This window comes from Mycobacterium aquaticum (assembly GCF_002086485.1).
Taxonomy (GTDB): domain Bacteria; phylum Actinomycetota; class Actinomycetes; order Mycobacteriales; family Mycobacteriaceae; genus Mycobacterium; species Mycobacterium aquaticum.
This window is the reverse complement of sequence record NZ_MVHF01000030.1, coordinates 57,088-99,824: the sequence shown is the minus strand read 5'-3', so window position 1 is coordinate 99,824 and position 42,737 is coordinate 57,088. Positions and strand designations below refer to the sequence as shown.

42 protein-coding genes (1 of these 42 running past the window's edge) are annotated in these 42,737 nt (G+C 68.1%); 18 read left to right on the top strand and 24 right to left on the bottom strand.

Annotation, left to right across the window (positions count from 1 at the left end):
• Positions 1 to 113 precede the first annotated feature (113 nt).
• Together BST13_RS25220 and BST13_RS25215 are read right to left on the bottom strand one after the other, a co-directional pair.
• Entirely contained in the window at positions 114 to 971 is an 858-nt protein-coding gene (locus tag BST13_RS25220) for an SDR family oxidoreductase (RefSeq protein ID WP_083166754.1), read from the bottom strand.
• A gap of 34 nt (positions 972 to 1,005) precedes the next feature.
• Complete coding sequence (locus BST13_RS25215; protein WP_083166752.1) at positions 1,006 to 1,902, bottom strand: LysR substrate-binding domain-containing protein; 897 nt, start codon at positions 1,900 to 1,902, stop codon at positions 1,006 to 1,008.
• A 77-nt stretch (positions 1,903 to 1,979) separates the two neighbouring features.
• Between BST13_RS25215 and BST13_RS25210 the strand changes: the two genes are divergently transcribed.
• From BST13_RS25210 to BST13_RS25195, 4 genes are read left to right on the top strand one after another with little or no spacing between them, the layout of a single operon-like run.
• On the top strand, positions 1,980 to 3,203 hold the full coding sequence (locus tag BST13_RS25210) for an acetyl-CoA C-acetyltransferase (protein ID WP_083166751.1): 1,224 nt from the start codon (positions 1,980 to 1,982) through the stop codon (positions 3,201 to 3,203).
• A complete protein-coding gene (gene pcaD, locus BST13_RS25205) occupies positions 3,200 to 3,952 on the top strand; it encodes a 3-oxoadipate enol-lactonase (RefSeq protein WP_083166749.1) in 753 nt (250 codons plus the stop codon). The genes BST13_RS25210 and pcaD overlap by 4 nt, the downstream gene beginning before the upstream one ends.
• A complete protein-coding gene (locus tag BST13_RS25200; protein ID WP_083166748.1) occupies positions 3,949 to 4,725 on the top strand; it encodes a CoA transferase subunit A in 777 nt (258 codons plus the stop codon). The genes pcaD and BST13_RS25200 overlap by 4 nt, the downstream gene beginning before the upstream one ends.
• Positions 4,722 to 5,369 carry a CoA transferase subunit B gene (locus BST13_RS25195; RefSeq protein WP_083166746.1) on the top strand — a complete coding sequence of 216 codons (648 nt, stop codon included), beginning with the start codon at positions 4,722 to 4,724 and terminating at the stop codon, positions 5,367 to 5,369. Before BST13_RS25200 ends, BST13_RS25195 begins: the two co-directional genes overlap by 4 nt.
• A gap of 79 nt (positions 5,370 to 5,448) precedes the next feature.
• Here BST13_RS25195 and BST13_RS25190 read toward each other — a convergent pair whose 3' ends face one another.
• Positions 5,449 to 8,103 (bottom strand): helix-turn-helix transcriptional regulator, encoded by a 2,655-nt coding sequence (locus tag BST13_RS25190; RefSeq protein ID WP_083166762.1) that lies wholly within the window; start codon positions 8,101 to 8,103, stop codon positions 5,449 to 5,451.
• Between the two features lie 73 nt (positions 8,104 to 8,176).
• Here BST13_RS25190 and BST13_RS25185 point away from each other — a divergent pair, with 73 nt between their 5' ends.
• Both BST13_RS25185 and BST13_RS25180 read left to right on the top strand, forming a co-directional pair.
• The gene (locus BST13_RS25185; protein ID WP_083166745.1) at positions 8,177 to 9,529 is read left to right on the top strand and encodes a 3' terminal RNA ribose 2'-O-methyltransferase Hen1; all 1,353 of its coding nucleotides are present in this window, start codon (positions 8,177 to 8,179) and stop codon (positions 9,527 to 9,529) included.
• Positions 9,526 to 12,021, top strand: a complete 2,496-nt coding sequence (locus BST13_RS25180) for a polynucleotide kinase-phosphatase (protein ID WP_083166743.1) — start codon at positions 9,526 to 9,528, stop codon at positions 12,019 to 12,021. Before BST13_RS25185 ends, BST13_RS25180 begins: the two co-directional genes overlap by 4 nt.
• Here BST13_RS25180 and BST13_RS25175 read toward each other — a convergent pair whose 3' ends face one another.
• The 6 genes from BST13_RS25175 to BST13_RS25150 all read right to left on the bottom strand — a co-directional run bounded on the left by BST13_RS25175 (position 12,022) and on the right by BST13_RS25150 (position 19,108).
• Complete coding sequence (locus tag BST13_RS25175) at positions 12,022 to 13,038, bottom strand: zinc-dependent alcohol dehydrogenase family protein (protein WP_083166742.1); 1,017 nt, start codon at positions 13,036 to 13,038, stop codon at positions 12,022 to 12,024.
• A 32-nt stretch (positions 13,039 to 13,070) separates the two neighbouring features.
• On the bottom strand, positions 13,071 to 13,448 hold the full coding sequence (locus tag BST13_RS25170; RefSeq protein WP_083166740.1) for a YchJ family protein: 378 nt from the start codon (positions 13,446 to 13,448) through the stop codon (positions 13,071 to 13,073).
• Positions 13,449 to 13,455: 7 nt separating this feature from the next.
• Positions 13,456 to 14,388, bottom strand: coding sequence for a LysR family transcriptional regulator (locus BST13_RS25165; protein ID WP_083166739.1), 933 nt, complete (start codon positions 14,386 to 14,388; stop codon positions 13,456 to 13,458).
• A gap of 70 nt (positions 14,389 to 14,458) precedes the next feature.
• Complete coding sequence (locus tag BST13_RS25160; RefSeq protein ID WP_083166737.1) at positions 14,459 to 16,825, bottom strand: CaiB/BaiF CoA-transferase family protein; 2,367 nt, start codon at positions 16,823 to 16,825, stop codon at positions 14,459 to 14,461.
• 2 nt (positions 16,826 to 16,827) lie between these two features.
• Positions 16,828 to 18,015 carry an acyl-CoA dehydrogenase family protein gene (locus tag BST13_RS25155; protein ID WP_083166736.1) on the bottom strand — a complete coding sequence of 396 codons (1,188 nt, stop codon included), beginning with the start codon at positions 18,013 to 18,015 and terminating at the stop codon, positions 16,828 to 16,830.
• Position 18,016: 1 nt separating this feature from the next.
• Positions 18,017 to 19,108: an acyl-CoA dehydrogenase family protein gene (locus tag BST13_RS25150; protein ID WP_083166734.1), complete on the bottom strand. Its 1,092-nt coding sequence runs from the start codon at positions 19,106 to 19,108 to the stop codon at positions 18,017 to 18,019.
• A gap of 176 nt (positions 19,109 to 19,284) precedes the next feature.
• Between BST13_RS25150 and BST13_RS25145 the strand changes: the two genes are divergently transcribed.
• Together BST13_RS25145 and BST13_RS25140 are read left to right on the top strand one after the other, a co-directional pair.
• On the top strand, positions 19,285 to 20,451 hold the full coding sequence (locus tag BST13_RS25145) for a thiolase family protein (RefSeq protein ID WP_083166733.1): 1,167 nt from the start codon (positions 19,285 to 19,287) through the stop codon (positions 20,449 to 20,451).
• Between the two features lie 12 nt (positions 20,452 to 20,463).
• Positions 20,464 to 20,847 (top strand): Zn-ribbon domain-containing OB-fold protein, encoded by a 384-nt coding sequence (locus BST13_RS25140; RefSeq protein WP_083166731.1) that lies wholly within the window; start codon positions 20,464 to 20,466, stop codon positions 20,845 to 20,847.
• A 3-nt stretch (positions 20,848 to 20,850) separates the two neighbouring features.
• Here BST13_RS25140 and benC read toward each other — a convergent pair whose 3' ends face one another.
• Genes benC through benA form a run of 3 tightly spaced genes read right to left on the bottom strand, consistent with a single transcriptional unit; the run spans position 20,851 to position 25,295 of the window.
• Positions 20,851 to 23,403 carry a benzoate 1,2-dioxygenase electron transfer component BenC gene (benC, locus tag BST13_RS25135; protein ID WP_083166730.1) on the bottom strand — a complete coding sequence of 851 codons (2,553 nt, stop codon included), beginning with the start codon at positions 23,401 to 23,403 and terminating at the stop codon, positions 20,851 to 20,853.
• A gap of 7 nt (positions 23,404 to 23,410) precedes the next feature.
• A complete protein-coding gene (gene benB / locus BST13_RS25130) occupies positions 23,411 to 23,926 on the bottom strand; it encodes a benzoate 1,2-dioxygenase small subunit (RefSeq protein ID WP_083166728.1) in 516 nt (171 codons plus the stop codon).
• A 1-nt stretch (position 23,927) separates the two neighbouring features.
• A complete protein-coding gene (gene benA / locus BST13_RS25125) occupies positions 23,928 to 25,295 on the bottom strand; it encodes a benzoate 1,2-dioxygenase large subunit (RefSeq protein WP_083166727.1) in 1,368 nt (455 codons plus the stop codon).
• 209 nt (positions 25,296 to 25,504) lie between these two features.
• Here benA and BST13_RS25120 point away from each other — a divergent pair, with 209 nt between their 5' ends.
• The 4 genes from BST13_RS25120 to catC all read left to right on the top strand — a co-directional run bounded on the left by BST13_RS25120 (position 25,505) and on the right by catC (position 28,707).
• Positions 25,505 to 26,407, top strand: coding sequence for a LysR substrate-binding domain-containing protein (locus tag BST13_RS25120; RefSeq protein ID WP_083166725.1), 903 nt, complete (start codon positions 25,505 to 25,507; stop codon positions 26,405 to 26,407).
• The gene (locus BST13_RS25115; protein WP_083166724.1) at positions 26,404 to 27,507 is read left to right on the top strand and encodes a mandelate racemase/muconate lactonizing enzyme family protein; all 1,104 of its coding nucleotides are present in this window, start codon (positions 26,404 to 26,406) and stop codon (positions 27,505 to 27,507) included. The genes BST13_RS25120 and BST13_RS25115 overlap by 4 nt, the downstream gene beginning before the upstream one ends.
• A 67-nt stretch (positions 27,508 to 27,574) precedes the next feature.
• Positions 27,575 to 28,429, top strand: a complete 855-nt coding sequence (catA, locus tag BST13_RS25110; protein WP_083166722.1) for a catechol 1,2-dioxygenase — start codon at positions 27,575 to 27,577, stop codon at positions 28,427 to 28,429.
• Positions 28,429 to 28,707 (top strand): muconolactone Delta-isomerase, encoded by a 279-nt coding sequence (catC, locus tag BST13_RS25105; RefSeq protein ID WP_083166721.1) that lies wholly within the window; start codon positions 28,429 to 28,431, stop codon positions 28,705 to 28,707. Before catA ends, catC begins: the two co-directional genes overlap by 1 nt.
• Here catC and ybaK read toward each other — a convergent pair.
• Positions 28,704 to 29,189 carry a Cys-tRNA(Pro) deacylase gene (ybaK, locus tag BST13_RS25100; RefSeq protein WP_083166719.1) on the bottom strand — a complete coding sequence of 162 codons (486 nt, stop codon included), beginning with the start codon at positions 29,187 to 29,189 and terminating at the stop codon, positions 28,704 to 28,706. The two genes, catC and ybaK, sit on opposite strands and share 4 nt — an antisense overlap.
• Positions 29,190 to 29,415: 226 nt before the next feature.
• Here ybaK and BST13_RS25095 point away from each other — a divergent pair, with 226 nt between their 5' ends.
• Together BST13_RS25095 and rsrA are read left to right on the top strand one after the other, a co-directional pair.
• Positions 29,416 to 30,054, top strand: a complete 639-nt coding sequence (locus tag BST13_RS25095; RefSeq protein ID WP_095533704.1) for a sigma-70 family RNA polymerase sigma factor — start codon at positions 29,416 to 29,418, stop codon at positions 30,052 to 30,054.
• Complete coding sequence (rsrA, locus tag BST13_RS25090; RefSeq protein ID WP_083166716.1) at positions 30,051 to 30,353, top strand: mycothiol system anti-sigma-R factor; 303 nt, start codon at positions 30,051 to 30,053, stop codon at positions 30,351 to 30,353. The genes BST13_RS25095 and rsrA overlap by 4 nt, the downstream gene beginning before the upstream one ends.
• A gap of 81 nt (positions 30,354 to 30,434) precedes the next feature.
• Here rsrA and BST13_RS40445 read toward each other — a convergent pair whose 3' ends face one another.
• Positions 30,435 to 30,527: a 50S ribosomal protein bL37 gene (locus tag BST13_RS40445; protein WP_087078850.1), complete on the bottom strand. Its 93-nt coding sequence runs from the start codon at positions 30,525 to 30,527 to the stop codon at positions 30,435 to 30,437.
• A 128-nt stretch (positions 30,528 to 30,655) separates the two neighbouring features.
• On the opposite strand from BST13_RS40445, the gene BST13_RS25085 reads away from it, so the two are divergent.
• Both BST13_RS25085 and BST13_RS25080 read left to right on the top strand, forming a co-directional pair.
• Positions 30,656 to 30,871: a biotin/lipoyl-binding carrier protein gene (locus tag BST13_RS25085; protein WP_029373615.1), complete on the top strand. Its 216-nt coding sequence runs from the start codon at positions 30,656 to 30,658 to the stop codon at positions 30,869 to 30,871.
• A gap of 42 nt (positions 30,872 to 30,913) precedes the next feature.
• Positions 30,914 to 32,410 carry a sensor histidine kinase gene (locus BST13_RS25080; RefSeq protein ID WP_083166715.1) on the top strand — a complete coding sequence of 499 codons (1,497 nt, stop codon included), beginning with the start codon at positions 30,914 to 30,916 and terminating at the stop codon, positions 32,408 to 32,410.
• 147 nt (positions 32,411 to 32,557) lie between these two features.
• On the opposite strand, the gene whiB1 is transcribed toward BST13_RS25080, so the two are convergent.
• The 10 genes from whiB1 to BST13_RS25030 all read right to left on the bottom strand — a co-directional run bounded on the left by whiB1 (position 32,558) and on the right by BST13_RS25030 (position 40,502).
• On the bottom strand, positions 32,558 to 32,812 hold the full coding sequence (gene whiB1, locus BST13_RS25075; protein WP_029373613.1) for a transcriptional regulator WhiB1: 255 nt from the start codon (positions 32,810 to 32,812) through the stop codon (positions 32,558 to 32,560).
• Positions 32,813 to 33,069: 257 nt separating this feature from the next.
• Positions 33,070 to 34,032, bottom strand: coding sequence for a diacylglycerol/lipid kinase family protein (locus BST13_RS25070; protein ID WP_083166713.1), 963 nt, complete (start codon positions 34,030 to 34,032; stop codon positions 33,070 to 33,072).
• 23 nt (positions 34,033 to 34,055) lie between these two features.
• On the bottom strand, positions 34,056 to 34,562 hold the full coding sequence (locus tag BST13_RS25065) for a M15 family metallopeptidase (RefSeq protein WP_083166712.1): 507 nt from the start codon (positions 34,560 to 34,562) through the stop codon (positions 34,056 to 34,058).
• Positions 34,563 to 34,581: 19 nt separating this feature from the next.
• Positions 34,582 to 34,956 (bottom strand): 4-carboxymuconolactone decarboxylase, encoded by a 375-nt coding sequence (gene pcaC, locus BST13_RS25060; protein ID WP_083166710.1) that lies wholly within the window; start codon positions 34,954 to 34,956, stop codon positions 34,582 to 34,584.
• Entirely contained in the window at positions 34,953 to 36,149 is a 1,197-nt protein-coding gene (locus BST13_RS25055; RefSeq protein ID WP_083166709.1) for a lyase family protein, read from the bottom strand. Before BST13_RS25055 ends, pcaC begins: the two co-directional genes overlap by 4 nt.
• Positions 36,146 to 36,715, bottom strand: a complete 570-nt coding sequence (pcaG, locus tag BST13_RS25050) for a protocatechuate 3,4-dioxygenase subunit alpha (protein WP_083166707.1) — start codon at positions 36,713 to 36,715, stop codon at positions 36,146 to 36,148. The genes BST13_RS25055 and pcaG overlap by 4 nt, the downstream gene beginning before the upstream one ends.
• Positions 36,715 to 37,494, bottom strand: a complete 780-nt coding sequence (pcaH, locus tag BST13_RS25045; protein ID WP_083166706.1) for a protocatechuate 3,4-dioxygenase subunit beta — start codon at positions 37,492 to 37,494, stop codon at positions 36,715 to 36,717. Before pcaH ends, pcaG begins: the two co-directional genes overlap by 1 nt.
• A 17-nt stretch (positions 37,495 to 37,511) precedes the next feature.
• Positions 37,512 to 38,849 (bottom strand): MFS transporter, encoded by a 1,338-nt coding sequence (locus BST13_RS25040; protein ID WP_083166704.1) that lies wholly within the window; start codon positions 38,847 to 38,849, stop codon positions 37,512 to 37,514.
• Between the two features lie 41 nt (positions 38,850 to 38,890).
• A complete protein-coding gene (locus BST13_RS25035; protein ID WP_083166703.1) occupies positions 38,891 to 39,751 on the bottom strand; it encodes a shikimate dehydrogenase in 861 nt (286 codons plus the stop codon).
• Between the two features lie 106 nt (positions 39,752 to 39,857).
• Positions 39,858 to 40,502, bottom strand: coding sequence for a TetR/AcrR family transcriptional regulator (locus tag BST13_RS25030; RefSeq protein ID WP_083166702.1), 645 nt, complete (start codon positions 40,500 to 40,502; stop codon positions 39,858 to 39,860).
• Positions 40,503 to 40,583: 81 nt separating this feature from the next.
• On the opposite strand from BST13_RS25030, the gene BST13_RS25025 reads away from it, so the two are divergent.
• Both BST13_RS25025 and aroQ read left to right on the top strand, forming a co-directional pair.
• A complete protein-coding gene (locus tag BST13_RS25025) occupies positions 40,584 to 42,368 on the top strand; it encodes a sugar phosphate isomerase/epimerase and 4-hydroxyphenylpyruvate domain-containing protein (protein WP_083166701.1) in 1,785 nt (594 codons plus the stop codon).
• Positions 42,365 to 42,737 carry the 5' portion of a type II 3-dehydroquinate dehydratase gene (gene aroQ, locus BST13_RS25020; protein ID WP_083166700.1) on the top strand. It continues 68 nt past the right edge of the window, so the window shows 373 of its 441 coding nt (coding positions 1-373); it begins with the start codon at positions 42,365 to 42,367; its stop codon lies beyond the right edge, outside the window. Before BST13_RS25025 ends, aroQ begins: the two co-directional genes overlap by 4 nt.

Genomic DNA, 42,737 nt, shown 5'->3' with positions numbered 1-42,737 from the left:
CATCGCGGCCACCACCCCCGACCCCCGGTAAGACATACCGAAGCCCCCGATCAACCGCTCAATTTCGCAACAACCCGATGGGCGTGCTCGAACTGGCCAGTCGGCGGTGACGATCAGGGCTGGACGTAGCCCGGAGGGTTGGGCGTGTCGACCCACAGGTCCACGCCGAGGTCCGAGCCGGGAACACAGTCGTACACCGAGAGGTCGGTGACGCCGCTGGCGAGCAGCACGTCTTCGCACAGCAGGCTCTGGCCGGTGTATTCGCGGGCGTCCTGGGTGAAGACCGCGTAGGCCGCGTCGGCGTAGACGGCGGGTTTGCGGGCCCGGGCCATCGCCTCGTCACCGCCGAGCAGGTTCTGCACCGCGGCGGTGGCCACCAGGGTGCGCGGCCACAACGTGTTGGACGCGATGCCGGCTTCGCGCATCTCTTCGGCAATACCCAACGCGCACAATGTCATCCCGAACTTGGCCATCATGTAGGCGGTGGGCTTGAGCCACTCGGACTCCAGGCGGATGGGCGGCGAGAGGGTGAGGATGTGCGGATTCTCCCGGCCTTTCATGTGCGGGATGCAGGCTTGTGACACGGCGTAGGTGCCGCGGATCTGGATACCGTTCATCAGGTCGAAGCGCTTGAGCGGCACCTCTTCGATCGAGCCGAGGTTGATGGCCGAGGCGTTGTTGACGCAGAGATCGATGCCACCGAACTGCTCGACGGCGGCAGCGACCGCGGCGGCCACCGAGTCGCCGTCGCGAACGTCTCCGACGATCGGCAGAGCCTGGCCACCGGCCTCCTCGATCTCCTTGGCCGCGGTGTAGATCGTGCCTTCGAGCTTGGGATGAGGTTCGGCGGTCTTGGCGACCAGCGCGATATTGGCGCCGTCGGCGGCGGCCCGCTTGGCGATCGCCAGGCCGATGCCGCGGCTGGCGCCGGAGATGAACATGGTTTTTCCAGACAACGAGGTGTTTGCCATGGGGCCACGATATGCGGCGGGCGGCCTCCGACGGTCACACTTGCCGATCAGCGGTGAGCCCGTGCAGCGCCGCCAGAACGTTGGTGATCACCGCTGACTGATTGCTCGCCAGGCGCGCGGCCACCAGGTCGACCCCAAGAGTGTCCGGTCCCAGCGGCACGTAGGCGACCCCGGCGATGTCGAGGGCCGCGGTGGGGGCGGGCACGATCGCGACTCCGAGCCCGGCCGCGACCAGGGTGATCAGCGTCGAGGTCTCGGATACCTCCTGCCGGATGGTGGGGGTGTACCCGGCGTCGGCGCACACCGTCGCGACCAGGCTGCTCATCACGGACCGGCCGTGCCCCACATGTCCGACGAAGGTGTCGTTGCGAAGATCGCCGACGGTCAGTTCGTCGCGCGCGGCCAGCGGATGATCGGCGGGCAGCGCGACCAGCAGTCGGTCTCGGCGCACGGTCTCGGTGGCCAGGCCCTCGTCGTCCACGGGTGGGCGCAGCAGCGCCAGGTCGATGTCGCCGGCCCGCAGGGCGCTGAGCTGCGCGGGGGCCAACATCTCGCCGCGCACGCTTACCTCGACCCCGGGCAGGGACTCGCCCAGCGTGCGCACCAGGCGGGGGAGCAGTGAGTAGGTGGCCGAGCCGACGCAGCCGATCGCCACGCGGCCCTCGACTCCCGTGGCGATGCGCCGGGCCTGGGTGCCTGCCTCGTCAACAGCGTCGAGGATCTCGACGGTGCGCTGCAGATAGGCGCGCCCGGCCGGGGTGAGGTCGACGCTGCGCGTTGTGCGGGTCAGCAGCGGGACGCCGAGCTCGCGTTCGAGCTGACGGATCTGCTGCGACAGCGGCGGCTGGGCGATGTGCAGCCGTTCGGCGGCCCGCCCGAAATGCAACTCCTCGCCGACGGCGCGGAAGTACCGGAGATGACGCAGCTCCACGAATTAGGACGTTACAGATATCAATAACTCAAATCTAGGTATTTCAGAATATCTGTCCCGGTGCCTACCGTCGAAGTATGAATTCGGCGACCGACGTGGTGATCTGCAATCCTCTCCGCACGCCCGTGGGCCGCATGGGCGGTGCACTGGCGGCGCTCACCGCCGCCGATCTGGCCACCGTGACGCTGCGGGAGCTCGCGGGTCGCGCCGGGCTCGGCGAGAACGACGTCGACGACGTCATCCTTGGCAACGGCTACGCCAACGGCGAGGCCCCGGCCATCGGGCGGATCGCCGCGCTGGACGCCGGCCTGGGCACCGGGGTTCCAGGTCTGCAGATCGACCGGCGCTGCGGTTCGGGCCTGCAGGCCGTGCTCTACGCCGCGGGTCAGGTCGCCACCGGCGCAGGCCGTCTGGTGGTGGCCGGTGGTGCCGAATCCATGTCCAACGTCGAGCACTACGCCCTCGGGTTGCGCACAGGCGTGCGCCAAGGTGGCATAGAGCTGCGCGACCGGCTGGATCGAGCCCGCGAAACAGCCGGCGGAGCAAGTCATCCCGTTGCCGGTGGAATGATCGAGACCGCGGAGAACCTGCGCCGCGACTACCGCATCACCCGCGAGGAACAGGACGAGCTGGCCGCCCGCTCGCATCACCGGGCCGTCGCTGCCCACGACGCAGGCCGGTTCGCCGACGAACTCGTCGCCGTCACCGTCCCGGGTAAACGCGGTGGGCCCGGCACCGTCGTCGACCGCGACGAGCATCCGCGGGCCGACATCAGCGCGGAGAGCCTCGCATCGCTGCGCGCGATCCGCGGCAGGGTCGACGCTGATGCCACCGTGACCGCGGGCAACGCGTCCGGTCAGAACGACGGGGCGGCCATGTGCCTGGTCACCACCCGCGCCGAGGCCGAAAAGCGGGGACTGACACCGCTGTTGGCGTTGCGTAGCTGGGCAGTCAGCGGTTGTGCCCCTGAGACGATGGGTCTCGGTCCGGTCACCGCCACCGCCGCGGCGCTGGACCGCGCCGGGCTGGCCCTCGACGACATCGACCTCATCGAACTCAACGAGGCCTTCGCCGCGCAGGTGCTCGCCGTGCTGGCCGAATGGAAGGTCGACCCGCTCGACGACCGGCTCAACCCGAACGGATCCGGCATCTCGCTCGGGCATCCGATCGGTGCCACGGGTGCCCGCATCCTGGCCACCGCGGCGTATGAGGCTCATCGGCGTGACGCCCGGTACGTGCTGGAGACCATGTGCATCGGTGGGGGACAGGGCCTGGCGGCGGTGTTCGAGGTGACCAAATGAGTGCCATTGACGTCCACGCCGTGGTGACCGGATCCGGCCCGGCGGTTGTGCTGTCCAATTCGCTGGGCTCGACGCATCGCATGTGGGATGCCCAGATCGCCGAACTGGAACAACATTTCACCGTGGTGCGGTATGACACCCGCGGGCACGGCGCGTCCCCGGTGCCCGAAGGGCCGTACACCATCGACGATCTCGCCGACGACGTCGTAGTCCTGCTGGACCGGCTCGGGATCGAGCGCTCGCATATCGTCGGATTGTCACTGGGTGGCATGACCGCGATGCGGCTGGCTGCCCGCAACCCCGAACGGGTGGCCCGAATGGTGTTGCTGTGCACCGGTGCCGAGCTTCGTCCCGCCCAGGCCTGGGCCGACCGGGCCGCCCTGGTCCGGTCCGACGGCAGCCACGCGGTCGCCGCAGCTGTGGTCGACCGCTGGTTCAGCCCCGGCTACTCCGGCGACCGCGGCCCGTGGGAGGCCATGGTCGCCGCCACGCCCGCCGAGGGGTATGCGGGATGCTGCGAAGCCATCGCGCAACTCGATCTGAGCCAACAGCTTTCGACGATCACCGCACCGACGCTGGCCATCGCGGGCGCTGACGACCCGGCCACCCCGCCGGCCAAGCTCGAGCAGATCGCCAACGCCATTCCCGACGCGAAACTGCTCGTCGTCGAGCACGCGGCCCACCTGGCCAACGCCGAACAGCCCGGCACCGTCACCCCCGCCCTCATCGCACACCTGGAGCAGTCATGACCCTCGACAAAGTGGTCGGCTCGGCCGCAGACGCGGTCGCCGACATCCCCGACGGCGCCAGCCTGGCTGTCGGCGGGTTCGGCCTCGCCGGAATCCCGTGGTTTCTCATCGAAGCACTGCTGCAGCAGGGCGCGGCAGGTCTGACCATCGTGTCCAACAACTGCGGTGTCGACGGCGCCGGGCTGGGCCTGCTGCTGGAGGCCCGCCGGATCAGTCGTGTCATCGCCTCTTACGTCGGGGAGAACAAGGAGTTCGCCCGTCAGTACCTGGCCGGTGAACTGACCGTCGAACTCACCCCGCAGGGCACGCTCGCCGAGCGAATGCGCGCCGGTGGCAGCGGAATCGGCGCATTTTTCACGCCGACGGGGGTCGGCACGATGGTCGCCGACGGTGGCCTGCCGTGGCGGTACCACACCGACGGCAGCGTGGCGCTGGCGTCACCGCCCAAGGAGGTACGTACGTTCGGCGGTACCGAGATGGTGCTGGAGGAAGGCATCGTCACCGATTACGCCCTGATCCGCGCGGCGGTCGCGGACAAGGCGGGCAACTGCAAATTCCACGCCGCCGCCCGTAACTTCAACCCGCCCGCCGCGATGTCGGGGCGGGTCACCGTGGTCGAGGCCGAGCGTGTCGTCGAGGTCGGCGAACTGCACCCCGACGAGGTTCACCTGCCCGGGATCTTCGTCAAGCGGATCGTCGAGCTGACCCCGGAACAGGCCGCGCACAAGGACATCGAAAAGCGCACCACTCGCACCCGAGGAGCCGAGCGATGAGCTGGAACCACGATCAGATGGCGGCCCGCGCCGCCCTTGAGCTGCGCGACGGGGACTACGTGAACCTGGGCATCGGCCTGCCCACCCTGATCCCCGACCACCTGCCCGACGGTTCCGACGTCACGCTGCACGCCGAGAACGGCATCCTGGGAGTAGGACCGTTCCCCTACGACGACGAAGTCGACCCCGACCTGATCAATGCGGGCAAGCAGACTGTGTCGGTGGTCGCGGGGGCGTCGTACTTCGACTCTGCAACGAGTTTCGCGATGATCCGCGGCGGCCATGTCGACGTCGCGGTGCTGGGCGGTATGCAGGTGGCAGGCAACGGCGATCTGGCCAACTGGATGGTGCCCGGTGCCATGGTCAAGGGTATGGGCGGCGCGATGGATCTGGTCAACGGCGCCGGTCGCGTGATCGTGCTGATGGACCACGTCACCAAGAAGGGTGCAGCCAAGCTGGTTTCGGCTTGTGATCTGCCGCTGACCGGCAAGGCCGTGGTGAGTCGCGTGATCACCGACCTCGCAGTGCTCGACGTCATCGGCGACGGATTCGCGGTCGTGGAGCTGGCTCCGGGCGTCACATTCGACGAGGTGGTCGAAAAAACCGCAGCACCCGTCACCGATCAGCGGGTGCTGGTCGCCTAGCACTTCACCGCCGAGTGGCCAGTTGGTGCACGGTTTTTCGGTGTGAACGGGCCATAACTGGCCACTCGCGTGGCGTCGATCAGCGCCGCAGCGCGACCAGCTCGGCGCGCGAGCGCACACCCAGCTTGGCGTAGATCCGTGTCAAGTGGTACTGCACGGTCTTCGGCGAGACATAGAGTTCCGCCGCCACCTCCCGGTTGGAAAGACCCTGAGCAACAAGTGAACTCACCGCATCCTCCTGAGGGGTGAGCTCGACGCTGTCGCGCGAGCCGCGCATCAGATGCAGGCCGCCGGCCTTGAGTTCACGCTCGCAGCGCTGCACGTAGGTCTCGGCGCCCAGGGCAAGGTAGATGTCGCGGGCCGTGCTGATGACCGCGTCCGCCTCGCGGCGCTTTCCGGCGCGGCGCAGCGTCTGCCCGTAGGCGAAGTTCACCCGTGCGGTGTCGTAACGCAGAGGCAGCCCGTCGAGCAGCTGCAGGGCCCGCTCGAACGCGGCCCGCGCCGCTGGCAGATCGCCACGGGCCCCGAGCAGCCTGCCGCGCGCGTAGCCCAGTCGCGCCATCGCCGACCGGTGTTCACGCTCGGCGGCACGCCGCTCGTGTGGCCGCAGAAACTCATCGGCGGCGTCGAGGTCACCGCCGAGCACCATGGCGTTGGCCAGCATGTCCGGCCAGGGCCAGTACCCCGGTTCGGTCAGCGACGTGCCTGCGGCCATCGCCGTCAACGGCTCGAGCACCCGGCGCACCTTGGCGTAGTCCGCGTCGGCTTCGGCGACGTAAGCGCGTGCCAACAGCACCGGGATCTTCATCATCTCGTAGTCCTGTGTGACCACGTCGGCGGCCCGCACCGCGGCATGCGCGTCGGCCCAATTGCCGCGCAGCGCATGGATTTGCGTGGCCGTCCATTCCAGCAGCGGGGTGACGATCGCGATGCCGCTGGTCTGCGCCAGTGTGCGCCCGGCCTCGACGCTGGCCAGCGCGTCGTCCCAGTCGCCGCACACGAACTGGACGCGGGCCAGCCAACCCAACGCCCACAACGTGATCCGGGTAGAACCACCCAAAGCGGCTGTGGCGACGGCAGTCTCAAGGTTGCTGCGGGCCGTCTCGACGTCGTCGCGGATGAACTGTAACCAGCCGCGCCCCATCGTCACCCGCTGCGCCTGAGCGCCGTGCGGCAAGCGCGCGGCCACCTGGTCGTAGGCCGCCGTGGCCTCGGCCGGATGTCCGGCCGCGGCGAGACCGAGCCCACGGATCGCGGCTGATTCGATCCCGGCGGGCGAATCGGGATTGGCCAACCGCAGCGCGGTGTCAGCCCAGTCGACCACCTCGTCGCCACGGCACCGCACCAACGTGTGCAGCACATACCGCTGCGCGATGAGCGCAGCGGTCTCGGGGTCACGCTCGATGTTGACGATGTCCCAGGCCCGGCGCAACCGAACCTCGGCCTCGGTGGCGCGGCCGCGAAGAATCGCCAGATACGCCAAAACCGCATTGCGCAAAGGTGTTTCGCGCAGGCTCTCCACAGCCGGCACCAGCGCCGCCGCCGCGCCGCAGTCGCCCGCCGCGACCAGGGCGTCCACCGCGAGTGTCAGCCGCTCCTCGCGCAGCAGCCGGTCCGGTGTGAGCCGGCTGGCGTCCCGGAACAGCGTGGCCGCCGAAGCCCAGGACCCCTCCGCGCCACGCTCGCGCGCCAGCCGGTCGACGTCGGCCGCCAGCTCGGCGTCGAGTGTGGGGGTGGCCGCCACCAGATGTTGCAACCGGGCCACCGGATCCCCGACGATGTCCGCGGCGTGCCGGTGGGCTGCGCCTGCCGCACGCACCCCCATGATGTCGAGGAGCGCCGCGCGGGTCATGGGATCACGCAGCCGTGGCTCCAGCGGCGACACCCGGTCGAGCAGCCCCGCGCCGGCCGCGCCGTCGATGGCGCCGCGTGGATCGGGCAGCCCGGCCAGCTCAGCGGTCTCGCTGAGTGCGACACCGGCGCCCCTTACCGTTTCGAGGACGGCGAGGGCATCGACCAGCGCCCGTGCCTCGGGTCCGCACCGGGCCAGCATGTCGGCCACCGCGGCCGTCACATGCGCCGGGGCCGGTAACGACGCGTCGGGTCGCGCCCAGATCGATCCGGGCAGCTCGTCGAGCAGTGCGAGCACGTCGCGGGGATTGCCCGCGGTGTGTTCGGTGAGCAGCTGCGCCATTGCCGGGTGCAGGGCCCGGCCTCGGTCGGCGGCCAGTTCGGCGACCGCATGCGCACTCAGTCCTGGCAGCCGGAACCGGTCGGCAGCCAGGTCGGCGATCGGCTGCGGCGGGGCGTCGGCGCCGGTGGCGACCACCACCAGCACGGGAAGCTCGCGCTGGTGGCGCACCAGCGTGGAAATCGCTTGCAGGGACAGCGAATCGGAATGTTCGGCGTCGTCGATGAGCAGCAGCGTGGGCCCGGGGCCGCGCAGCAGATCCACCAGATGCGCAGCGGCGTCCACGGGATCGTCGGGAAAGTCGTCCTGCAGCAACTGGGCCAGTACACCGCCGGGCAGATCGGACTCCCACGACGCCGCGCCCGCCCACCTGGCCCGCTCGTGCCGCGCGGCCAGTTCCCGAAGCAACGCCGTCTTACCGATGCCAGGCCGTCCGAGCACCGCGACGACCGCGGCGCCGCGGGTCCCGGTCGCGGCGAGCCGGCCCGACAGATCGGCCAGATCCCTGTCCCGGCCGACGAAGCCGGTGGACCCTGCAGGCATCGTCACATGGTAGGTCGGGGATTGTCGGAAATTCGAGCGACAAGCGCCGGGCCGCCGCGTTTACTGTCGAACCGTGTACCTGACCGTGTCGACCACCCACCGTCCCGCCACCGACCTGGGCTATCTGCTGCACAAGCATCCCGACCGGGCGCAGCGGTTCGAGATTGCGGGCGGTGTCGCGCACGTGTTCTACCCGCAGGCCACCGACGAGCGGTGTACGGCAGCGCTGTTCTGCGACATCGACCCGATCAACCTGGTTCGGGGCAAGCACAACACCGCATTCTCGCTGGGCCAGTACGTCAACGACCGGCCGTATGCCGCGGGATCGTTGCTCGCGGTGGCAATGGGCACGGTGTTCAGGTCCGCGATGAAGGGGGTCAGTGCCAAGCAGGACCTGGCGGATACGGCCATCCCGCTGGAGGTCGGCGTACCCGCGCTGCCCGGCGGGGCGGCCCTGGCGCGCGACCTGTTCACGCCGCTCGGTTGGCAGGTCGAGGCACAAACCCCGCCGCTCGACGCGGCGTTTCCCGAGTGGGGCGACTCGCCATACGCCGACGTGCGCCTGACCGGCACGCTGCGGTTGTCCGATGCGCTCAAGCATCTTTACGTGCTGCTGCCGGTGCTCGACGATGTCAAGCATTATTGGGTCGGGGACGCCGAGGTCGACAAGCTGCTGCGCGCGGGGGAGGGCTGGCTGGACACCCACCCGTTGCGGGACGCCATCAGCCGCCGCTATCTGAGGCACCGGCGGGAATACGTCGATGCCGCGCTGGCCCGGCTCGGCGACGACGCGTCCGGCGAACCCGCCACCGCTCGGTTGCCATCGGAATCCCTTGCCGCGCAGCGCCGTCGCCGCGTCGTCGAGCTGCTCACCGAGCTCGGTGCCGCCCGCGTGGTCGATCTTGGCTGCGGGGCGGGGGCGTTGCTGCGTGAGTTGGTCACCCACGCCCAGTTCACCGACATCCTCGGCGTCGATGTGTCCTCCGCCGCACTCGACGCGGCGGCCCGGTCGTTCGAGCGTGCCGGTGATCGGGTCAGGGACCGGGTCACCTTGCGGCAGTCCGCGCTTACCTACGCCGACCCGAGTCTGGCCGGATACGACGCGGCTGTGCTCATGGAAGTCATCGAGCACGTCGACGAAAACCGCTTGCCCGCACTGCACTACGCAGTGTTCGGGGTGGCGCGCCCGCGTGCGGTCGTCGTCACCACCCCCAACGCCGAGTACAACGTGCGGTTCGACGCGCTGCCGGGCGGGCAGTTCCGGCACCCCGATCACCGGTTCGAGTGGACCCGCGCCGAATTCGGCCGCTGGGCCGCTGAGGTGGCCGACCGGTACGGCTACACCGTGCGGTTCGAACCGATCGGGCGGCAGGATCCGGACCTGGGACCGCCGACGCAGGCCGCGGTGTTCGAGGTGACGGCATGAGGCTCGCGATCCCCGACATGTCCCTGGTGGTGCTGGTCGGTGCGTCCGGATCCGGCAAATCGACGTTCGCCGCCAAGCACTTCCGGCCCACCCAGGTGCTGTCCAGCGACACCTTCCGCGGCCTGGTGTGCGATGACGAGAACGACCAGTCGGCGTCGCAGGCGGCCTTCGATGCGCTGCACTATGTGGCAGGCAAGAGGCTGCAGGCCGGCCGGGTGACGGTCGTCGACGCCACCAACACCCAACGCAACCCGCGCAAGGAGCTCATCGAACTCGCCCGCGCCCACCATGTGCTGCCGGTGGCGATCGTCCTCGACGTACCGGAGTCGGTCTGCATCGAGCGGACGCGCGTCCGCGCCGACCGAGGTTTCGGCGACGGGGTGGTACGTCGTCAGCGCGACGAACTGCGCCGCAGCCTGCGCAACCTGGAAAAGGAAGGCTTCCGGCGCGTGCACGTGCTGTCCTCGGTGGACGAGGTGGACGCCGCCGAGATAAGCATCGAACCGCTGCTCAACGACAAGCGCGGCGAGACAGGACCGTTCGACATCATCGGTGACGTGCACGGCTGCCGCGCCGAGCTCGTCGAACTGCTCACCGCGCTGGGCTACGTCATCGGATCCGGCGGTGCGCGTCATCCCGACGGACGACGCGCGGTATTCGTCGGAGATCTCGTGGATCGCGGCCCCGACACCGCTGGAGTGCTGGCGCTGGTGATGGACATGGTCGACGCCGGAAATGCGTTGGCAGTGTGCGGCAATCATGAACAGAAGCTGCTGCGCGCGTTGCGCGGACGCAAAGTGACCGTGAGCCACGGCCTGGCCGAGACCCTGGAGCAGCTCGCGGCGCAGCCCGACGAGTTCCGCGAACGGGTGCGGGACTTCTGTGATCGTCTGGTGGCCCACTATGTGCTCGACGGCGGCAATCTCGTGGTGGCCCACGCCGGGCTGCCGCAGCACTATCACGGCCGGGCCTCCGGGGCGGTACGCAGCTTCGCGCTGTACGGCGACACCACCGGCGAGACCGACGAATACGGCCTGCCCGTGCGTTATCCGTGGGCCGACGACTACCGCGGCTCGGCCACCGTGGTGTATGGGCACACCCCGACGCCGGTCGCCGAATGGATCAACAACACCATCTGCCTGGACACCGGGTGTGTGTTCGGCGGCCGGCTCAGCGCGCTGCGCTACCCGGAACGCGAGGTGGTTTCCGTTGCAGCCCAACGCACCTGGTATGAGCCGGTGAAACCGCTTCAGCCCGCCATCACCGAAGCTGCCGCCCTCACCCTGGCCGACGTGACCGGGCGGCGGGTCATCGAGACCGGTCAGTTGGGGCGCATCACCGTTCATCCCGAACAGTCCGCCGCCGCGCTGGAGGTGATGAGCCGCTTCGCCGTCGATCCGCGCTGGTTGCTCTACCTGCCGCCCACCATGAGCCCACCCGACACCAGCACCCGCGACGGTCTGCTCGAGCATCCCGACGAGGCGCTGCGGGCATATCGCAATGCCGGTGTCGAGCAGGTGATGTGCGAGGAGAAGCACATGGGTTCGCGCGCCGTGGTGCTCGTGTGCCGGGATTCGGGCAAGGAGCGTTTCGGCGTCGACGGTCCGGGCGTCGTCCATACCCGCACCGGGCGGGCGTTCTTCGACCCCGGGCTCACCGAGCCGTTCCTGGATCGGGTCCGGGCTGCGGCAATCCCGTTGTTCGATGAGCTCGGCACCGATTGGCTGCTGTTCGACACCGAGATCATGCCATGGACCGCCAAGGCGGCCGGCTTGGTCACCGGGCAGTACGCGCCGGTCGGGGCGGCCGCCGAAGCGTTGCTGGCAACTGCCGGCCAGGCGCTGGAGGCGGCCGGCGACCGGGGCGTCGACGTGGCAGAACTGTTGGAGCGCACCAGGTCACGCGCCGCCAACACCGACGGCTACCGTGCCGCGTACCGCCGTTACTGCCGGCCCACCAGCGGCCTCACCGGAGTGACGGTCGCCCCGTTCGCGCTACTGGCTGCCGAAGGTCAGTCGTTCGCGACGCGGCCACACGACTGGCACCTGGCGATCGCCGACCGCCTCGCCGCGGCCGACCCGGAACTGTTCGTCACCACGCGGCGGCTGACCGTGCACACCGGGGACGACGCCTCGGTCGCACAGGCGTCCCGGTGGTGGGAGGAACTCACCGACTCGGGCGCGGAGGGCATGGTGGTCAAACCGGCAGCGAGCCTGGTGCGAGGCCGAAAAGGCCTGGTGCAACCCGGGATCAAGGTGCGCGGCCGGGAGTACCTGCGCATCATCTACGGCCCCGACTACACCGAGGACCGGCACCTGACGCGGCTGCGGGAACGCAACCTGAACCGCAAACGGTCGCTGGCATTGCGGGAATACGCCATGGGCATCGAGGCGCTGGACCGCGTCGCGGCGCGAGAACCGTTGTGGCGCATCCACGAATGCGTGTTCGCGGTGCTGGCACTGGAGTCCGACCCGGTCGATCCCAGGCTGTGATCAGGGCTGGAGCAGCACCTTGATGGCGCGGCGTTCGTCCATGGCACGGTAGGCCTCGGCGACGTCGTCGAGCGGCATCACGGTGTCGAACACCCGGCCAGGGTCGATGGTCCCGTTGAACACCAGCTCGATCAGGTGGGGCAGGAACCGGCGTACCGGAGCCAGGCCTCCGTTGACGCCGACCTGGCTGCGGAACAGCTTGGTGCCGTCGATGGTCACGCCGTGCGGCACCCCGACGAACCCGACGGTGGCGCCGGGGCGGGCCGAGGCGATCGCCTGGTCCATGGCGTCGCCGGTCCCGACGCATTCCAGGACGGCGTCGGCCCCGATGCCGTCGGTCATGTCCTTGATCTTGGCCACGCCCTCATCGCCGCGTTCTTCGACGATGTCGGTGGCGCCGAACGCGAGGGCCAGCTGTTGGCGCGGTGCGTGCCGGCTCATGGCGATCACCCGTTCGGCCCCGAGTTGCCTGGCCGCGATGATCCCGCACAACCCGACCGCACCGTCACCGACGACCGCGACGGTCATCCCGGGCGCGACCCGGGCGGCGTCGGCGGCGAACCAGCCGGTGCCCATCACGTCGGACGACGCCAGCAGGCTGGGGATCAGGTCGGCCGACGGCTGTTCGGGGGTGGCGACCAGGCTGCCGTCGGCCCACGGCACCCGCACCGCTTCGGCCTGACAGCCGATCATCGGTTTCGCGTTCAGGCAATACGTCTGAAAACCGTTGCGGCAGTTGGGGCAGGTGCCGTCGGACGAGAAGAACGAACCGATAACGAAGTCGCCGGGTTTGACCGTGGTGACAGCGTCGCCGACCGCCTCGACGACCCCGCAGTACTCATGGCCGAACGGCCTGGGCTTCGGGGTCTCGTTGATCCCGCGATAGTTCCACAGGTCCGACCCGCACACGCAGGAGGCGGCGTTGCGCACGATCGCGTCCGTGGGTTCGACGATCGCCGGTTCCGGCAGTTGCTCCAGCCGGACGTCGCCCTTGCCGTACATGACCGCTCCGCGCATGATCGTTGTCTCCCTTACTGTGTCGGTGCCGATTACTTACCGTCGATGTAGCGCCACGCGCCGCTGCGGTCCCGGTCGAACCGGCTGCGCTCGTGCAGGATGTGCCGCTTACCGTCGTGCTCATACTGGGCGCGGAATTCCACGACGCCGGTCTCGTCGTCGGTGCCGCCCGCATCGGTGTCGACGATCTGCAGGCGGCGCCACACGATGCCGTCGTCGAGGTCCAGTTGCTTCGGCCTGGTCTCGGGATGCCAGGTGGCCATCAGATAGTCGGCGTCTCCGCGGGCGAATGCGCTGTAGCGGGATCGCATCAGCGCCAGCGCTGTGGCGGCGGTGCGTTCGCCGCGGTGCAGCGCGCCGCAGCAATGCCCGTACTCCTCACCGGAACCGCACGGGCATGCCTGTTGCATCGGCCGATTATCCCAACCCGTGGCGTACCGGTGCCACTGCCGCGGCGATTCGGTCCACCAGGGATTCGATCTGCGCGGGGTGCCGGATCCGGTCGGGCACCCAGGCCAATGCGATTTCGGCTGGCGGCCAGGTGCTTTCGTCGATGGGGATGAGATCGAACTCCGGCGGCGAGAATATTCTGCCGATCGCCGACGCCGGAGCGTAGCTGACCACCGCGACCAGGTGACGGTTGAACACCTGGGTGGCCATCTCCAGCTCCCCGCCGAGCTGGCTGGTGGTGCGCACGATCCGCGTGACACCGCGGGCGTTGAGCCGCCGGGTCAGACCGGCCAGTACGACGGGATTCGGCCGGGCGAAGTCGATCACCACGTCGCGGTCACGCAATGCCTCGATGCCGATCATTTCCTGGCCGGCCAGGGGATCGTCGAAACGCACCGCGACCGCACCCTGATAGGTGGCGACGATCTTGTGCCGCAGCCGCCGGTCGGACGAGGGGAGGTGGATCAGCCCAAGGTCGATATGCCCGGAGACCAGTTTCGCGGTGACCTCCGCGGCCGACCCCGGCACGCTGAACTCGGTCGGTTCGGGCTGCTGGGCGACCGCGGCCTCCAACTGCGCGAGAAAATCCGACGGGGCGTACGCGGTGGCTCCGACGCGAATGGGGGCGATGCCGTTGGTGATTCGTTCGGCGGTGTCCTTGAGTTCGTCGACCTGACGCAGGATGTCGCGGGCCGGGCCCAGCAGTTGCGCGCCCAGCGTCGTCAGCCGCACCTCGTGGTACGTGCGCTCGAACAGTTCGCCGCCGAGCTCCTTCTCCAACAGTTTGATCTGCTTGCTCAGCGGCGGAGGCGTGATCATCAGCCGGTCCGCGGCACGTTTGAAGTGCAGTTCCTCGGCAACCGCCACGAAGTACCGCAGGCGGGTGAAGTCGATCTCCATTGCCGCTACGCCCGCCGATCCGTTGGTGCCGTGATGCCCCGAATCCTACGAGACCGACCTGCCGGGCCGGTCAAGGCTGGATGATCTCCAGTACTCCGGCGGCGAGAAGTTCGTCGATCTGCGGGTCGGACAGGCCCAGCAGCTCCGCGGCGATCTGGCGGGTCTGCTCACCCAGCAGCGGGGCCTGGCCGAGCGGCGGATCGGCGACCCGCTCGGCATGGATCTGGGCGTTCTCCATGGTGAACGGTTCGGCGCCGTGCGGGTGGAGCTCCTCGCGAAACGCGCGGCGCTGCACGTAGTACCCCCACTCCGGTACGTCGGCGGCGTGCAGCACAGCTCCGGCCGGGACGCCGGCCGCCTGCAACCGCTCCATCGCCTCTTTCGGGCACCGCGTCGTGGTCCAGGCCCGGACCGCGCCGTCGATCCGAGCGCGGTGCCGGTCGCGCCCGGCGCTGTCGGCCAACTCGGGGTCGGTGTGCAGGTCGGGACGCTCGATGGTCGCACACAGCGCCGCCCAGTCGGCGTCGTCGCGCACCGTGACCGCGACCCATGCGTCGGCCCCGGCGGCGGGGAACAAGCCCCACGGCGCGTCGTGCTGCGGCCGGTCGCAACGCTGATGCCCGCGCCGCTGCAGCACGTCGGCCGCGATGTCGGCGCCGAGATGGCTGAGCATGACCTCGGACTGGGCCACGCTCACCGAACCACCGGTGCCGGTGCGTTCGCGGCGGAGCAGCACCGCCAGGGCGGCCAGCGTGCCGATGCGCGCGCAGACGTGGTCGGGGTAGACGGTGACGGTGTCACAGAAGGTGTCGGGTTCGCCCGGATACACCCACGCGGCGGTGAACCCGGCCGCCGCACGCACCAGCGGCCCGTAGCCGAGCCGTTTCGCCCACGGCCCCGTCGGGCCGAACGCCGAGCTGTCGACCACCACGATGCCCGGGTTGACGGTGCGCAGGGTCGCGTGGTCCATGCCGAGCGTCTCGGCGACGCCGGGTTTGAAGTTCGTCAGCACCACGTCGGACTGGGCCACCAGCCGGTGCGCCAGCGCGCGGCCGCGCCGGCTGCGCAGGTCGATGCCGATCGAGCGCTTGTTGCGGTGCCCCGCGGCGAAACCCTGCGTCATGTACTTCAGGTTGCCGCGCAGCCCGTCCGGGTACGCCGAGTTCTCGATCTTGACGACGTCGGCGCCGAGGTCGCCGAACAGCCGGCCGGTGTCGCTGCCGACGACGATCACCCCGAGGTCCAGCACCCGTAGCCCTTCCAGCGGCAACCCCTCGTCACGCCGCGGCCGGCCGGACAACACCGGGGCCGATACGGTCCGTGCGGGACGGTCGACGGGAGCGTTGAGCGCACTGGCCCGCACGCCGTCGATCTCGGTGACGCCCACGGGAACCGGTGCCGCCACCCCGGGGGCGAGCTCGGCGTCGCGCAGAAAGCCGCGCTCGCGGACCTGTTCGGTGGCCAGGGCCTCGTCGAGGGTCAGCACCGCCGCGGTCGGCACACCGTGGCGCTGGCCTGCGACCTCCAGTTCGGCTCGGGTCTTGTCGGCGCAGAACCGCTCGATGGCCGCGAGCAGCGTCGGCGAGGCAAACCGCTCACGCAGGCTGTCGAACCGCGGATCGGCGAATTCGATCGGGCTGCCCATCCATTCGAACATGCCGCGCCATTGGCGTTTGGCCAGCAGGCAGATCCGGACGTGACCGTCCTTGCACGCGACGATGGGATAGCGCTGGCGCTCGGCGTTCCAGTCACGGCGTTGGGCACTGATCGGCACCCCGACCGACGCCGTCCCGGCGGTGCCGAACGGCGGGTCGAGGGCTGCCATGGCACCGTCGAGAATCGAGAAGTCGATGAGATCGCCCGCGCCCGTGCGCAACCGGTCCAGGTAGACGCTGAGGACCATCACCGCGGCCTGCGCGGCAGCGACCTGGTACGGCAGCCGGTCACCCGGCGGGACCAGCGGTTCGCGGCCCGGAATCCCCGAGCGCGACAGCTCACTTGTCAGGGCATGCAACACCGGGGTGGTCGCCTGCCAACCGCTGAAGTCGGTGTCGCGGCCGAAGTCGCTGAGCGACAAGATGACGCATGCCGGGTGGTCGGCGTGAATCCGGTGCACGTCCAACGCCGCTTCTGCCGCCGAACCCGGTCGGGTGCTCTCGATCAGGATGTCGGCGTCGGCGAGCATCTTTGTCCATCGGCGCCGCCCGCCGGCTGTGGTGGGGTCGACAGCGACGGACCTCATGCCGTGGCGGTCGATGGCCGTCCCGAGCGGTACCGCGTCGACGTGCGGTCCGATGGTGGCCTGCCCGGTCACCCCCCGCAGGTCGACCGGCGTCACCTCGGCACCCAGATCGGCCAGCAGCCGACCGACGGCCGTCATCGGCCCGGTCGAGAGGTCGAGGATCCGGACACCGGACAGCGGCGGGTCATATGCCATGCTCAGCTCCGCCGGGCCTGACGGAACGGGATGTCCCGGTCGACTTCGGGTTCCTTCGGCAGTCCCAGGACGCGTTCGCCGATGATGTTGCGTTGGATCTGGTCGGTGCCGCCGCCGATCGAGGTGAAGTAGGCGTTGAGCGTCAGGAAGTTGATGTCGTCCGCCTCGGGGTTGTCGGCACCCGCCAAAAGCGCTTCGGCCCCGATGATCTCGGTTTTCAGCTTGGCTTCGGCGTGCAGGATGCGCGACATCGCGAGCTTGCCGAGCGACATGATCGAGCTCGACGTGCCCTGCGTGGCGGCCGCCTTGGCGCGGGCGTTGTTGAGCGCGTTGAGTTCCCGCAAGGACAGCACTGTGGCGAGTTGGTCGCGGATCACCGGGTCGTCGAGTCGGTGGTGTTCGCGGGCCAATTCGATGAGGTTGTCGGCCCGGGTGCGGTTACGCGACGCGCGGCCCCCGTCACCCATGATGGAGCGTTCGTATGCCAGCGCGGTCTGCAGCACCCGCCAGCCGTTGCCCTCGCCGCCGATCAGGTGGGTGGCGGGCACCGACGCGTCGGTGATGAACACCTCGTTGAAATGGGATTCACCGGTGATCTGCACCAGCGGCCGGACCTCGATGGCGGGTTGGCGCATGGGCATGATGAAGAAGCTCAGCCCTTTGTGTTTGGGCACATCCCAGTCGGTGCGGGCGATCAGCAGGCCGTACTCGGCGGTCTTGGCGCCCGACGTCCACACCTTCTGGCCGTTGACCACCCAGCGGTCGCCGTCGCGCACCGCGGTGGTGCGGACTGCGGCCAGATCCGAACCCGCACCGGGCTCGCTGTAGAGCAGGCACATGCGGCTGCGTTCGGTCAGAAAGTCGCGCAGCAACGTGCTTTTCAGCTCGTCGCTGCCGAACGCCAGCACGGTGTTGGCGGGGATGTTGTATTTGTCCTGCCTGGCCCCGGGAGCCTTGACGGCCCGAAACTCCTGCTCGATGACGGCGGCCAGGGCGTTGGGGTAGCCCCGGCCGAACCATTCAGTCGGGTAGGTGGGGGCCGCATAACCGGCGTCGAGCACGCGCTGCAGCCACGCGACGTGCTCTGGTGAACTCACCCAGGGGTCAGCCGATTTCGGCAGGCCGCGCCAGTTTGCGGCCAGCCAGTCGCGGACCTCGGCGCGCAGCTGCTCGGGACTGGGAACCGTCATGTCAGGCGCCTTTCGAAGCGAGGTAGCGGTCGCGGTGCAGCCGTGGGCCGCCGAGCAATGGGATGCCGGTGCGGGCTCGGCGCAGGTACAGGTGAGCCGGATGTTCCCAGGTGAATCCGATACCGCCGTGCATCTGGATGGCCTGCGCCGCAGTGTGCCGGTACGCCTCCGCGCAGGTGAAGCCTGCGAGTGCGATTGCACCCGCGGCGTTTTCGCTGACCGCGTCGTGCTCGGAGGCGGCGTGCTGGGCGGCGGAGGTCGCCGATTCCACGTCGAGCAGCAGATCGGCAGCCATGTGTTTGAGCGCTTGGAAACTGCCGATGGGACGGCCGAACTGGATGCGCGTCTTGAGGTATTCGACGGTGATGTCGAAGATGCGCCGGGCCCCGCCGACCTGCTCGCCGGCCAGGGCGATGGTCGCGAGATCGAGTGCGTGCTGCACGGCATCCCAGCCTGCGGTGCCGAGTCGTCGCGCGGGCGCCTGGTCAAAGGTATACGTCGAGAGCGGCACCGTCGGGTCGAAAACCGTTGCGGGGGTGCGGGTGAACCCATCGGCATCGGGCTGCACCTGGAAAATGCCCGGGCCGTCGGGAGTTTCGGCGACCACCACGATGATGTCGGCGACCTGACCGAAGATGACGTAGTGGGCACTGCCGGTCAGGCTGCAGCCGTCGGCACGTACGGCGACGCCGTCGGCGGTCCAGGAACCCCGACTGCCGGTCACTGCCACGGTGCCGATCCGCGTGCCGTCGGCCAGGCCCGGCAGCAGGCGTCGCTTGTCCTCATCGGTGCCTGTCGCACCGATCAGCGCGGTGGCCAGCACCGCACTGGACACGAAGGGGGCCGGCAGCAGCGCGGCGCCGGTCTCCTCGGCGACCGCTTCGACGTCGAGCGCACCGAGCCCCACACCGCCGTAGGCCTGGTCGACGATCATGCCGGCAACGCCCTGATCGGCGAGCCGTCGCCACAGGTCCCGGTCGAAGCCGTCGTCCGTGACCATCACCCGGCGCACGTCCGCCTCGGTGCATCGACTCTGCAGCAGGTCGCGGACCGCAGCCCGCAACTCCGCGCGCTCGGCAACGCTGGTCGTCATACCGGACCCTCTCTTTCGGTGTCGTGGTCCATGCAACCGTGTCACCACAGTGGTGTAAATCACGGATTGCGACACCGGCAGGTTTCCGTTCGCGACATGCCCCGGTGAGCGCGTCGGTCGTTTACAAGCGTCGATGTCACCGGCGAAAGTGGGTGGCAGCGAAGCAAGGAGCATCCATGACTGACATCACCGCTGCCATCGCGGGACTCGGCATCACCGAACAGGGCAAGGTGTACGGCCGGTCGGCGCGCCAGTTCGCCGCGCAGGCCGTCCGGCTGGCGGCGGCCGACGCAGGGCTGGAGCTGTCCGACATCGACGGTCTCATCGTCTCGGGCGGTATCAAGGCCGGGGTCGGCATCGACCTGCAGGGTGCGCTCGGCTTGGTGGACCTCAAACTGCTCACCGCCATGCAGGGATTCGGGTCGACCGCAGGGCAGATGGTCCAGTACGCGTCGATGGCGGTGCAATCGGGCATGGCCGACACCATCGCGGTGGTGTGGGCCGACAATCCGCTCAAGGAATCCTCAAGCGCTTCGGCAGCATACGTCGCCGCCCGGTCGGTACCCCGCGGCTGGGGCGGCATCACCGCCTCCAACGGCATCACGTCGCCGACCACGATGTACGCGCTGGCCGCCCGCAGACACATGAAGAAGTACGGCACCACATCCGATCAGTTGGGTCATATCGCGGTGGCGCAACGGGATTGGGCCCAACTCAACCCGGCCGCACATTTCTACGGCACTCCGCTGACACTGCCGGAGTACCACGCCAGCCGTTACATTGCCGAGCCGTTCCACCTGTACGACTGCTGCCTGGTGAGCAACGGCGGCGTGGCGATCATCGTGACGTCGCTGGACCGGGCCCGGGCGCTGCGGCAGCCGCCGGTACGGGTGCTGGGCTGGGCGCAGGCCCACCCGGGCCGCACCGGGGTCCGCAACGACGACTTCGGATTGGTCAGCGGCGCCGCACAATCCGGTCCCCGCGCGCTGGCCATGGCCGACACCACGCTCGACGAGATCGGTGTCGCGCAGATCTACGACTGCTACACCTTCACCGCGCTGGTCACGCTGGAGGACTACGGATTCTTCCCGAAGGGGGAGGGCGGCCCGGCGATGGCCGAGCCCGGGATGATCGGGCCCAACGGCAAACTCAAGTTCAACACCGGCGGCGGCGAACTCAGCGCGTTCTACATGTGGGGGATGACCCCGCTGCACGAGGCCGTCGTCCAGACCCGCGGCCAGGGCGGGCAGCGCCAGGTCGCCGACCACGACCGGGTGCTGGTGTCCGGCAACGGCGGCATCCTCGACTACCACTCCACGCTGGTCCTCGGCACCGACAACTAGAAGGGACTTCCCATGCCTGCCTTCGCCATTGCCCGTGACGACGCGACAGCGGCATTCCTCGACGCCACCAAGCGCGGCGAATTCCTGATCGTCAGGGACACCCGCACCGGTGAGCTGCTCTCACCACAGTTCGACGTGACCATCGAGCCGGGCCGCTACGAGTACGTGCCGGCCGCGGGCACCGGCACCGTCGTCAGCTGGGCGGTGGTGCATCAGCGCGGCGCGGGCCGCCTGCCGGTCGGCATCGTCGAGCTCGACGAGGGCCCGTGGTGGTGGACGTCGTTCCCCGAGGCCGACCCGGACGCCGACCTGTACGGCGCACGCGTCGCCGTGGCCTTCGACCTGCTGGGCGAAGGCGAAGCGGCAGAGGCGATTCCGTACTTCCGCGTGGTGTGAGACTCAGCCCAGATCACCGCCGGCCACGGGCAGCACCGTTCCGGTGATGTAGGACGCCTCGTCGGAGGCCAGGAAGCAGATCGCGGCGGCCTGCTCATCGAGGGTTCCGTACCGGTGCATCAGTGACGAGCCGAGAGTCTGCTCGATGTGCGCATCGAACCACGCCTGTTCGGTGTCGTTGACCGGAACGGGTGTGCCGCGGGAGATCCGGCGCGGCGGAGCCTGGGTGCCGCCCGGAGCGGTGGCGACGACGCGGATCCCTGCGTCGGCATACTCCATGGCCAACGACGCGGTGATCGCGTTGATGCCGCCCTTGGCGGCCGAGTACGGGATGCGGTGGATACCTCGGGTGGCCGCGGAGGACACGTTGACGATGGTTCCCGCGCCGCGGGACACCATGCCCGGCAGCACCGCCCGGCAGGCGTACAGCGTGGTCATCAACGAGCGGTCGACCTCGGCACGGATCTCGGCGTCGCTGAACTCGGTGAACGGCTTGAAGTTGATGGCCCCACCGACGTTGTTGATCAGCACATCGATCCGCCCGAATGCCGAAATAGCCTGTTGAACAAGCGAATCAGCACCCTCCCAATGCTCGAGGTCGGCCGTCACCGCCACGGCGGTCAGCTCGTCGGCCAGTTCCTTGACCAGCTCCGAGCGGTCGGCCAGCACCAGCATGCCGCCCTCGGCGCTGATTCTGCGCGCAGTCTGTTCGCCGATGCCCTGCGCGGCGCCGGTGACCACCACCACCTTGCCGGCGAACCGTCCGGGTGTGATGAACTTCGGTTGCTTTGCCGTCCTGGATTTTTCGGCGTCGGCCATGGCGCGGCGCATGGTCTGCTTGGAGCGGTCGGCGTGCGCCACGATGAGGGCCCGGGCGGCGTCACGGTCGCCCGCCTCGAACGCCGTGACGATGTCCACGTGATCCTGCGCGCACAGCGGGTGACACCACGTGGCGTTGCGCAGCACCTCGCTCATCCGACCCTTGACACCAAGTGCCTGATAGGCGTGCAGGAGATGCTCGTTGCCGGTGAGGGTGAACAGGTAGTCGTGAAAGGCGGCGTTGGTCTCGGTGTACTGGGCGGCGTCGACGAAGTGGTCGCCGTCCACGTACGGCACGGTGGCGTCGGCAAGAAGGCGGTATCCCGCCAGTTGCCTGCTGGACAACCGGCCCAGGGTCAGTTCGAGAGCGCCGAGTTCCAGGGCTCGCCTGGCCTCGAACAGCGCGTCGGACTCATGTACCTCGGGATGCTCCTCGCCGATCTGGTACCCGTCGTCGGTGACGGGTTCTGTTGGGGTGGTGGGCGCTTCGACTGATTCGAAGATCTCTTGCCCGGCGATGCCTCGGGCGCCGCACGCGATGAGCTCGCCGGTATCGGGCAGGTGGTGTTGGCCGGGTGGGGGGCTCGAGGCGGCACGTCGGCCTGCCGCGATGTCGGCGGCAGGCAGGACCGTCTGGCCGGCGATCGCGCGGGCGTCGGGTGCGCTCAGCAGGATCTCGGTGGGGGACGCCGAGGGAATGTCGTGCGCGGGCGCGAGTTTGTCACCGCGGGCGAGCGCGAACTTTTCGTAGAAGAATCCGCTCACGTCGATCCCGAACCCGGCGATGTGCCCGCGCACCGAGTCGACCATTGCCGGTGGGCCGCACAGATATACCGCGACGTCGCCGTGGTAGAGCTGCTCGGGGCGCATCAGGGTCATCACCCGGCCCTTGTTGGCTGCGGTGCTAGCCGGGTCGGATACGCAGTGCTCCCACGTGAAACCCGGTAACGTCCCGGCGATCTCGGTCAGGGCGGCGGTTTCGACCACGTCGGCGTCGGATTTGACGCCGTAGATCAGGTGGATCTTGCGGTGGCTGCCTGCTGCTGCCAACGTGCGCAGCATCGACAGGATCGGCGCCAGCCCGGTGCCACCGGCCAGCATGAGCACCGGTCGGTCCGCCTCGCGCAGGAAGAACGATCCGTGCGGGCCGGTGAACGTGATCTCGTCGCCGACGGCGGCGCGCTGAGCCAGGTACTCCGACATCAGCCCGCCCGGGCTGAGTTTCACGAGAAAGGTCAGGCGGTCGTCGTGCGGGGCGTTGGCGAACGAATATGAGCGCGTTTCGCCGCTGCCCGGGACGGTGATGTTGACGTACTGACCCGGCAGGAACGCCAACTCGCTGCGGTTCGGGATGTCCACCGCGAAGCGGATCGTGCTGGCCGACAAGCGATCCAACGCCACCAGGGTGCCGGTGTAACGCGCGGCCTGAGTCTTGGCGACGTCGGAGGTGCCGGCGATCTGCAGCACCAGATCCGAGCTGGGTTTCATGCAGCACGGCAGCACATAGCCCGCGGCCGCCTCGTCGTCGGAGAGGGCGTCGGAGATGTAGCTGCCACCGTCGTAGCTGCCCGATTCACACAGCGCCTTGCAGGTGCCGCACGCCCCGTCTCGGCAGTCCAGCGGGATGTTGATGCGTTGCCGGTAGGACGCGTCGGCAACGGTCTGGTCGTCGCGACAGGTGATGAACCGCGTGACACCATCCTCGAAAGCCAGGGCCACCGAATGTGTTGAGGTCATGGCGATCCTAGAAGTGGTAGACGTCCACCACGTGGTGGATGTAGTCGTTCTTGAGCACGACGGTCTTGCGCCGGATCAACGGCTGCGCACCGGAGAAGTCGATGGTGTAGAAGGAGGTGCCGTAGTACGGGTCGATCGTCTTGTACCGGAAATACATGGTGTGCCAGTTGAACCGGACATCGACCAGGTCGCCACGACGTTCGATGACCTCGACGTTGCTGATGTTGTGGCTCGTGCGCGGTTCAGGCAGCGACGTCGCCGAGGACCGTTCCGTGCGGATCCGAAACACCCGGTCGGCCAGGCCACCCTTGTTGGCGTAGTAGATCAGCGAGATGTCGCGTTGCGGGTCGGTCACCAGTTGATCGTCATCGGTCCACGACGGCATCCAGTAGACGACGTCGTCGGCGTAGCAGTCCAGCCACTTCTCGAACTCGCGGTCGTCGAGGTAGCGGGCCTCGCGGTAGAGGAACTGCTCGATGGCGTTCTGGGTGATGAGTTTCGCGGCCTGTTCGGTGCTGGTCATGTCACTTCCCGCTGTCGTTCGCCACGGCTGCCCGCATGGTCTGCAGCCAATACCCGTGCTGGACGGGGTAGAGGCCCTCGTCCTCGTTCTTGACCCCGGCCGACACCACGCCGTGCATGCCCAGCGACTCGGCGAGCGGGTCGGGGCCGGAAAGCCAGTGTTGCGCACCGCGACTCATGTCGTTCCACGGTGCGGCCGTTGCGCGGAAGGTCAGCTGGCAGGACCGGAACTCCTCCAGGTCGTCGGGTGTGGCCATGCCGGAGGCGTTGAAGAAGTCCTCGTACTGCCGGATCCGTTGGGCCCGGGCGGTGTCGCTCTCGCCTTTGGGGGCGATGCAGTAGATGGTGACCTCGGTCTTGTCCGGCGCGATCGGGCGGAAATGCCGGATCTGCGTCGAAAACTGGTCCATCAGATACAGATTCGGGTACAGGCAGAGATTGCGTGAGCCTTTCACCATGAACTCGCCCTTGGCTTCGCCGTGCTGGGCCTTGAGTGCGTCGAGCTGATCCCACAGTGGGCGGTCCTGTGGGTTGGCCGCCCACGTCCACAGGCACAGGTGCCCGTGCGGGAATGACCAGTAGCCGCCGCCGGACTTGCCCCACCCTCCGGCGTCGAGCACCTTGGCGTCGTTGGTGGATTCGCCGGTGCCGCGCCTGCTGGTGGTGGCCGCGTAGTTCCAGTGGGTGGCGGTGACGTGGTAGCCGTCGGCGCCGTTCTCCGCCTGCACTTTCCAGTTGCCGTCGTAGGTGTACGTCGACGATCCGCGGAGTACCTCAAGACCGTCGGGCGACTGATCGACGAGCATGTCGATCACGGTCGTCGCGTCGCCGAGGTGTTCGGTCAGCGGCAGCACATCGGCATTGAGGCTGCCGAACAAGAAGCCGCGGTAGCTGTCGAATTTCGCGACCGCAGTCATGTTGTGCGAGCCGCCCGAATTGAAGGTGTCCGGGTAGCCGGCGTCTTCGGGATCCTTGACCTTCAGCAGCGAGCCGTCGTTGCGGAACGTCCACCCGTGGAACGGGCATGTCAGTGTCATCCTGTTGTCGGTCTTGCGCCGGCAGATCATCGCGCCGCGGTGCGCGCAGGCATTGATGAGACAGTGCAGCTCGCCGTCGCGGTCACGCGTGATGACCACTGGCTGGCGGCCGATGTAGGTGGTGAAGTAGTCGCCTGGGTTGGGCAGCTGGCTCTCATGCGCCAGGTAGATCCAATTGCCCTCGAAGATGTGCTTCATCTCCAGTTCGAAGAGGTCCTCGTCGGTGAAGATCCGGCGGTTGGCGCGGTAGATCCCGGCCCCTCGGTCGTCGATCACCGCGTCGGCCAGCACGGTCTCGACGTGGTGCAGATGCTCGGTGGTCGATGCGCTCATGGGTGCCTCCAGCAGGTCGGATATTGGCACCCTCCCATCGCGTGGTGCCCGTCACACCAGGCCTATTGCTAGTCCTGGCCCAGGGCTTTATTGATCGATGAGAGTGATTAATGGAGCGAAACTGTGTCCTTGTTATGTATGGATCGCGCTCCTAGCCTGGATTCAGTGTCCCTGGTCACATGACGAGGCGGCGAAACCCAGGAGGTGACATGGAGCTTCGGCACCTGCGCTACTTCGCAGCCGTCGCCGAGACGTGCCACTTCGGGCAGGCCGCGGAGCAGCTGCACGTCGCGCAACCCGCGCTGTCCTATGCGATCCGGCAGCTGGAAGCCGAACTCGACGTGACCCTGTTCAACCGCACCACCCGCCAGGTCGTGCTGACCGCGGCGGGGGAGTTCCTGCAGACCGAGGCCGCCCGCATCCTCGGCGGGGTCGACGACGCGGTGCGCGGAGTGCGGCGCATCGCGGCCGGGCGCAGCGGGCTGATCCGGCTCGGGTTGACGGGGACAGCGGCATTTTCGCATCTGCCGCGCATCGCCCGGGTGGTCAAGCGCGAGTTGCCCGATGTCGCCCTGGAGATCCGGGCCGACATGCTCACCCCCGACCAGTGCGATGCGCTGCGGGCGGGAGCGCTCGACCTCGGCGTGCTGCGTCCCCCTGCCGTCGGTGCGGACGTGGAGCTGCGCACCATCGAGGTCGAACCGCTCATCCTCGCGGTGTCGGTGGACCACCGGCTCGCGGTCGAGCCCGTCGTCTCCATGTCGGACCTGCGCGACGAGCCGTTCGTCGTCTACGGCAGCCGGGACTCGGCCGTCAACGCGGCCGTGCTGCGCAGCTGCCGCGAGGCCGGCTACGCACCGCACCAGGAGCACCGGGCCCCGGGTACCGCTGTTCTGCTCGCGTTGGTCGCCGCGGGGCTCGGCGTCGCAGTGGTGCCGCAGTCGGTGCGGGCGCTGCCGCTCGACGGGCTCGTGTTCCGTGACTTGCTCGACGCCCAGGACGTGGAGCTGTCGCTGGCCTGGCGCACCGGCGAGGACAACCCGCTGCTGCAAGCCGTGCTCGACCTGCTCACCACCGCTCTTCTCACCGATTCCGTTGGGGGACAAAGATGAAGATCACCCGGATCGAGGCCATCCCGTTCACTGTGCCGTATCGCAAACCGCTGCGTTTCGCCTCCGGAGAGGTGCACGCCGCCGAGCATGTGCTCGTGCGGGTGCACACCGACGACGGCATCGTCGGCGTTGCCGAGGCGCCGCCGCGGCCCTTCACCTACGGCGAGACCCAGCGTGGCATCATCGCGGTGATCGACGGGATCTTCGCCGCTGAGCTCGTCGGCCTGGCCCTGACCGAGCGGGAAGTCGCCGCGGCCCGGATGGCCCGCACCGTCGGCAACCCGACCGCCAAGGCCGCCGTCGACATGGCGATGTGGGACGCACTCGGGCGCACCCTCGGCCTTCCCGTCACCGATCTGCTCGGCGGCTTCACCGACCGCATGCGGGTCAGCCACATGCTCGGCTTCGACGAGCCGTCCCGCATGGTCGCCGAGGCCGAGCGGATGCGCGACCAGTACGGCATCACCACCTTCAAGGTGAAGGTCGGCCGCAGGCCGGTCTCGTTGGACACCGCCGTCGTGCGGGCGCTGCGGGAACGTTTCGGTGACACCGTCGAGCTCTACGTCGACGGCAACCGCGGCTGGTCGGCCGCCGAATCGCTGCGCGCCATGAAGGAGATGGCCGACCTCGGTCTGCTGTTCGCCGAGGAGCTGTGCCCGGCCGACGACGTGATCGGCAGACGCTGGCTCGTCGGGCAGCTCGACGTGCCGTTCATCGCCGACGAATCGGTGCCGACCCCGGCCGACGTGACCCGTGAGGTGCTCGCCGGCTCGGCGACCGCGATCAGCATCAAGACCGCACGTACGGGCTTCACCGGCTCGGCGCGGGTGCTGCACCTCGCCGAGGGACTCGGTGTGGAGGTGGTGATGGGCAACCAGATCGACGGTCAGATCGGCACCGCGTGTGCCGTGGCCTTCGGCGCCGCGTTCCCGCTCACCACCCGCTACGCCGGCGAACTGTCGAACTTCCTCGACATGAACGACGACCTGCTGACCCAGCCGTTGCAGATCAGCGACGGGTACCTGCACCGCCCACCCGGCGCCGGCCTCGGCATCGACATCGACCCCGACAAGCTCGCCGCCTACCGCACCGACCTGTGAGCCGTCTTACGCGCTCGCGGTCCGGCTGAAACTCCACAAAACGCGCCAATCAGATGAGGAATTGACCATGACCACCACCGAGAAGGCCTCGGCCGCCGCGTCCGGAGCATCGGCCACCGAGCGGTTCCACACCGACAAGTCACCGTTCGAGGCAGTGCGCGACGTCCCGGCGGAGCGGGTCGACATGCTGGCCCGAGAAGTCCTCGACGCCGTGCACGCGACCATCCGACGTCACCGGGTCAGCTACGACGAGTACAACGCATTGAAGGCGTGGCTCATCGGCGTCGGCCAGGACGGGGAGTGGCCGCTGTTCCTCGACGTCTGGGTCGAGCACGTCATCGAGGACGTGGCGACGTCGCACCGGCACGGCAACAAGGGCAGCATCGAGGGCCCGTACTACGTTCCCGACGCACCGGAACTCGGTGCCGACGCGACGTTGCCGATGCGCGACGGCGAAGCGGGGACACCGCTGGTGTGGGAGGGGCAGATCACCTCGACCGACGGAAAACCGTTGGCGGGCAAGGTCGAACTGTGGCATGCCGATTCCGACGGGTTCTACTCGCAGTTCGCCCCGGGCATCCCGCAGTGGAATCTGCGCGGCAGCATCTCCACCGGCGCCGACGGCCGCTTCCGGATCACCACCATCCGGCCCGCGCCCTACCAGATCCCGACCGACGGCTCGTGCGGCAAGCTCATCGCGGCGGCAGGCTGGCATGCCTGGCGGCCGGCCCATCTGCACGTCAAGGTGTCCGCGCCCGGACACGAAATGCTCACCGCGCAGCTGTATTTCCCCGGCGACCCGCACAACGGCGACGACATCGCCGACGCGGTCAAGCCCGAGCTCATGCTGGATCCGGTCGCGCAGCCGGACGGCAGCGTGAAGGTGCAGTACGGGTTCGTGCTCGACCCGGTGCGTGCCTGATGCTGTTTCACGTCCGCATGGACGTCCACATTCCCCACGACATGGATCCCGACCTGGTCGCGCAGACCGTTGCGCGCGAGAAGGCCTACTCGCAGCAGTTGCAGCGGTCGGGCAAGTGGCCGCATATCTGGCGGATCGTCGGGGAGTACTCGAACTTCTCGATCTTCGACGTCGAGTCCAACGACGAGCTGCACACGCTGATCTCGGGTCTACCGCTGTTCCCCTACATGGACATCCACGTGACGCCGCTGGCGCATCACCCGTCGGACATCAACTAAGCGGTGATCTCCGCGGTCACCGCGTCGGTGGCGCGGATCAGATCGGCCGGTGCCAGCGCCACATCCCAGCCGCGCTTGCCTGCACTGCACAACACCCGCTCGAAATGCAACGCCGAGGCGTCCACGACGGTCGGCAGAGGCTTGCGCTGACCCAGGGGCGAAATTCCGCCGAGCACATATCCCGACGAACGCTGTGCCGCGGCCGGGTCGGCCATCTCGGCCTTCGACACCCCCAGGGCGGCGGCCGCCGCCTTCAGCGACAGCTTGGCCGGCACCGGAACCACAGCCACCGCCAGGCCTTTGGGCAGGGCGATGACGAGGGTTTTGAACACCTGCTCGGCGATGATGCCTGCCGCCGCGAGCTCGGCGACGGCTTCCGCGCCGAACGATTCATTGCGCGGGTCGTGGTGGTATTGCACCACTTCATGGTCGATACCGGCTGCGACGAGAGCCGCGATGGCCGGGGTCGCTGCGCGTGCCACCGGGCCAGGTTAGCCCGAAAATCACCCGAAACCGCCCGGGAACACACTGCGCCCTGTGTGCTGTTGTTGCATGCAGCTTCGGTGACAGGGTGCTCGCCGGAGCTACCTGTCGGTAGCACGCTCTAGGATCGGAAGGGGAATTTTGGTGCCAACCGTGTGCCTTGAACGTTCGATTGATTTCGGGCAGTTCGGCGGCGCCGCGACAGAAGGGACGGTGTTCCGCACCATGACTGACGTCGACGAGCGGGCTATGTCCGAGCCGCAGGAAACCGATGCGGAGCTCACCGCACGGTTCGAGCGGGATGCCATCCCGCTGCTGGACCAGCTGTACGGCGGTGCGCTGCGCATGACGCGCAACCCGGCCGACGCCGAGGACCTGCTGCAGGAAACCATGGTCAAGGCCTATGCCGGCTTCCGGTCGTTCCGCGAGGGCACCAACCTCAAGGCGTGGCTGTATCGCATCCTGACCAACACCTACATCAACAGCTACCGCAAGAAACAGCGGCAGCCGTCGGAGTATCCGACGGACGAGATCACCGACTGGCAGCTGGCGTCCAACGCCGAGCATTCCTCGACCGGCCTGCGCTCAGCGGAGGTCGAGGCACTCGAGGCGCTGCCCGACACGGAGATCAAGGCTGCGTTGCAGGCACTGCCCGAGGAGTTCAGGATGGCGGTGTACTACGCCGACGTCGAGGGATTCCCCTACAAGGAGATCGCCGAGATTATGGATACGCCGATCGGGACCGTGATGTCCCGGCTACACCGCGGTCGCAAGCAACTGCGCGATCTGCTGGCCGATGTGGCCCGCGATCGCGGCTTCATCCGAGGTGAGCAGGTTGGCGCACCGGAGGGAGTGTCGTCATGAGCGACTTCGACGAAAATGAGCGCTGGACGCCTCCCATCGGTCCCGTCGACCCCGAACATCCCGAATGCGCGGCGGTGATCGCCGAGGTATGGACGCTGCTGGACGGCGAGTGCACGCCCGAAAGCCGGGACAAGCTCAAGCACCATCTCGAAGAATGCCCGGCCTGCCTTCGCCACTACGGCGTCGAGGAGCGGGTGAAGCGGCTGATCGCCAGCAGGTGCAGCGGCGAGAAAGCGCCTGACAGCCTGCGGGAGCGGCTGCGCATCGAGATCAGCCGCACCACGATCATCCGGGGCTGAGGCGATGAAAGGCCTGGACAAGGCCGTTTAATGCATGAAGGCCGGGCGTATGGCCCGGCCTTCAGATCGCGGTTGACGCGGTCAGCGCACTGACTTCGAACCGGCGTTGGGACGCTTGCCGTGGTTCGCCTGTGAATGCTTACGATCGCGCTTCTTGCGGCCACGCTTGGCCATGATGTTCCTCCAGATGTTCGAGAGCTTGCTCCCCAGTGTCTCACGGCCCGGCTACAGCACCGTCCACCCGGTCTTGTGGTTCGATATAGCCCGGATACAGACAGCAGCCAGAGTGAGTGGGGTGAAGAATGGCCGAGGACGTTCGCGCTGAGATCGTGGCCAGTGTGCTCGAGGTCGTGGTCCACGAGGGCGACCAGATCGGTGAGGGTGACACTCTGGTGCTGCTCGAGTCGATGAAGATGGAAATCCCCGTCCTTGCCGAGGTCGCGGGCACCGTGACGAAGGTGAACGTGGCCGAGGGCGACGTGATCCAAGCCGGCGATCTGATCGCGGTGATCGACTGACGCTCAGGGTGTGAATGCTCCTCGCCTGCATGAAGTTGGCTGATGTCCACTCTCGGTGACCTGCTGGCCGAGCACACCATCCTGCCCGGAAGCGCGGTCGACCACCTGCATGCGGTGGTGGGTGAGTGGCAGCTGCTGGCAGACCTCTCGTTCGCCGACTACCTGATGTGGGTGCGCCGCGACGACGGCGTCCTCGTGTGCGTCGCGCAGGTGCGGCCCAACACGGCGCCGACGGTACTGCTCGCCGACTCGGTCGGGACCCTCGCCGCTGCCGACGACCTTCCCGTGGTGACCACGGCCTTCGAATCCGGTGCGATCGCTGCGGGCACCGACGGGCAGCAGCACCTTCAGGATGTGCCAGGGCTGAATGTAGAGGCGGTCCCGGTACGGCACCGTGACCAGGTCGTCGCAGTGCTGACCCATCAGACCGCGCTGGCCGCCCGGCGGCTCGCAAGCCCGCTGGAGGGCGCCTACCTGAACTGTGCGGGGGACTTGCTGCACATGCTGGCCGAGGGCACCTTCCCCAACGTGGGTGATCTGGCCATGTCGCGGTCCAGCCCCCGAGCGGGCGACGGATTCATCCGGCTCGACGAAGTCGGTGACGTCGTCTACGCCAGCCCCAACGCCATCTCGGCGTATCACCGGATGGGTCTGGCCTCCGAACTCGACGGGCACAACCTCGTCGCCACCACCCGTCCGCTGATTTCCGATCCGTTCGAGGCCCAGGAACTGGCCAACCATGTGCGGGATTCGCTCGCAGGCGGCTCCAGCATGCGCATGGAGGTCGACGCGGGCGGCGCGGCGGTGCTGCTGCGCACCCTGCCGTTGGTGGTGCACGGGTCGGCTGTGGGGGCCGCTGTGCTCATCCGCGATGTCACCGAGGTCAAGCGCCGCGACCGCGCGCTGCTGAGCAAGGACGCCACCATCCGGGAGATCCACCACCGGGTGAAGAACAACCTGCAGACCGTCGCTGCGCTGCTGAGGTTGCAGGCGCGGCGCACCAACAACGTCGAAGCACGTGAGGCGCTGATCGAATCGGTGCGTCGGGTGACGTCGATCGCGCTGGTGCACGACGCGCTGTCGATGTCGGTCGACGAGGAGGTCAACCTCGACGAGGTGGTGGACCGGATCCTGCCGATCATGAACGACGTGGCGTCGGTGGACACTCCGATCCGGATCAACCGCGTGGGAGATCTGGGTGTGCTGGACGCCGACCGGGCCACCGCGCTGGTCATGGTGATCACCGAACTGGTCCAGAACGCCATCGAGCACGCCTTCGACGTCAAGGCGCCGCACGGTTGTGTGACCATCCGCTCGGAGCGATCGGCCCGCTGGCTCGACGTGGTGGTCCACGACGACGGCCGCGGCCTGCCTGCGGGGTTCAGCCTGGAGAAGTCCGACCGGCTCGGGCTGCAGATCGTGCGGACGCTGGTCTCGGCGGAGCTCGACGGATCACTGGGGATGCACGATGCGCCCGACGGCGGTACCGACGTGGTGCTGCGGGTGCCGATCGGCCGACGCACCCGGGGTATTCAGTAAGGACGTCGGCTACGCCGAATGCACAGTTTCGCTGCGATTCGCAATGTGATTGTCGTAACGCAATTTGCTATCGAATTCGTCAAAAAAGAGTTACGGCCCCGACGAATTTCGTCGAGGCCGTAGCAACCTGTTGGCACAGGCGGGGGGTTACACGCTGGTGCGCGCCTTGGTGCGGGCGTTGCGACGCTTCAGCGCGCGACGCTCGTCCTCGCTCATGCCACCCCAGACGCCGGCGTCCTGGCCGGATTCCAATGCCCAGCTGAGGCACTCGGTGGTCACCGGGCAACGGTTGCACACGAGCTTCGCGTCAGCGATCTGCGCGAGCGCCGGTCCGCTGTTTCCGACCGGGAAGAACAGCTCGGGATCCTCGTCGCGACAGACAGCCTTGTGGCGCCAATCCATTGGTCTAACTCCTTGTCAGATATGTATGTGTGCGCAGCGAAGCGCACGAGCTTTTTCTTCGGCTGTTAACGCGTGCATACGAAATGTTTCTGCACTGTTGCATCCGATGCTTTCACAGGCTGAACAGATGTCAATACTCGCGAGTTAACAAGTGCGCAATGTCACTTGCCCGACCTGTTACCAGAACCCTTACTCGGTTGTACTAGGCTCAACTCACCTGCGCCTTAAAACGACGGTAGCGGGTCGGTTATCGCAGGTCAAGAGGTTTTCGCGAGTGGCGCGACAACGCCGAGGGCCTCCGGGACAGCTGTGAACGTCATAGTTTCGCGCAGTCCGGCGAAATCACCGTCGATCTGGCATGCAACCGGCGTGTCGCTCGTCACTGTCACGCTCGTCACGTCGTCGTCACGGATCAGGTGCTTGCCGGCGATGCGTGGCTTGCGAGAGACCATCTGCCGCACGAGCTTCAGATTGGCCCACACATTCATGCTGGTCGTCGCGAACACGCCCAGCCCGGTCTCGAACGTGGTGTCGGGGTTGGTCCACACCGGCCTGCTGTTGGCGTAGGTCCACGGGCTGGAGTTGGACACGAACACGAAGTGCACGCCCGCGACGGGCTCAGCGCCGGGCAGCTGGAGAGTCAGCGTCGGTTCCCTGCGGGCACTGGCCAGCACTTCGCGTACCGCCACGCGGATGTAGCGGGATGCGGTGACCTTGCGGCCTTTGGCCCGCTGAGCCTCCACCGCGGCGACCACGGCCCCGTCGACACCCATCCCTGCGGTGAACACCGCCCAGCGTTCACCGCAGTCCATCAGCCCGATCCGGCGCCACTTGCCGCCCCGCCGGTAATCGCTGAGCAGGTCGACGAGCTGATTGGTGGCTTCGATCGGGTCCGGGCTGATGCCGAGCGCCCGGGCGAAGACGTTGGCCGAGCCGCCAGGAACCACCGCTACCGCCGGCGCCGCGTCGGCGTCGGGCCGACCGCCGGAATGCCCCAGAATGCCGTTGACCACCTCGTTCACCGTGCCGTCACCGCCGTGGACGATGAGGACGTCGACGCCGTCGCGGGTGGCATCGCGAGCGATCTCGATGGCATGGCCGCGGTGGTCGGTGTGGACGACGGTCAGCTTCACCCGGCTTTCCAGGGCGTGGGCCAGAAGGTCACGCCCGGCAGGAGTGGTCGACGTCGCGTTCGGATTGACGATCAGCACGGCGCGCACGGGGCATGAGCCTATAGGTGTTGTCAGCCCGCCGCGTCGGGCAGCAACGGGGGACACGCGCCGAACGGGTCGGCGGCCAGCTCGAAATGCCACAGCTCGTTGGCATAGATACGGCACAGGCCGAACCGCGCGCCGTTGGCGATGAGCCATTGATCGGCGCCTGGGCCGCCCACGTCGACTGCCTGGCCCGTGACGTGCTTGGACTGCTCGGGCGTCTGCACATACTGACGTGCGGCCGCCATGCTCCCGTAGGTCTGTACCGCCTGGTCCAGCAACCGTTGTTGGAACTCGGGCGAACGCCATCCCGAGTTGATCGTCATGGTGACGCCGTCCGCCGCAGCGGCCGTGGTGGCGTGCTGGATGGCGGCCAGCAGCTGGGGATCCAACCGCCCGATGGCGGGATCCTGCGTGTCGAACGCGGTCAGCACCTGGCCGTCGGCCAGCGCGCCCTCGCTGTCGGCAGCCGCCGTCGGCGCCAGCGTCAACGCGGCGGCGGCAGTTGCAGCCCCGACGGTCATGGCGATGCGCATGCGGCTCACCCTACGTCGGTCAGATCTCGCCGTCCTCGGCGAGCACACGGCTCGCGATCCGGAATGCGGTGTTGGCGTCGGGGACGCTGCAATAGATCGCGGTCTGCAGCAGCAGCTCTTTGATCTCTTCCACGGTGACACCGTTGCGCCGCGCGGCACGGACGTGCATGGCCAGTTCGTCGTGGTGGGCGCGGGCGACCATGGCGGTGAGCGTGATCAGCGACCGGCTGCGCCGGTCCAGGCCCGGACGGGTCCAGATCTCGCCCCAGGCGTAGCGGGTGATCAGATCCTGGAAGTCGGCTGTGAACTCCGTGGTGGCTGCGGTGGCGTGGTCGACGTGCGCGTCGCCGAGCACCTCGCGGCGCACCGCCATGCCGTCGTCGTAGGTGCTCATGACGTCTCCTTCAGATACTGGCGTGCCCGACGTACCGCGATGTCGATGAGTGCCTCGGTGGCACCCAGGTAGTCCGCCGCGGGCGGCTTCTCGGCCAACGTGCTCATGGTCTGCTGTTCGTCGTAAATACCTTGTGCCGCAGCTTGATTGGCAGCAGCGCGTGGTGAGTTGACCTGCAGCCCGGTCAGCAGGTCGGTGGCCTGTGAACCGGCCACCACGGTGCGACGGGCCAGCGTGGCCACGGTGGCCCATTCGGCATGCCAGCCCCCGTCGGCGCGTTCGTCGACGCTGGCGGCCGACGCCGCGTGCAACGTGGCGCCCAAGGGTGGCGCGGTGAGGGCGGCGCGGCGCAACAGCACCGTCAGCACAGGATTGTTCTTGTGCGGCATGGTCGACGACCCGCCTCCGGAGCTTTCGGCCAGCTCGCCGGTGCGGACCCCGGCGGCGACGTCGTTGGCGATATGCCCCCAGGCGTCGCAGCACCCGACCAGAGCGTCACCGGCCCGGGTGATGGGTGACCGCGTGGTGTGCCAGGGCGCCGCAGGCGCCAAACCCAGTGCGGCCGCCCACTGTTCGACGAGCTGCAGCGCTGTCTGTGCTGATCCGGTGAGCTCGGTGGTCGCGGCCAAGGTGCCCGCCGCACCGCCTGCCGAAACCGCAGGCGCAGGTACGGAATCGAGCGTGTCACCCGTATCGAGGACGGCGGTGAGCCAGATCGCGAACTTGCGACCCGCGGTGCCGGGCAAGGCCGGCTGGGTCAGGGTATGGGTGAGCATCGGTGCGGCACGGTGCGTTTCGATCAGCTCCACCAGGCAGCGCGCCTGCGAGACGAGGTCTCGGCGCACCGCCGCCAAGGCGTCGCGCAGACACAGCATCAGGGCGGTATCGAGCACATCCTGGCTGGTCAGTCCGCGGTGCAGCCACCGCGCTGCCTCGACGCCTGCCCGTGATCGCAACAGGCCGACCAGACCGGTGACGGGATTGCCGTCACGTTCGGCGCCTGCGGCGATCGCGTCCAGGTCCGTCCGACCGACCAGCGTGCCGAGCTCGGTGGTCGCCGTCCGCGGTGCCAGGCCCACTGCGACGAGGGTTGCCAGCCAGGAATTTTCGGCCGCCACCAGCGCGCCGAGGAACGCCGCCTCGCTCATCACGGGGCCGGCTCGGTGGTCGCCGGGCCAGAACAGGTCGCTCACTGACCCGGATACCGCAGGAAGACCGTCTCGTCGCGACCCTGCAGCCGGATGTCGAAGCGCAGGCCCTGCGCGTCGCGCTCGGCGATCAACGTCTGCCTGCGGTCCGCGGGCAGACCGGCCAGCAGTGGTTCGGTGGCACAGCCCGGCCCGGGCACGTAAGCGCGGGTGAACAGGCGGTTGAGCAAGCCGCGCCCGAACACGGTGACGGCGATGAACGGGGCACGGCCTGGATCGGTGGCGCCGGGTTCGACTGTGCTGAAACCGAAGTGGCCTTCGTCGTCGGTGGCGACCCGGCCGAACCCGGTGAACGTCCAGCCGTCGCGGCGAAGCGAACCCGCGGTGCGTGCAACGTTGCCCTCGGCGTCGGTCTGCCAGATCTCCAGCATCACGTCGGGCACCGGTCTGCCGTCACCGTCGGTGACCGTGCCGTGGAATCGGATGGCACCCGGGATACCCGGCGGGACGAGCTCGTTGCCGCGTTCGAACGGCAGCGCGTAACCGTAGAAGGGGCCGATGGTCTGGCCCGGGGTGGCCGTCAGCAGGGCTTCCTGTGGCGTGGCGCCCATCAGTGGTCCTCCTCGAAATGCGTGCGCTGCGAACCGGTCAGGACGATGTCCCAGCGGTAGCCGGTGCACCACTCGTGCGTGGTGACGTCGTGGTCGTAGGTGGCGACGAGCCGGTCGCGGGCCTTGGCGTCGGTGATCGACTGATAGATCGGGTCCAGCGCGAACAACGGGTCGCCGGGGAAGTACATCTGGGTGATCATCCGCTGCGTGAAATCAGTACCGAACAGCGAGAAGTGAATGTGCGCGGGCCGCCATGCATTGTGGTGATTTTTCCACGGGTATGGGCCCGGTTTGATCGTGGTGAACCGGTACGTGCCGTCGTTGTCGGTGAGGCAGCGACCGACGCCGGTGAAGTTGGGGTCCACAGGCGCCCGATGCTGATCGCGCTTGTGGATGTAGCGGCCTGCCGCGTTGGCCTGCCAGATCTCGACGAGTTGGCGGCGCACCGGCCGGCCAGCGCCGTCGACGATGCGTCCGGTGACGACGATGCGCTCGCCGATCGGGTCACCGTGGTGTGCGATGGTCAAATCGGATTCCAGCGGGTGCACGTCGCGGGCGCCGAACACCGGAGCGTGCAGCTCGAGGGTCTCGGGATCAGCGTGGTGCAAGTCCTTGGTGGGGTGACGAAGCAGGCTGCTGCGGTACGGTGCGTAGTCCAACCGCGGCTGGGTTTCCTCGATGCCGGACTGCAGGTAACTGGTTTCGATGGCGGCCATCTCGGCGTTGATCTCGGCCTGGCTCGCCGAGGCGCTGTCGGGATTGGTGTCGGTGATCTTCATGACGGGCTCTTTCGAACTCACTGCGCGACAGTCTTGTCGGCGGTCTCGCGGGTACCCAGCAGTGCTGTGGGCACCCCTCGGGTCTCGCGGGCGGTCAACGCGGAGCCTGCGGCGATCAAGCAGACCACGGCGGTGAAGATGCTGATCACCACCCAGCCGCCGTCCCGGACGCCACCGAGCGCGGTGACGATCGACGGCGCGAAACCTGCGACCAGGAAACCTAATTGGGTGCCGATCGCCACGCCGGAGAAGCGCACCTGGGTGGAGAACATCTCGCCGTAGAACGACGGCCAGACGGCGTTGGCCGCGGCGTAGCCGAAGGAGAAGGTCGCGACCGCAAGCGCGAAGATGAGCACCTGGTTTCCGCCGCTCATGGACAACATGTAGAAGGGCATCATCACCGCCGAAGACAGTGCGCCGTAGACGAACACCGGTTTGCGCCCGATCCGGTCGGCCAGCTTGCCGAACAGGGGCTGGGTTCCCAGCGCGACGACATTGGCCGCCACCACAAGCCACAGGGTGATGTCGGCGGGCAGGCCCACCTCCTTGCCGTAGGCGATGGCCAGGTTGCCGAACACTGTCGAAACCGCGGCGATGAACGCGCAGAAGATGACGCGCAGCACGTCGGCCCAGTGGTTGCGCAGCAACGGGATCAGCGGCATCCGGGCGATGGTGCCCGCGGCCTTCGCCTCGGTGAATTGCGGTGTTTCGTGCAGGCGACGGCGGATGAAGTACGCGACGACGACCACCACGGCGCTCATCCAGAATGGCACCCGCCAGCCCCAGCTGTACTTGTCCTCGTCGGGCAGGGAGACGAACGGGATGAGGATCAGCGACGCCAGGATGAGCCCGCCCTGGGTTCCGGTCAGGGTCCACGACGTGTAATAGGCGCGCTGGTCATCGGGGGAGTGCTCGAGGGTCAATGAGCTGGCTCCCGCTTGCTCGCCGGCTGCCGAAAACCCTTGCATCAGACGGCAGATCACCAAGAGTGCCGGCGCGGCCCAGCCGATGGTGGCGAAGGTCGGCAGGCAGCCGATCAGGAAGGTCGACACACCCATCAGTACGAGGGTGAACATCAGGACCCGCTGGCGGCCGACCCGGTCGCCGAAATGCCCCAGGACGAATGCGCCGATAGGGCGGGCGATGTAGGCGAATCCGAAGGTGGCGAACGACATGACCAATGCCGCCTTGTCGCCGGACGGAAAGAACACGTGCGGGAAGATCAGCGCTGCTGCCGAGCCGAACAGGAAGAAGTCGTAGTACTCGACGGCGCTGCCCATGAAGCTGGCCAGCGCGGCGCGCCGGGGGGTCCGCCCGGTCGAGGCGTCCGGAGGGTGCGGGGCAGTAGTGGTCATGGTGTACTCCTCAAAGTCGAATTGTGCTGGGCTGAGCCGGTTTACGAGACGAGATCGCGGAAATGGGCGGACATTCTGGCGGCGTCGGGGGCGACGCCGGTGATCAGGGCGAACGCGTCGACGGCCTGGTAGACCGCCATGTGCCCGCCGTCGAGGGTCCGGCAACCGGCGGCGCGCGCGGCCTGGAGCAGGGCGGTGTCCAGCGGGCGGTACACGATGTCGGCGACCCACATGTCGGGGTGCAGCAGAGCGGTGTCGAAGGCCACGCCGGGGTGCTCGGCCATGCCGGTCGGGGTGGCGTGCACGAGGCCGTCCGTGTTGGGCAGCAGGACCGAGAGCTTGTCGAACGACGAAGCCTCGACGCGCGCGTCCGGGTGACGGTCAGTGAGTTCGTGGGCGAGTGTCGAGGCCCGGTCGACGTCGAGATCGACGATGCTCAGGTGGGCGGTGCCCAGGCGTAAGAGGGCGTCGGCGACCGCGGTGCCCGCGCCGCCTGCGCCCACCAGGACCACCGATCCGGTGGCGGCGCCGGGCAGCCCTTCGGCGAAACCGTGTGCGAAACCGGTGGTGTCGGTGTTGTAGCCGACAGCCCGGCCGTCGCGGAACACCACGGTGTTGACCGCGCCGAGGGTGCGGGCGCTGGCGTCGATGTCGTCGAGGTGACCGACGACGAGCTGCTTGCAGGGGTGGGTGATGTTGAGGCCGTCGTAGCCGAGCCTGCGGGCCCACGTGAGCATCTCGCCGACCTGCTCGGGGGACAGCCCGAGAACGTTGAGGTCCAAGGTGCGGTAGACGTATTCGAGCCCCTGCGCTCGGCCTTCGGCCATGTGCAGCGCAGGAGTCAGCGAGGGGCCGACGCCGGTGCCGATGAGGCCCGCCAAGTAGGGCGGCCGCTGTGTCATGCTCTCTCGCTTCCTAATGTACTAACTGGTTCGTACGGAAAGTAGAGCACTGTGATGCCGATCGCGTCAAGGGCGCGGTGTGAGGTGGATCTCTGGTTGGGGCGGTTCAGGCTTGGCTGGTGAGCCAGCCGACCACCACGTCGCCGAGCATGCGACGCAGGTGGGCCCGACGTGACGTCTCGGTGAGGTCGGTGCCGAACAGGTAGCCGAAGGTGTAGCGATTGGCCACCTGGAATACGCAGTAGGAGCTGATCACCAGGTGTACGTCGAGGGCGTCGACGTCCTCGCGGAACATGCCGGCGGCGCGGCCGTCGCGCAGGATCTCGTCGAGTAGAGAGGTGGCGGGGGCGGACAGTTCGGGTAGCTCACGAAGCTGCCGAATGAACTCGCCGCGGTGGATGTTCTCGATCGACACCAGGCGGATGAAGGCGTCGTGGGCGATGTGGTGGTCGAACGTCACCTCGGCCAGCCGGCGGATCGCGACGACCGGATTGTCGTGATCGACCCGCAGCTTCTGTTCCGCTTCGCGGATCCCGCGGTAGGCGTTCTCCAGAACGGCCAGGTAGAGCTGCTCTTTGCCGCCGAAGTAGTAGTAGATCATCCGCTTGGTGGTGCGGGTGCGCTCGGCGATCTCGTCGACGCGGGCGCCCGAATAGCCCGACTCGGCGAACACCTCGGTGGCCACCTCGAGCAGCTCCGCGCGCGTGCGTTCGGCATCGCGTTGCAGCTCGGCTTTGGGCTTGGCGGCCATGACCGGTGAGCTTACTGGGCGGCCGGTCATCTCCCGTCGTCCTCTTCCGCTCTAATGAACTAATTGGTACATTACGACGCCATGAGGATGTCGATCGCCACCGTCTCGCTGTCCGGCTCGCTGGTCGAGAAGCTGCACGCCTGCGCCGCCGCGGGTTTCGACGGCGTCGAGATCTTCGAACCCGATCTGATCGCCAGCGATCACTCGCCCGAGGAAATCCGTCACCTGGCCCGCAGGCTGGGTTTGAGCCTGGACCTCTACCAGCCGCTGCGTGACCTCGAAGGCGTCGACGAGGCGACGTTCATCGACAACCTGCGACGTGCCGCCGCGACGTTTGCCACCGCGCAGCGGCTCGGCATCGACACCGTTCTGGTGTGCAGCAACGTGGCGACCGCCACCGTCGACTCCGACGAGGTCTCGGCGGACCAGTTGCGCCGCATCGGCGACGTCGCGGCTCACTACGGCATCCGCATCGCGTTCGAGGCGCTGGCGTGGGGTCGGTTCGTCGACGACTACCGGCGCGCGTGGCGCATCGTCGAACTCGCCGACCATCCGAATGTCGGTGTGTGCCTGGACAGTTTCCATGTGCTCTCCCGCGGCCACGACCCGGCGGCCATCGAGGGGATCGACGGGGAGAAGATCTTCTACCTGCAATTGGCCGACGCCCCCGCACTCTCCATGGACGTCTTGTCGTGGAGCCGGCATCACCGGCTGTTCCCCGGCGAGGGGGCCTTCGACCTGCCCACCTTCGTCCGGCACACCCTGGCTGCCGGCTACTCCGGGCCGCTGTCGTTGGAGGTCTTCAACGACACGTTCCGGCAGACCGACCCGGGCCACACCGCTGTCCACGCGCTGCGGTCGCTGCTGTGGCTGGCCGACCACGTGACGCACGGGCTGACCGAGGCCAAGCCGCCCACGGGTTTCGACTTCGTCGAGATCAAGGCCGAGGACACCAGTGAGGTCGAGGTGATGCTGGGCCAGCTCGGTTTCACCCCGCGGGGACGGCACCGCCGCAAGCCGGTATCGCTGTGGTCGGCGGGGGAGGCGCGCGTCGTGCTCAACGAGCAGCAGGCCCGCGATCAGGTGCCGCACGTCGCTGCGGTCGGACTGCAGGTGCCCGACGCCGACGCAACCACCGCCCGGGCTGCCGAACTGATGGCGCCGATCGCGTACCGGCGCACCTACGCCACCGAACAACCGCTGGGTGCTGCCGTGGCCCCCGACGGCACCGCGTTCTTCTGGACCTCCTGCGACACCGCGGAGCCCGCCTGGGCGGCCGAGTTCGACGGGGGCGTCGACCAGGTGACGACGCCGGTACGGGCGATCGACCACGTCAATCTGTCTCAGCCGTGGCAGACCGCCGAAGACGCCGTCCTGTTTCTCACCAGTGTGTTCGGCCTGTCCGCCGACGCCCCCGCGGAGGTTCCCGGCCCGAGTGGATTGGTCCGCAGCCAGGTCATGCGCAATGCCGACTGCTCGGTGCGGTTGCCGCTCAATGTCGCCCCACACATCCTCGACGGGGCCGACCTGCCTCAGCACGTCGCATTCGCCTGCACCGATGTCGTCGCTCTGGCCCGCGCGGCGGCCGCCAACGGGCTGACCTTCCTGCGGGTGCCGGACAACTACTACGACTATTTGTCGGGGCGGTTCGGCCTCGACGACTCTGTGGTCGCCGAACTGCGCGAGCTGAACCTGCTCTACGACCGCGCCGGCGCGGGCAGTTTCATCCACTTCTACACGCGGACGGTCGGCACGGTGTTCTTCGAGTTCGTGCAGCGGGTCGATGGTTATGACGGGTACGGCACCGACAATGCGCCGGTGCGCCTTGCCGCGCAGCGCGGTGGCGTCGGTACCGTACTCAGGTGACCGCTCGCCGACTGCTCCTGCTCAACGGCCCCAACCTCAACCTGCTGGGCACCCGCCAACCCGAGGTGTACGGCGCCACCACCCTGCCCGAGATCGAGGCATCGGTGACTGCGCTGGCCGCCGAACTCGGCTTCGAGGTACGCGCCGTGCAGAGCAACCACGAAGGCGTGTTGATCGACGCCATCCACGCGGCCCGGGCCGACTGCGCGGGCATCATCATCAACCCCGGCGCCTACAGCCACACGTCGGTGGCCATCCCCGACGCCCTCACCTCGGTCGAATTGCCGGTCGCCGAAGTGCATTTGAGCAACATCCACCGCCGCGAACCGTTCCGGCACCACTCCTACGTGTCGGCCGTCGCCGAGATGG

Coding starts and splice junctions, on each gene's coding strand:
- BST13_RS25220 (WP_083166754.1), bottom strand. CDS start 971: ATGGCAAACACCTCGTTGTCTGGAAAAACCATGTTCATCTCCGGCGCC.
- BST13_RS25210 (WP_083166751.1), top strand. CDS start 1,980: ATGAATTCGGCGACCGACGTGGTGATCTGCAATCCTCTCCGCACGCCC.
- pcaD (WP_083166749.1), top strand. CDS start 3,200: ATGAGTGCCATTGACGTCCACGCCGTGGTGACCGGATCCGGCCCGGCG.
- BST13_RS25200 (WP_083166748.1), top strand. CDS start 3,949: ATGACCCTCGACAAAGTGGTCGGCTCGGCCGCAGACGCGGTCGCCGAC.
- BST13_RS25195 (WP_083166746.1), top strand. CDS start 4,722: ATGAGCTGGAACCACGATCAGATGGCGGCCCGCGCCGCCCTTGAGCTG.
- BST13_RS25190 (WP_083166762.1), bottom strand. CDS start 8,103: ATGCCTGCAGGGTCCACCGGCTTCGTCGGCCGGGACAGGGATCTGGCC.
- BST13_RS25180 (WP_083166743.1), top strand. CDS start 9,526: ATGAGGCTCGCGATCCCCGACATGTCCCTGGTGGTGCTGGTCGGTGCG.
- BST13_RS25175 (WP_083166742.1), bottom strand. CDS start 13,038: ATGCGCGGAGCGGTCATGTACGGCAAGGGCGACGTCCGGCTGGAGCAA.
- BST13_RS25170 (WP_083166740.1), bottom strand. CDS start 13,448: ATGCAACAGGCATGCCCGTGCGGTTCCGGTGAGGAGTACGGGCATTGC.
- BST13_RS25165 (WP_083166739.1), bottom strand. CDS start 14,388: ATGGAGATCGACTTCACCCGCCTGCGGTACTTCGTGGCGGTTGCCGAG.
- BST13_RS25160 (WP_083166737.1), bottom strand. CDS start 16,825: ATGGCATATGACCCGCCGCTGTCCGGTGTCCGGATCCTCGACCTCTCG.
- BST13_RS25155 (WP_083166736.1), bottom strand. CDS start 18,015: ATGACGGTTCCCAGTCCCGAGCAGCTGCGCGCCGAGGTCCGCGACTGG.
- BST13_RS25150 (WP_083166734.1), bottom strand. CDS start 19,108: ATGACGACCAGCGTTGCCGAGCGCGCGGAGTTGCGGGCTGCGGTCCGC.
- BST13_RS25145 (WP_083166733.1), top strand. CDS start 19,285: ATGACTGACATCACCGCTGCCATCGCGGGACTCGGCATCACCGAACAG.
- BST13_RS25140 (WP_083166731.1), top strand. CDS start 20,464: ATGCCTGCCTTCGCCATTGCCCGTGACGACGCGACAGCGGCATTCCTC.
- benC (WP_083166730.1), bottom strand. CDS start 23,403: ATGACCTCAACACATTCGGTGGCCCTGGCTTTCGAGGATGGTGTCACG.
- benB (WP_083166728.1), bottom strand. CDS start 23,926: ATGACCAGCACCGAACAGGCCGCGAAACTCATCACCCAGAACGCCATC.
- benA (WP_083166727.1), bottom strand. CDS start 25,295: ATGAGCGCATCGACCACCGAGCATCTGCACCACGTCGAGACCGTGCTG.
- BST13_RS25120 (WP_083166725.1), top strand. CDS start 25,505: ATGGAGCTTCGGCACCTGCGCTACTTCGCAGCCGTCGCCGAGACGTGC.
- BST13_RS25115 (WP_083166724.1), top strand. CDS start 26,404: ATGAAGATCACCCGGATCGAGGCCATCCCGTTCACTGTGCCGTATCGC.
- catA (WP_083166722.1), top strand. CDS start 27,575: ATGACCACCACCGAGAAGGCCTCGGCCGCCGCGTCCGGAGCATCGGCC.
- catC (WP_083166721.1), top strand. CDS start 28,429: ATGCTGTTTCACGTCCGCATGGACGTCCACATTCCCCACGACATGGAT.
- BST13_RS25095 (WP_095533704.1), top strand. CDS start 29,416: ATGACTGACGTCGACGAGCGGGCTATGTCCGAGCCGCAGGAAACCGAT.
- rsrA (WP_083166716.1), top strand. CDS start 30,051: ATGAGCGACTTCGACGAAAATGAGCGCTGGACGCCTCCCATCGGTCCC.
- BST13_RS40445 (WP_087078850.1), bottom strand. CDS start 30,527: ATGGCCAAGCGTGGCCGCAAGAAGCGCGATCGTAAGCATTCACAGGCG.
- BST13_RS25085 (WP_029373615.1), top strand. CDS start 30,656: ATGGCCGAGGACGTTCGCGCTGAGATCGTGGCCAGTGTGCTCGAGGTC.
- BST13_RS25080 (WP_083166715.1), top strand. CDS start 30,914: ATGTCCACTCTCGGTGACCTGCTGGCCGAGCACACCATCCTGCCCGGA.
- whiB1 (WP_029373613.1), bottom strand. CDS start 32,812: ATGGATTGGCGCCACAAGGCTGTCTGTCGCGACGAGGATCCCGAGCTG.
- BST13_RS25065 (WP_083166712.1), bottom strand. CDS start 34,562: ATGCGCATCGCCATGACCGTCGGGGCTGCAACTGCCGCCGCCGCGTTG.
- pcaC (WP_083166710.1), bottom strand. CDS start 34,956: ATGAGCACCTACGACGACGGCATGGCGGTGCGCCGCGAGGTGCTCGGC.
- pcaG (WP_083166707.1), bottom strand. CDS start 36,715: ATGGGCGCCACGCCACAGGAAGCCCTGCTGACGGCCACCCCGGGCCAG.
- pcaH (WP_083166706.1), bottom strand. CDS start 37,494: ATGAAGATCACCGACACCAATCCCGACAGCGCCTCGGCGAGCCAGGCC.
- BST13_RS25040 (WP_083166704.1), bottom strand. CDS start 38,849: ATGACCACTACTGCCCCGCACCCTCCGGACGCCTCGACCGGGCGGACC.
- BST13_RS25035 (WP_083166703.1), bottom strand. CDS start 39,751: ATGACACAGCGGCCGCCCTACTTGGCGGGCCTCATCGGCACCGGCGTC.
- BST13_RS25030 (WP_083166702.1), bottom strand. CDS start 40,502: ATGGCCGCCAAGCCCAAAGCCGAGCTGCAACGCGATGCCGAACGCACG.
- BST13_RS25025 (WP_083166701.1), top strand. CDS start 40,584: ATGAGGATGTCGATCGCCACCGTCTCGCTGTCCGGCTCGCTGGTCGAG.